At 36.9% G+C, this 57671-nt stretch carries 53 protein-coding genes (2 of these 53 only partly in view); 31 read left to right on the top strand and 22 right to left on the bottom strand.

Features of this window, described 5'->3' with window-relative positions:
- The 4 genes from EG346_RS13860 to EG346_RS13845 all read left to right on the top strand — a co-directional run.
- Positions 1-1611: the 3' portion of a carboxypeptidase-like regulatory domain-containing protein gene (locus EG346_RS13860; RefSeq protein ID WP_123879309.1), read on the top strand. 1023 nt of this gene lie to the left of the window's left edge; the window shows 1611 of its 2634 coding nt (coding positions 1024-2634); the start codon falls outside the window, past its left edge; its stop codon occupies positions 1609-1611.
- A 793-nt stretch (positions 1612-2404) separates the two neighbouring features.
- Positions 2405-4030 carry an L-glutamate gamma-semialdehyde dehydrogenase gene (pruA, locus tag EG346_RS13855; protein WP_123879307.1) on the top strand — a complete coding sequence of 542 codons (1626 nt, stop codon included), beginning with the start codon at positions 2405-2407 and terminating at the stop codon, positions 4028-4030.
- A 295-nt stretch (positions 4031-4325) separates the two neighbouring features.
- Positions 4326-4535, top strand: coding sequence for a cytochrome C551 (locus EG346_RS13850; RefSeq protein ID WP_123879305.1), 210 nt, complete (start codon positions 4326-4328; stop codon positions 4533-4535).
- 229 nt (positions 4536-4764) lie between these two features.
- A complete protein-coding gene (locus tag EG346_RS13845; RefSeq protein ID WP_073332821.1) occupies positions 4765-4974 on the top strand; it encodes a hypothetical protein in 210 nt (69 codons plus the stop codon).
- Positions 4975-5082: 108 nt separating this feature from the next.
- On the opposite strand, the gene EG346_RS13840 is transcribed toward EG346_RS13845, so the two are convergent.
- Together EG346_RS13840 and EG346_RS13835 are read right to left on the bottom strand one after the other, a co-directional pair.
- Positions 5083-5976 (bottom strand): phage tail-like protein, encoded by an 894-nt coding sequence (locus tag EG346_RS13840; RefSeq protein ID WP_123879303.1) that lies wholly within the window; start codon positions 5974-5976, stop codon positions 5083-5085.
- A gap of 265 nt (positions 5977-6241) precedes the next feature.
- Positions 6242-7867: a tetratricopeptide repeat protein gene (locus EG346_RS13835; RefSeq protein ID WP_164466379.1), complete on the bottom strand. Its 1626-nt coding sequence runs from the start codon at positions 7865-7867 to the stop codon at positions 6242-6244.
- Positions 7868-8156: 289 nt separating this feature from the next.
- On the opposite strand from EG346_RS13835, the gene EG346_RS13830 reads away from it, so the two are divergent.
- Positions 8157-9317: a thioredoxin family protein gene (locus tag EG346_RS13830; RefSeq protein WP_123879300.1), complete on the top strand. Its 1161-nt coding sequence runs from the start codon at positions 8157-8159 to the stop codon at positions 9315-9317.
- A gap of 68 nt (positions 9318-9385) precedes the next feature.
- On the opposite strand, the gene EG346_RS13825 is transcribed toward EG346_RS13830, so the two are convergent.
- The 4 genes from EG346_RS13825 to EG346_RS13810 form a co-directional block, all read right to left on the bottom strand.
- Complete coding sequence (locus EG346_RS13825; RefSeq protein ID WP_123879298.1) at positions 9386-10123, bottom strand: hypothetical protein; 738 nt, start codon at positions 10121-10123, stop codon at positions 9386-9388.
- Positions 10124-10226: 103 nt separating this feature from the next.
- A complete protein-coding gene (locus tag EG346_RS13820) occupies positions 10227-10967 on the bottom strand; it encodes a hypothetical protein (protein WP_123897702.1) in 741 nt (246 codons plus the stop codon).
- 442 nt (positions 10968-11409) lie between these two features.
- Positions 11410-12834 carry a phage tail-like protein gene (locus EG346_RS13815; protein WP_123879294.1) on the bottom strand — a complete coding sequence of 475 codons (1425 nt, stop codon included), beginning with the start codon at positions 12832-12834 and terminating at the stop codon, positions 11410-11412.
- Between the two features lie 243 nt (positions 12835-13077).
- Complete coding sequence (locus EG346_RS13810) at positions 13078-14100, bottom strand: 3-oxoacyl-ACP synthase III family protein (protein WP_123879292.1); 1023 nt, start codon at positions 14098-14100, stop codon at positions 13078-13080.
- Between the two features lie 73 nt (positions 14101-14173).
- Here EG346_RS13810 and EG346_RS13805 point away from each other — a divergent pair, with 73 nt between their 5' ends.
- From EG346_RS13805 to EG346_RS13775, 7 genes are all read left to right on the top strand, one after another.
- On the top strand, positions 14174-15073 hold the full coding sequence (locus EG346_RS13805) for a magnesium transporter CorA family protein (RefSeq protein WP_073332838.1): 900 nt from the start codon (positions 14174-14176) through the stop codon (positions 15071-15073).
- 172 nt (positions 15074-15245) lie between these two features.
- Positions 15246-16832 (top strand): patatin-like phospholipase family protein, encoded by a 1587-nt coding sequence (locus tag EG346_RS13800; RefSeq protein ID WP_123879290.1) that lies wholly within the window; start codon positions 15246-15248, stop codon positions 16830-16832.
- A 42-nt stretch (positions 16833-16874) separates the two neighbouring features.
- Complete coding sequence (locus EG346_RS13795) at positions 16875-17822, top strand: hypothetical protein (protein WP_123879288.1); 948 nt, start codon at positions 16875-16877, stop codon at positions 17820-17822.
- A 10-nt stretch (positions 17823-17832) separates the two neighbouring features.
- A complete protein-coding gene (locus tag EG346_RS13790) occupies positions 17833-18339 on the top strand; it encodes a DUF2199 domain-containing protein (protein ID WP_123879286.1) in 507 nt (168 codons plus the stop codon).
- A gap of 2 nt (positions 18340-18341) precedes the next feature.
- Positions 18342-18800, top strand: a complete 459-nt coding sequence (locus EG346_RS13785) for a hypothetical protein (RefSeq protein WP_123879284.1) — start codon at positions 18342-18344, stop codon at positions 18798-18800.
- Between the two features lie 11 nt (positions 18801-18811).
- Positions 18812-19021 carry a hypothetical protein gene (locus EG346_RS13780; protein WP_123879282.1) on the top strand — a complete coding sequence of 70 codons (210 nt, stop codon included), beginning with the start codon at positions 18812-18814 and terminating at the stop codon, positions 19019-19021.
- Entirely contained in the window at positions 19018-19197 is a 180-nt protein-coding gene (locus tag EG346_RS13775; RefSeq protein ID WP_123879279.1) for a hypothetical protein, read from the top strand. The genes EG346_RS13780 and EG346_RS13775 overlap by 4 nt, the downstream gene beginning before the upstream one ends.
- A gap of 85 nt (positions 19198-19282) precedes the next feature.
- Here EG346_RS13775 and EG346_RS13770 read toward each other — a convergent pair whose 3' ends face one another.
- A complete protein-coding gene (locus EG346_RS13770) occupies positions 19283-19813 on the bottom strand; it encodes an NAD(P)H-dependent oxidoreductase (protein WP_123879277.1) in 531 nt (176 codons plus the stop codon).
- A 92-nt stretch (positions 19814-19905) separates the two neighbouring features.
- On the opposite strand from EG346_RS13770, the gene EG346_RS13765 reads away from it, so the two are divergent.
- The 3 genes from EG346_RS13765 (at position 19906) to EG346_RS13755 (ending at position 21470) form a co-directional block, all read left to right on the top strand.
- Positions 19906-20298, top strand: a complete 393-nt coding sequence (locus EG346_RS13765; RefSeq protein ID WP_123879274.1) for a winged helix-turn-helix transcriptional regulator — start codon at positions 19906-19908, stop codon at positions 20296-20298.
- Between the two features lie 172 nt (positions 20299-20470).
- Positions 20471-20917, top strand: a complete 447-nt coding sequence (locus EG346_RS13760; RefSeq protein WP_123879272.1) for a hypothetical protein — start codon at positions 20471-20473, stop codon at positions 20915-20917.
- A gap of 43 nt (positions 20918-20960) precedes the next feature.
- Positions 20961-21470: a hypothetical protein gene (locus EG346_RS13755; RefSeq protein WP_123879270.1), complete on the top strand. Its 510-nt coding sequence runs from the start codon at positions 20961-20963 to the stop codon at positions 21468-21470.
- Positions 21471-21513: 43 nt separating this feature from the next.
- Here the strand turns inward: EG346_RS13755 and EG346_RS13750 are convergent, their stop codons facing one another.
- Together EG346_RS13750 and EG346_RS13745 are read right to left on the bottom strand one after the other, a co-directional pair.
- A complete protein-coding gene (locus EG346_RS13750) occupies positions 21514-22065 on the bottom strand; it encodes a DNA-3-methyladenine glycosylase I (RefSeq protein WP_123879268.1) in 552 nt (183 codons plus the stop codon).
- Entirely contained in the window at positions 22062-22382 is a 321-nt protein-coding gene (locus tag EG346_RS13745) for a nucleoside triphosphate pyrophosphohydrolase family protein (RefSeq protein WP_123879266.1), read from the bottom strand. The genes EG346_RS13750 and EG346_RS13745 overlap by 4 nt, the downstream gene beginning before the upstream one ends.
- Before the next feature lie 152 nt (positions 22383-22534).
- Between EG346_RS13745 and EG346_RS13740 the strand changes: the two genes are divergently transcribed.
- From EG346_RS13740 to EG346_RS13730, 3 genes are read left to right on the top strand one after another with little or no spacing between them, the layout of a single operon-like run.
- Positions 22535-23449 carry an alpha/beta hydrolase gene (locus tag EG346_RS13740; protein WP_123879264.1) on the top strand — a complete coding sequence of 305 codons (915 nt, stop codon included), beginning with the start codon at positions 22535-22537 and terminating at the stop codon, positions 23447-23449.
- Positions 23450-23466: 17 nt separating this feature from the next.
- On the top strand, positions 23467-23850 hold the full coding sequence (locus tag EG346_RS13735; RefSeq protein WP_123879262.1) for a hypothetical protein: 384 nt from the start codon (positions 23467-23469) through the stop codon (positions 23848-23850).
- 54 nt (positions 23851-23904) lie between these two features.
- Positions 23905-24918 carry a TQO small subunit DoxD gene (locus EG346_RS13730; RefSeq protein WP_123879260.1) on the top strand — a complete coding sequence of 338 codons (1014 nt, stop codon included), beginning with the start codon at positions 23905-23907 and terminating at the stop codon, positions 24916-24918.
- Positions 24919-25146: 228 nt separating this feature from the next.
- Here EG346_RS13730 and EG346_RS13725 read toward each other — a convergent pair whose 3' ends face one another.
- From EG346_RS13725 to EG346_RS13705, 5 genes are all read right to left on the bottom strand, one after another.
- A complete protein-coding gene (locus EG346_RS13725) occupies positions 25147-26721 on the bottom strand; it encodes a DHA2 family efflux MFS transporter permease subunit (RefSeq protein WP_073332876.1) in 1575 nt (524 codons plus the stop codon).
- Between the two features lie 148 nt (positions 26722-26869).
- Complete coding sequence (locus tag EG346_RS13720; protein ID WP_073332879.1) at positions 26870-27973, bottom strand: HlyD family secretion protein; 1104 nt, start codon at positions 27971-27973, stop codon at positions 26870-26872.
- Positions 27974-27988: 15 nt separating this feature from the next.
- Entirely contained in the window at positions 27989-29308 is a 1320-nt protein-coding gene (locus EG346_RS13715; protein ID WP_123879257.1) for a TolC family protein, read from the bottom strand.
- Positions 29292-29918: a TetR/AcrR family transcriptional regulator gene (locus tag EG346_RS13710; protein ID WP_073332884.1), complete on the bottom strand. Its 627-nt coding sequence runs from the start codon at positions 29916-29918 to the stop codon at positions 29292-29294. Before EG346_RS13710 ends, EG346_RS13715 begins: the two co-directional genes overlap by 17 nt.
- A gap of 445 nt (positions 29919-30363) precedes the next feature.
- Positions 30364-31482, bottom strand: coding sequence for a DNA polymerase III subunit (locus EG346_RS13705; protein WP_123879255.1), 1119 nt, complete (start codon positions 31480-31482; stop codon positions 30364-30366).
- Between the two features lie 416 nt (positions 31483-31898).
- Between EG346_RS13705 and EG346_RS13700 the strand changes: the two genes are divergently transcribed.
- From EG346_RS13700 to EG346_RS13690, 3 genes are read left to right on the top strand one after another with little or no spacing between them, the layout of a single operon-like run.
- Entirely contained in the window at positions 31899-33221 is a 1323-nt protein-coding gene (locus EG346_RS13700) for a BamG family beta-barrel-assembly machinery protein (protein WP_073332890.1), read from the top strand.
- A 1-nt stretch (position 33222) separates the two neighbouring features.
- Positions 33223-33819 carry an LPS export ABC transporter periplasmic protein LptC gene (gene lptC / locus EG346_RS13695; RefSeq protein ID WP_123879253.1) on the top strand — a complete coding sequence of 199 codons (597 nt, stop codon included), beginning with the start codon at positions 33223-33225 and terminating at the stop codon, positions 33817-33819.
- Position 33820: 1 nt separating this feature from the next.
- Positions 33821-34864, top strand: a complete 1044-nt coding sequence (locus EG346_RS13690; RefSeq protein ID WP_123879252.1) for an anhydro-N-acetylmuramic acid kinase — start codon at positions 33821-33823, stop codon at positions 34862-34864.
- 29 nt (positions 34865-34893) lie between these two features.
- Here the strand turns inward: EG346_RS13690 and EG346_RS13685 are convergent, their stop codons facing one another.
- Positions 34894-35283 (bottom strand): orotate phosphoribosyltransferase, encoded by a 390-nt coding sequence (locus EG346_RS13685; RefSeq protein ID WP_073332895.1) that lies wholly within the window; start codon positions 35281-35283, stop codon positions 34894-34896.
- 36 nt (positions 35284-35319) lie between these two features.
- Here EG346_RS13685 and EG346_RS13680 point away from each other — a divergent pair, with 36 nt between their 5' ends.
- The gene (locus EG346_RS13680) at positions 35320-35931 is read left to right on the top strand and encodes an NUDIX hydrolase (RefSeq protein ID WP_123879250.1); all 612 of its coding nucleotides are present in this window, start codon (positions 35320-35322) and stop codon (positions 35929-35931) included.
- Here EG346_RS13680 and EG346_RS13675 read toward each other — a convergent pair.
- Both EG346_RS13675 and gldJ read right to left on the bottom strand, forming a co-directional pair.
- Positions 35924-37195, bottom strand: a complete 1272-nt coding sequence (locus tag EG346_RS13675) for a UDP-N-acetylmuramoyl-tripeptide--D-alanyl-D-alanine ligase (RefSeq protein WP_123879248.1) — start codon at positions 37193-37195, stop codon at positions 35924-35926. The two genes, EG346_RS13680 and EG346_RS13675, sit on opposite strands and share 8 nt — an antisense overlap.
- A 62-nt stretch (positions 37196-37257) precedes the next feature.
- Positions 37258-38859, bottom strand: a complete 1602-nt coding sequence (gldJ, locus tag EG346_RS13670; RefSeq protein ID WP_073332904.1) for a gliding motility lipoprotein GldJ — start codon at positions 38857-38859, stop codon at positions 37258-37260.
- A 164-nt stretch (positions 38860-39023) separates the two neighbouring features.
- On the opposite strand from gldJ, the gene porU reads away from it, so the two are divergent.
- The 3 genes from porU to EG346_RS13655 all read left to right on the top strand — a co-directional run bounded on the left by porU (position 39024) and on the right by EG346_RS13655 (position 46845).
- Entirely contained in the window at positions 39024-42923 is a 3900-nt protein-coding gene (gene porU, locus EG346_RS13665; RefSeq protein ID WP_123879246.1) for a type IX secretion system sortase PorU, read from the top strand.
- Positions 42924-42983: 60 nt separating this feature from the next.
- Positions 42984-44147: a type IX secretion system outer membrane channel protein PorV gene (gene porV, locus EG346_RS13660; protein ID WP_073332910.1), complete on the top strand. Its 1164-nt coding sequence runs from the start codon at positions 42984-42986 to the stop codon at positions 44145-44147.
- Between the two features lie 433 nt (positions 44148-44580).
- Complete coding sequence (locus EG346_RS13655) at positions 44581-46845, top strand: FUSC family protein (protein ID WP_123879244.1); 2265 nt, start codon at positions 44581-44583, stop codon at positions 46843-46845.
- Here the strand turns inward: EG346_RS13655 and EG346_RS13650 are convergent.
- Both EG346_RS13650 and EG346_RS13645 read right to left on the bottom strand, forming a co-directional pair.
- Positions 46826-47440, bottom strand: a complete 615-nt coding sequence (locus EG346_RS13650; protein WP_123879242.1) for a 4'-phosphopantetheinyl transferase family protein — start codon at positions 47438-47440, stop codon at positions 46826-46828. The two genes, EG346_RS13655 and EG346_RS13650, sit on opposite strands and share 20 nt — an antisense overlap.
- A gap of 184 nt (positions 47441-47624) precedes the next feature.
- On the bottom strand, positions 47625-48155 hold the full coding sequence (locus EG346_RS13645) for a HugZ family pyridoxamine 5'-phosphate oxidase (RefSeq protein ID WP_123879240.1): 531 nt from the start codon (positions 48153-48155) through the stop codon (positions 47625-47627).
- A gap of 167 nt (positions 48156-48322) precedes the next feature.
- Between EG346_RS13645 and ahcY the strand changes: the two genes are divergently transcribed.
- Positions 48323-49636 carry an adenosylhomocysteinase gene (gene ahcY, locus EG346_RS13640; protein ID WP_073332922.1) on the top strand — a complete coding sequence of 438 codons (1314 nt, stop codon included), beginning with the start codon at positions 48323-48325 and terminating at the stop codon, positions 49634-49636.
- A gap of 271 nt (positions 49637-49907) precedes the next feature.
- Positions 49908-50300 (top strand): inner membrane protein YiaA, encoded by a 393-nt coding sequence (yiaA, locus tag EG346_RS13635; protein ID WP_073332925.1) that lies wholly within the window; start codon positions 49908-49910, stop codon positions 50298-50300.
- A gap of 84 nt (positions 50301-50384) precedes the next feature.
- Here yiaA and purE read toward each other — a convergent pair whose 3' ends face one another.
- Entirely contained in the window at positions 50385-50888 is a 504-nt protein-coding gene (gene purE, locus EG346_RS13630; RefSeq protein ID WP_123879238.1) for a 5-(carboxyamino)imidazole ribonucleotide mutase, read from the bottom strand.
- 247 nt (positions 50889-51135) lie between these two features.
- Between purE and EG346_RS13625 the strand changes: the two genes are divergently transcribed.
- From EG346_RS13625 to EG346_RS13610, 4 genes are all read left to right on the top strand, one after another.
- On the top strand, positions 51136-52044 hold the full coding sequence (locus EG346_RS13625; RefSeq protein ID WP_123879236.1) for a DMT family transporter: 909 nt from the start codon (positions 51136-51138) through the stop codon (positions 52042-52044).
- A 234-nt stretch (positions 52045-52278) separates the two neighbouring features.
- A complete protein-coding gene (locus tag EG346_RS13620) occupies positions 52279-52845 on the top strand; it encodes a hypothetical protein (RefSeq protein ID WP_073332933.1) in 567 nt (188 codons plus the stop codon).
- 8 nt (positions 52846-52853) lie between these two features.
- Positions 52854-54977, top strand: a complete 2124-nt coding sequence (locus EG346_RS13615; RefSeq protein WP_073332936.1) for a cation:proton antiporter — start codon at positions 52854-52856, stop codon at positions 54975-54977.
- A gap of 26 nt (positions 54978-55003) precedes the next feature.
- Positions 55004-55576, top strand: a complete 573-nt coding sequence (locus EG346_RS13610) for a hypothetical protein (protein ID WP_073332938.1) — start codon at positions 55004-55006, stop codon at positions 55574-55576.
- A 583-nt stretch (positions 55577-56159) separates the two neighbouring features.
- Here the strand turns inward: EG346_RS13610 and EG346_RS13605 are convergent.
- A complete protein-coding gene (locus EG346_RS13605) occupies positions 56160-57272 on the bottom strand; it encodes a 5-(carboxyamino)imidazole ribonucleotide synthase (RefSeq protein ID WP_123879234.1) in 1113 nt (370 codons plus the stop codon).
- Between the two features lie 39 nt (positions 57273-57311).
- On the bottom strand, positions 57312-57671 hold the 3' portion of the coding sequence (locus tag EG346_RS13600; protein WP_123879232.1) for a DUF1543 domain-containing protein. Its footprint extends 192 nt past the window's final position; 360 of the gene's 552 nt are visible here — the last part of the coding sequence; its start codon lies beyond the right edge, outside the window; its stop codon occupies positions 57312-57314.

Raw genomic sequence — 57671 nt, 5'->3', positions numbered from 1 at the left:
TTACGAGGGGTTGTCTATCTGACTTATGATAAACAAAAACAAAATTCTTTTTCCGAAACAGTATTTAATATTGAAAATAATAATCCCATATCATATACAGAAAATAATTTCTACAATAATAGAAAAACATTAGCTTCAGCAGAACTCGAATTAAAATATTATCCAAACGATAAAAACTACCTAACCAATCTTTTTATTTTTAAAGACAACCCCAATAAAACGAGTGATGATTTAATTTTTAATTCGGATAATATTAATCAATCTTCAAAATCAAAAAATTCTAGTTTTTATAATCATTTTAATCATACTTACGAGCTGTCATCTAATAAAGTTATTAATAATTATTTTTATTTTGGAAGTGATAGAGTAAATGAAAAGACAAATATATTTTCACCATTATTAAACTCTTTTTTAGATGTGAACTCCGATAGTAATTTATTACAAACTGCAAGTAATAATATTCTATATTCAGGGATTAAAACTAAATTAATTACTAAACTAAAAAGACTTGACATAACAAACAGCTTACAAGCAGAATACAATAGTGAATTGTTTAATAATAAATTAATATCGGATAATGGATTTTTATCCACTGATTACAACAATCACGTTAAACTAAATCAATTTAAAGTAATTTCTGACAACTCAATTCGATTTAATTTTTCAAAAACATTTGATATAACAGGAAATATTAGCTTACAAAATATCAATTATAATTACAATGACATTCACAAAAATATTTTCCTGATCAATCCTTCTATCTATTTAAATATAAAAAAAACAAAGTTAGGCAGTTTTACTTTGTCCTATTCTGAAAACAGTACCTTACCTGAAATTAATCAGTTAACAAATGATTATCAGCTAACCGATTATCGTTCTTTTTCGAGAGGTGTAAACTATCAAACCCCATTAAAAAATACTATTGCCTCATTTGCCTATTACATATATATAGACGACAAGAGATTTTCAATCAATACTAACCTGTTTTATTTAAAATCTAAATCAATACTCAATACTGAAAGTATTATAACAAATGATTTTAGTTTCAATTCACTTCAACAGACTTTTGGGGGAGAAAGCTATAATTTTAATTTCAGCTTTACTAATTACATCCGTAAGTTAAATATTTCATCAAGAATTGAGACTAACAACATTTGGAATTCCAATCCTGTAAATGTCAATTCTAATAACTTCTCAATGTCTAAAGGTTACACAAACAAGATAAAATATTCAGCTACGACTTATTTTAAAATCCCTGTAAACTTTGACTTTGGATTTTCATATAACTATAATCAAATAATTTTTAATGATATAAAAAACACGAATATTACAAAAGATTTATTTTTAAATGTCAATTATAAAATATCAAAAACATTACTAGCAGAATCTAATAATTCATTATATTTTATTTTCTCTCAAAAATATTCCTTTAATAATTTAGTATTAAGTTATAACCCTATTGATAGTAAACTTTCTTACCGTTTGGTCTTCAATAATATTTTAAATGAAAAAGAATATATATATACTACATTAAATAACTACACTAATTTTAAATCAAAAATCCAACTAGTTCAAAGATACTTATTAGCTTCGGTAAAATATCGCTTTTAAAGATTATTAATGGATTTCAAATTCTTACAGAAGAGTCATTTTGCATGTGTGCGACTGGAGAAATAATAATAAGTAATAAAATAAAGGGCATAGTGAAAAACATACAATTCTCTAGTTAATTTCTGAATAGAATAAATTAAAATAAAGGAATCAATATTAAGCTTATTTTGTTTGGGAAATTTTAATAGAGAAACTGAAATATATAGTAAGAAAATAGAAAATACTTTTGATAAGGTATATTTCGTACTGATTAATATAGCAGATTGATTACTGATTTTAGCATTAAGAAAATGGGCATAAATTATTGTTCACTCTGTTGTCAAAAGCTGATTAACTTTTATAAATCGAATGATTAGGTTTAAGAAACAATAGGGTAATTTTTTCAGTTTTGATTGATCTGTAACCACATTTCAGTATTCATTTAAAATGGCATATTGAACAATTTTGACAATCAGTACTTCCTACATCCATCCTCCAGTTTCCTATTTACACCGAAATCCTGTTCTTGAAAAACGACGTCCTATAGTCTTTATGCTTAATCTGTACAACATTACCTGCCACTATGTTCGAAGAAATCGAAGTTGAAACCCACCAGGATGGGACGGTCTCCTGAATTCATTATTTTATTCTGGAGAAAAGCAGTAAACTTCACTGCTTTTTTCATAGGTAAAGTTTTTAAAAACCAATTTATGTTAAATAATAGGATGAAGTATTTGAAGAAATTGTTCCTTTCAAAATGAAAACGTAAATTTGTATACCAACCTATTTATAATTTAAAATAATACAACATAGTATGTCAAAAGCAATTTCGCAAGTACCATTTGCAGTCAATGAACCGGTAAATTCTTATGTACCGGGATCTCCTGAAGTTAAAAGCCTTATCGCCACTTACAAAAAGATGTGGGCTGAGAAGATAGAAATTCCTATGTTCATCAACGGAAAGGAGGTGAAAACTGACGAAAAAGTTCAGCTTCAGTCTCCTCAGGATCATGCTCATGATTTCGGGTTTTACTACAAGGGTACGATGCAGCATGTAGATGACGCCATCAACGCGGCATTAGCAGCTAAAAAAGAATGGAACGAGCTGGGCTGGGAACACCGTGCAGCTGTTTTCTTAAAGGCGGCTGATCTTTTGGCTGGACCTTACAGAGACGTGATCAACGCAGCAACGATGATCGGACAGTCTAAAAACGTACACCAGGCTGAGATCGATGCAGCGTGTGAATTTATCGATTTCTTAAGATTCAACGTAGAATTCATGACTGAAATGTATTCTGAGCAGCCGGTTTCTGATGCGGGAATCTGGAACCGTGTAGAGTACAGACCATTGGAAGGATTCTGTTTTGCGGTAACTCCATTTAACTTTACAGCGATTTCCGGAAACTTACCAACGTGTATGGCTATGCTTGGAAATGTCGTAGTTTGGAAGCCATCTGACAAGCAGGTTTATTCTGCAAAAGTAATCATGGATGTATTAATCGAAGCGGGTCTGCCTGCAGGAGTAATCAACATGGTTTTCACAGACGGAAAAGAAACTGCTGAGAAAGTATTGGCACATCCTGATTTTGCAGGTCTTCACTTTACAGGGTCTACGAAAGTATTCCAGGGAATGTGGAAAATGATCGGTGACAATATCCATAACTATAGAACATATCCAAGAATTGTTGGGGAAACAGGAGGTAAAGATTTCGTTATTGCTCACCCTTCTTCAAATGTAGAAGCGGTAGCTACTGCTTTGGTAAGAGGTTCTTTTGAATACCAGGGACAGAAATGTTCTGCGGCTTCAAGAGCTTACGTTCCTAAATCTCTTTGGGCTGATGTGAAAAAAGTAATGGAAGCTCAGATCAAATCTATTAAAGTAGGTTCTCCGGAGGATCCATCTAATTTCGTTAATGCGGTAATCGATAAAAATTCTTTCGAAAAATGTAAAGGGTATATCGACAGAGCGACTGCTTCCGGTGAAGCTGAAATCGCTATCGGTGGAAAAGTTGACGATTCTAAAGGATGGTTTGTACATCCAACAGTTATTGAAACTACCAATCCTCATTACGAAAGTATGGTAGAAGAGATCTTCGGACCTATCCTATCTGTTTATGTATATGAAGATCAGGACTGGAAAGAAACGTTAAAATTAGTTGATTCTACGTCTCCATATTCATTGACAGGTTCTGTATTCGCACAAGACCGTTATGCCATCAATGAAGCTTTCAAAGCTTTAGAAAATGCTTCAGGAAACTTCTACATCAATGACAAACCTACTGGTGCCGTTGTTGGACAGCAGCCTTTCGGTGGTGGTAGAGCTTCAGGAACCAATGACAAAGCTGGTTCTAAAATGAACTTACTAAGATGGACGTCTGTAAGAAGCGTAAAAGAAACATTTGTTTCTCCAAAAGACTATAAATACCCATATCTGGGATAAGAAATATACGATATGAATTGTTCGTTATGATCAGTACGAACAATGAATAATCACAGAGGCCACGGAATTTTTATTCCGTGGCCTTTTTTATAAATCGTTCCCAACAAGCAGTGAATCATCATGACTATTATTTAAACTGTGGAATAGAACTCCCTAATCCATGAAACCTCCTACCAATCATCTGGCACCTCCCTCTAACACCTTTTAACAAACTTTACCTATCTTTTAATATTTTACACTACCACTTAGGAATAGTTATTGAACATTTATTAATAACACTAAAAAATAAAATAGTATGAAAAAGTTATTGTTAGCAGCTGTAGGTTTAGGATTAGTCGTTGTGAGCTGCGGAACCAAAGAATCTTCAATGTCATCAAGTACTAGTGATTCTACGGCAACAGTTACTACCAAAATGGTAGCACCGGTCGCGACAGATTCATCAAAGATGGCGGTAACAGACAGTGTGGGAGTAGATTCGGTTGCTGCTCCACGTCCGGCTAAATAGAAACAGATTCCGATCTTAAAAATGGAAAATCTGCAGATGAAAGTTCTGCAGATTTTTTTTGACGATGCAAAGAAAAAGGTTGAATTTCAAAAATTTGGATTAACAAGATGATTTCATTTTCCTTATTATTACATTAAAAATAATTTTATCTTATAATATAGGAGAAAATTTCATAAAACTGTCAATATTTCTCTATATTTGATCATATTAAACATTAAAATTAATTATTATGAAAAAATTATGGATCGGAGCTGTTCTTGGAGTTATGATTTTAGGAAGCTGTGCCCAGAACAAAGAGAAAAGAGAAGAATTCAAAAATGAGCATGATAAAGACTCTCTGAGAAATCATATGGGAGATTCTGCTGTGGCCAATTCTGAACCTGCTCCTGCTTCTCATGATACTGTAAAAGTAAAATCAGACAGTCTCAAGACTAAATAAAATAACAAATCCGCAGCCATAGCTGCGGATTTGCACTTAAAAAAACTTGACTGAAAAAAACCGGGCAATCAACCCCGATTGTATTATAAAATCTTTGCTCCTACCGGGCTATTCACCCAGATAGATAAAGGTATTGACTACCAGATAAGCAGACCTGTTATCCATTGTTGCTCCCACTCCTCCTGTAGGAATTGTGGCAATTCCTGACAATGAATGGATGTGGGCACCGGAAATAGCGGTACTCCCCATCATTCCGACTCCTCCCCAAGAGGACGAATCACTGTTCCCCTGATAATGACCTGAACCATTATTTCCTACATTTGTTCCTCCCAAAAGGAAACCTCCTTCATCTGAAGTATGGATATGTGCTCCCGCACTTTCCGCTGTTCCGCTTACCACTCCTATCAGATTAATGTCCGGAAGATTCGAACGGGTAATCGTCATGTTATTATTTCCGCCCTGACTTCCCAGTAGTTCGGCACCATTTCGTGTTTTCAGAATCCTATCTGATGCGTCGGGAAGACGTGTCGTAAATCCTAAGCCAGCCGCAGACGTCTGTGCAGATGATGGAAGAGAGGAAACTGACCTTCCATTAAGCAAATACCATCCGTTATGATCTGAAGGCTGCATAGAGTTTTTAATATCTCCTGCAGACTGGGGATTCAGTTTTCTGGGGTCCCCGGGCAGCATTCTCTGCCACATTTTACCATCATAATAATAAAGTCCGGCGGCGGTAATATTAGCCGTTTTGCTGCTGGGTATTCTTACCGGTGCCGAAGCATAAATAATAGTACCTGCATGACTCTCTGTGTACTGGGAATCACCTGCCTTGATTTCTTCCCCTGAAAGCCTCGGGGGCAGCACCCCCTCAGCTGTGGATCCGTCGGTTCTTTTTGCGACGATGTCCAGACTCGCAATTGGCGTTGGTGTATTGATTCCTATCTGGCCAAAGGCAGCATTAGAAAATACGGAGGCCAACACGACCGTAAAAGTTGTCTTCATGTGTTTAATTTACTAGTTTAAAGTTTTCATGGTTTGTGTAAAATAATTGGCAGACATTTTACACCGTCTAGTAATTTTTAGTTTTAGTTTTGATCGCTGCTCTGCTTTACAAAGAATAAAAGATTAAAAAAGTGAGTGACAAACTGCAGTAGACTCATTCCCGTAAAGCTGCGCAAAGATATCGATGTGAATGTCTTACGTAAAACAATAGGTTATCAGTTTTCATGAAAATGAAAAGACAGAATTCATAAAAACAGCCTTCTTCTTAATTGTTTTCAGGAAAATGAACATTTTTATCTGATTGATTTTCAGCATCCAGGTACTTAATATATGCTGAGGGAGAAAAATCTGTTACGGCTTTAAAAACCGAAGCAAATTTACTGTGAGAAGAAAAACCACATTCGTCTGCAAGGATGCTGATCTTATATTGCCTGTACTTTTCGTCATTGATCAGTTTATCAATGATATAATTGATCCTTAAACGATTGACATAGGTTTTAACGTCAGCATTTTTATGCTGGTTAATGACGTAGGACAAATATTTTGTATTGGTATTAAGCTCTGCAGCAAGAAAAGATAACGACATATTCTTGTTGTTATAAAGGTCCCCTTTTTCAAATTCCTCAAGAAGTTCGAGGAGTTTAGACTCGGTTTCGGACGTCATGAGAGATTCATTCCTCTTTTTGTCGGATACTCCTGCTCTGTCATCTACTTCCTCTACAGAAATGTTTGAAAAATCGGTATTTTCTGTTTTTAAAGGTAAATATTCACTTCGGGAACTGATCATTTGCAGCTGCGTTCTTATAATATTCCTGAATTTAGAGCGCTGTTTTTTCTGTTTTACTTTAAAAAAAGCAACAATCCCGATGAGTAAAATAAGCAATAAGATAATAGCCGTGTTTTTTACAAGACTGATTTGTGTACTTTTTTTATTGAGTTTTCCTACATTTTCCGGAGCTATCACTGCAAATTCACGATTCCTGGCGGTAAGACTGTCGTATGCTTTTACATATTTTACGGCATAAAGGGAAGCTTTATAATTATCTCCCGTTCCTTCATAATAATCATTGATATTGGAATATACTGCTTTTTTGAGCTTAAGACTTCGGGAGCTGTCCGCTATATTCTCTGCTTTTTTAAGATAGATTTCAGCATCTTCCCAGTTTTTCTGTTTCAGACGGATACCGCCCAGGCCATTATAAACCAGGCCAAGGACACAACACTTTTCTTTAAGCATGGATTCTGCTTTCCGGTAATAGTTTTCTGAAACAGCATAATCTTTAAGTCTAAAATAGATATCACCAAGGATCTGGTAAGAAGCAGCTACAGCTCTGTCATTCTCCTTTATGGTATCTTTTCCGAAAGAGTTCAGTGAGGATTCTATGTATTTTACGGCATCTGTATAACTTCCCTGCTCCATTTCGTAATAAGCCATTTCCTGATTCAAAAGTCCGAGTATTTCACCTCGTGTTTGAGAGTCAGTGATGAGTTTTGAGCTTTCTATACCCTGTAATGTATATTTTTTTGATCTTTCATGAAGGCCTACCAGACGGTATTCTTTAGCCAGAAACTCATTGACCCTCGAAAACCATTCCGCATCATCAATCTGATCTAATAAGGAATGCGCATTTTCTGCATAACAAATAGATTTTTTGAATTCACCGGCAGAATGATAGAGATCGGCAGAAAGTAAAAGACTTTTGACCTTATCCAAAGGAGCTTCCGCAGACCTATACAGAGAATCTGCTGTTTTCAGTGCCTTAGGAATATCTTTCGGAACCGTCTGAACAGACGTCCTTTCACAGATCTGATCGAAGCCATATTTTTTCTGAGCCAAGATGGGGACAGCAGTAATGAACAAAAACAAAAGTTTCAGCATACTTTTAGACATAAAAAAATAAATTATTATTTTGATTTTATAATAATTCATCATTTTCATGGGGTGTCTTTTTGTTTTTTACAAAGTTACTACTATTTTATATTTTATTAAAATATTCTACTATTATTTAATTTTTTTAACTAAAAAACTAATTATTATTTATTTTAATAATATAAAATTCATAGTTTTCACATTAAATAGATTTATTATCTGTCAAAAATAAAATATCCGTAACTATTTTCTATTTGCTGCGACTGATATGCTTACATAATTATTACATTTGTAATCAATAAAAAGTTTTATGAAAAAATTAACCCTATTTTCTTCTTTATTTATAGGAGCTCTTGCATTGGCACAGGGAATTAAATTTGAAGACAGTAATTTTGCAACGATACTTGCGAAAGCGAAAAAAGAGAATAAACTTATATTTGTAGATGCCTATGCATCGTGGTGCGGACCTTGTAAACTGATGGTGAAAAATATATTTCCATTACAGACTGTCGGAGATTTTTACAATTCCCATTTCGTGAATGCCAAAATAGATATGGAAAAGGGAGAAGGTGTAGGACTGGCCAAGAAATATAATGTAAAGGCATTTCCTACGTATCTTTTCATCAATGGTGACGGAGAAGAAGTGCACAGAACATTAGGCTACGTAGAGGAAAAAGATTTCATCCAGTTCGCTAAAGATGCCGAAGATCCCAATAAAAGACTGACTGCCTTAAAGCAAAAATTTGAAAACGGAGAAAAAGACCCTGAATTCTTAAAAAATCTTGCAGGCCTTACCATTTATAATGATTCTGAGTTGGCAGGAAAGGTGTTAGACCGATATTTCCAGCAGAAAACAAGTCTTGATCAGGAAGATGTACAAATGCTTCTTTCAGGAACTCAGAGTACGGAAAGCCCTCTGTACAAAATCTTTCAGTCAAAAAAAGCAGAGATCATCAAAATTTTCCCGGAAGATAAGTATGCAAAATTCGATAAGAATATCAAACTGAATACTGTTCTTAAAAAGGCTTACAATGCAGACACAAAAACCTGGAATGACAATTATTTCCTTACAGAAAGCCAAAAATTCCTGACTAAAGATGAGTCTGAAAAAATCTTAAAAAGAGCAAAAGCCAACAGAGCTTTAAAGAATAAAGATATTCCTACCTATGAGAAGCTAACCCTGGAATTGTACAAAGATTATTCTTCCATGAGTTCTGAAGAATTAAACTCTTTAGCATGGGATTTTTTTGAAAATGTAAGCAGCAAAACATCTCTGGAAAAAGCGGTAGCATGGGCTCAGGAATCGGTAAAGAAAAATGAGAACTATGCCAATACGGATACACTAGCCAATCTTTACAACAAGATCGGAGATAAAAAGAATGCAAAGATGTGGGCTGAAAAATCTGTTCAGCTTGCTAAAAGCACAGGTGAGGATTCTACAGATACAGAGAAATTATTGAAGAGTCTTTAATTTAACCCTTCAATCACAAAAAAACCGCAGAATGATTCTGCGGTTTTTTTGTGAAATCTATTTGAGGATTATCGTAATCGTTTTAACGACATCTGAGTAACCGGACCTGATCCTGTAGATCCACTGCTAAGATACTTAATCGTAGTAGCCGCTCCACTAGGCGCAATTCTAAACGAGTAAGTACTGGAAGCTACCATAGGAATGGAAGTAAGTAATGTATAAGTCTGCAGACTACCTGTTGGAGCAGTAAAATAATCGTTGACACGTGCCACCCAATTATTCGTAGTATCATTCCAGATTCCAACAACCGGAACTGTTCCGCTATCAGTAGATAACTGAGCATTGATAGTCACCTGATACACTCCATCTGCAGGTATTGTAAATGAATTAGCGGAAGCATTCCCGAAATAGCGACTTTCATTGTCTATGATTTCATTGGTCAGGTTACCGATAAGAAATGTTGCATTCGAGGCAGCAGGTACGGTATAATCAGCAGTCAGCTGTACAACGATTTCCTGAGCCACGATAAATTGTCCGTTCACGACAATTACTGTTCCTGTAGCATTAGGAACACCGGCAAGATTTTCCCAGGTAGGTGCTGCACCCGGTCCGTTAGATTTTAAAACCTGTCCTGCAGTTCCGGCAGAACCTGCAGTTCTGGCGTCTCCTCCTACGTTGAGCTCATTTGTAATTTGTAACGAACCGTTAACATGCAATCTTTTTTGAGGCGTCGCGGTATTAATTCCTACCTGTGAATAGGCCAATACGGGAAGTAGTACTACCCCTAAAATTAAATTCTTTTTCATCATTGTGTTTTTAATTAATTTGATCCCTGTAGATCTTTATTTTGTAACCGCTTTCGAAAATAATAATCAAAGCATTTGTCTTTTGTTAAAACTCTGTTATCTGTTACTTTAAACGTTTAACAGACATCTGAGTAATGGGTCCGGACCCTGTAGATCCGGTACTGATATACTTCACGACGGTAGTATTAACGGTATTGGCAATCCTAAATGAATACGTGTTGGAAGCGGCCATCGGAATGGAGGTAAGCAATGTATAGGTCTGCAAACTTCCTGTGGGAGCAGTAAAGTAATCATTAACTCTTGCTACCCATTTACTTGTGGTATCATTCCAGATCCCTATGACGGGACTCGTTCCATTATCGGTAGATATTTGTGCGTTGATATGTACCTGATAGACTCCATCTGCTGATACCGTAAATGAATTGGCAGTCCCAGTTCCGGAATAGCGATTTTCGTTATCGATAATCTCGTTAGTCAGGTTTCCGATAGGATCAGTTGTATTGATTGGGCTGATTTTCGAATAATCAGCAGTGAGCTGTACCACTATTTCCTGTGCAACTATAAATTGCCCGTTCACGACAATCACTGTTCCGGTAGCATTGGGAACGCCAGCAAGGTTTCCCCAGGTAGGTGCTACACCGGGACCATTGGATTTTAAAACCTGTCCTGCTATTCCTGCACTCCCGGAAGTTTTAGCGTCTCCCCCTATATTTAATTCATTGGTGATCTGTAGTGAACCATTAACATGAAGATTCTTTTGTGGTGTTGGGGTACTAATTCCTACTTGGGAATAGGCGAACACAGGAAGTACTAATACTCCTAAAATTAAATTTTTTTTCATCATTGTGTTTTTATTTGATCAATCACCTATACGGATCAAGACTGTGCTAATATTTTCAAAAAGAAGACCAAACTGTATCGATTTTTTTCTATAAAAAATACAACAAACTCATTTGCAATAGTTTAATAATAAAATAAATACATTATCAATCTTTCATTGTAAATTTCAACCTCTGTATCTTCATAGAATGGCTGCAGGCTATAAAATTCAGGTCAGATTCTTATCAGAAAACAGGCTATATATGCCATTATCATGTATGCAGTACAAAAGTATTAAAAATAACCTATCCCTAACTATACATAAAAGAACTTAAAATATCAGTAATCACAGGAGAAATATTTGCATTTTAGTAATAAAAGCCATTAAAGTAAAAAAATGAAATCCGCACACTGTAGGCTGCGGATTTCATTTACTTAAATATAAAAAATGAATTATTTACTATTTTTTAGTTATTATACACCAACACCTGCATTTTGGTAAGCATGGCTTCTGTATCACCGTTATATCCAGCATATGTGTTAGGATCAACATTAACAGTAGCACTTCCAGACCAAGCAGAATACTGTATTTTAAAGGTATAGGTACCGGCGGGAAGTGTAACAGATTTTAAAAATGTTACGGGAATTGGGATATCTTGCAATCCACCTCCTCCAGCAGGACCGTACTTAGCGGCATAGGCAGAAGAAATTTTAACATTGTTCTGAAGAAGATTAAATGTTCCCTGCGAAGTGATACCATTAGGAAACTGGGTAGCATATCCTAATACAGTAAATAAGAAAGTCTGGGTTTTTCCGGCAGGAACCGTCAACGTAATGGTTACTCCCGGAACATCCGCAGTAGTACCTGAAGCAACCGTTAAAGCTGTTGTTCCCTGTACATAATTGGCTGAAGCAATAGTTCCGCTTACCGTATTCAAAGATTGCCATGAGGGTGCTGCACCTGCCCCGGAAGAGGTAAGGACCTGCCCTGTAGTGCCTGCAGAACCAGCGGCTGTAGCACTTCCGCCTACGTTAATCTCATTCACAACCTGCAAAGATCCGTTGACATGCAAGCTTTTCTGCGGGGTTATCGTTCTTATTCCTACAGCTCCACTATTAATGTTAGTTAAATACATAAGCTCATTAAGAGGTTTTCCTACACTAAATGAAAGATATCGATTTCCTAGTCCACTGATTGTTCCTGTAGAAACATCCCCAAAATTAATACGGGCGACAGATCCCGGGTCTGCAGTGGAAGCAGTTCTCATATTAATTCCAAAATTATCGATTCGGTTGCCATAAGAAAAACCGTCCTGACCTATGTTAATATCAAATGCATCATTTGTAGCAGCAACTGTTACAGCAGCATTCAGAAACTGGCTTCCTTCTACATGTAGTTTTTTTGTAGGCGCATTGGATCCAATTCCTATTCTGCCATTGGCACCATCTACAGATAGAGTGCTGTTGGCTACAGAAAAACCATTAACAATACCTGATGCAAAAGCTAATGTATTAGCTCCCTGAGTTACCGTTCTGTTACCTGTAAGAGTCCCATTTGTATTATAAATATTGAGTGGTGGACTTATTTTCACCCAGTTGGAACCATTATAATAGTAATACCCTACTGCATCAATATTTACAGCAGTTCCCGCTTGTGTACCGGTAGCAATGCTGTTTACATACACCAAAGTAGATGTCGGAACCCCTGTCATACTTTGAGCTCTTTGTCTGTCAACTCTTGGAATCAGCATACCATCAACATTGGTGGTAGTACCTGTAGGATCTTTAGCGATTACATCTAAGGTTGCAGAAGGCATAACGGTATTGATACCAACTTGTGCATAACCCAGTAAGGGAAAGAAAAAAATCACTGGTAATAAATTAATTTTCATTTTGTTAAAATTTAAAGTTAATATTTTTAAAATCAAAAAATTACAATACTTTATAGTATAAATTTAATGAAAAAAAAGCAAAACATTTAAATTATTTTCTTTTTATCAAATTAATTTAAAGACTATCCACAGGAAATCGATATTTATCTACTATTAATGGTATTTTCAGATAGGTTCTATTTCATAAAAAAAGAGACTGTCTAAAAAATAGTCAGTCTCTTTCGTTTATTTTAAGTCAGAATTCTAATATTGAAACAATACACTTCCCCATGTAAATCCGCTTCCAAAAGCTGAAAGAAGCACCAAATCTCCTCTCTTTATTTTCCCTTCTTCAATTGCTTCGCTTAAAGCGATAGGAATAGAGGCAGCGGTTGTATTTCCGTATTTCTGAATATTATTATGAATCTTCTCATCAGGAAGTCCGAATTTCTGCTGTACAAACTGGGCAATTCTAAGATTGGCCTGGTGAGGAATGAACATATCCAGATCTTCGATGGTTTTTCCGGCTTTATCCAAGGCTTCCTGCATTGTTTCCGGGAATCTTGTTACCGCGTGTTTGAATACAAAGTTTCCATTCATGATTGGATAAACCTCTTTATTGGTCACATTTTCAGGTTCTTTTCTCATCCTGTCACTCCATCCGAATTTAGAACCCGGGAACTGCGTACACAATTCATCTGCATATTTACCTTCAGAATGCATATTTACGGCTAAAATATCTCCCGTATGTTCATCCTCGGTTGCTGACAGTATGATGGCTCCTGCGCCATCTCCAAAAATCACAGAAACCCCTCTTCCTTCATCAGAAAAATCAAGTCCGAAGGAATGGATCTCCGCTCCTACAACAAGAATATTTTTATAGGTTCCTGATTTGATAAAAGCATTGGCAACGCTCATGGCATAAACAAATCCTGAACACTGATTTCTTACATCCAAAGCACCAATAGTGTCACACCCCAGCATATCCTGAAGTAAAACACCACAACCCGGAAAATAATAGTCCGGAGAAAGGGTGGCAAAAACAATATAATCTATATCTTTTGCGGTGAGTCCCGCTTTTTCGAGCGCTTTTTCAGAAGCTTTGAATGCCAGGTAAGCCGTCGTTTCCTGAGAGTCATTTCTGTTTTGTCTGTGTCTTCTTTCTTTGATGCCCGTTCTTTCCGTAATCCATTCGTCATTGGTGGTCATCAGCTTCGCTAAATCATCATTCGTAACAACATGATCTGGAACATAAAATCCTATTCCTTTTATTGTACTTTTAATCATATAGTTTTTTTAATTTTGGCAAAGATAAAATTATTTAATCCATAGTTTTTCAAAATAGTAGTATTTTTATTATATGCCAATCGATACGATATACAGAGACTCCCAATGTGAATGGGTAGATGTAGAGGCTCCCACTGCGGAGGACCTGAAATTTCTTCACGAAAGATATGAGATCAACAACCTTCTTCTGGATGATACCATGGATCCAAACCACCTTCCGAAATATGAAGAGGATGGCAACGTAAAGTTTTTCCTGCTCCGGGAAAGTACTGAACTGGAACGAAAAAACCTCAACACCATAAGTGATATCAGCACGAAGATTGGAATCTTTCTTGTCGATCATACGATCATTACCATCCACCGGATGAAAACGAAAAGTATTTTGGAGACGAAGAAACAGATTTCTGCCATGCAAACGGAAGTTCCTTCTCCTAAAATTGCTTTAATGATTGCGCTCCTGATCATGAAAAGTTTTGATGATGAATCATTAAGTCTTCTGGAAACAATGGATAATATTGAAAACGAAATCTTCCTTAAAAACACCAATCATACGAACCAGATCAGAAGATTGTACAAACTGAAAAGAAAATCGGGACTGAATTCAAGGGTACTGACTATTTCAACAGATGCGGTGGATAAGTTTAAACTGTTGAATCTTCAGGATTCAGAGATCGTGGATTTAAAAGATAAACATAAAGATGTTGTTGCGGATTTTGATCATTTAAATATTCAGATTACCAACCTTATTTCAATGTTTCTGGCGCTTTCAGACCAAAAAGCCAACCAGGTTATGAAAGTTTTGGCTATTTACTCGGTGTATTTCTTACCGATTACCTTTATTGCCGGGCTTTATGGAATGAATTTCGACAATATGCCGGAGCTTCATCACAAATACGGATATTTTATAACGGTCGGTGTTATGGCTGTAGTCGTGATCTGCACCTTTATTTATGCGAGACGTAAGCAGTGGTAATGGCCTAAGAAAAAAAGGACGAAATACCTAAGTTGTTATAAAAGATTTGTTGCTAACTTTAAATCAAATTTGAGATTCATTCTCAAGGTTCGTAATGAGTTTAGCAGCAGAGTAATAATTAAAAAACTTGGCGCTTTTGCTTTTGACCGACAGCACCAACAACAAACTGCCCATGAAAACTGACATTCTAAACAAAATTCTTGAGGAAAATGTACTTTCCGACGAGTCCAAAGAGAAACTCAGTGCTTTGCATGAAAATATTTCGTCCAGGGAGTTTTCTGATTTACTGGATGCGCAGGGAAATCAATATGTAGAGTTTGTTCAGGAAGGAGGCGGTGTCTGGGGAAGTGCTCTTGTAGGGTATCTTTACGGTTTGGAAGTCTTCGGAGTTCGTTTTCTTAAAGTGGCAGGAACCAGTGCCGGCGCCATTAATACGATGCTTATTGCAGCCTGCAAAACCAAAGAGGAGGCTAAAAGTGAAGTAATCAAAGATATCCTGTTCAGCTGGAATTTCGCCGATTTCATGGATGGAAAAACCTATGTGAAAACTACGATTCATGCAATTCTGAACAATAAGAATTTTTTTAAAATCAATGCGATTATTTTGGCGGTCATCATGGTCATTCTGGTCATTATCCCTTTCGTAGCCAGACCGGAAACCACGCTTAATGCTAAACTGCTTTTTCTGATTCCTTTAATTCCGGTCATTATTTCCTTTTTCTGCATTAAAAAGTTTTACAATGATTTCAAAAGGCAGAACAGCGGATTCAATCCGGGAAATGCTTTTTTAGAGACCATGCAAAGTGTTTTGGACGGTTTCGGGATCAAAACGGTGGCTCAGCTTAATGAAAAATTTATCCAGAAGGAACATGATCTTCATCTCAATTACCGCTACGGGAATACGGGAGAATATTATACCATTGCCCTAAAAAGTATTGAAGCGATTAAAGCTAAAAATCTGGAACATATCGACCAGACCCGCTACAGAATTTTCTATGAAAGTGCGGTGAACAATGATTATTACAAAAACAATCCGTTTTACCAGCTTCGTTCGGAATACATCGTCATTACGACCGATATTAATGCTAAAATCAAAGTAGAGCTTCCTACAATGGCTAATTTATACTGGTCTGAGGAAGAACTGAAACACGCCAGTCCAGCCGAATTTGTAAGAGCGTCGATGTCTGTCCCCTTCTTTTTTGAACCTTTCCGGAAAATGATCAATAAGGATGACAGCTCGGTAAAATATGCATGGAAATTCTGGATGAACACAAAACCGGAAGACATCTATCCTTCCGGACTTTTCATTGATGGCGGAAGTATTTCCAATTTTCCGATCGATATTTTTCATGCCAGCGACGTATTTTATCCAAGAATGCCTCTTTTTGGAGTACAACTCACCAGCGACTCTGATATCCTGTCTGAAAAAGGAAAAACCAATGAAGAAATTCTTAAAACTCCTTTTTCTTATGCGGGAAATATCATCAGTACCTTAAAAGGTTTTAATGATAAATCATTTTTAACGAAACATAGCTTTTATCGCCTTTACAGTATTCAGAGCGTTAATTGCGGAACGAGCAGCTGGTTGAATTTCTTTATGAAAAGAGAAGAAAAAGAGGATCTTTTCAACAGGGGATTCCAGGCCGCCCTGGATTTCCTGAACCAATTCGACTGGGAAAAATATAAATATGAACGGATGATGCTTTCAATGAAGGAGAAAAAGATCCTGAAAGAAGCGGACACGCCGACGGTGGGATAAGGAATTTTGAGTATTTTAGATTTAATTTTTATTTAGACAAAAATGAATGTTTTAAAACATATTTCGCTAATTTTAATCATTTTCGCTGGTCATACAACAGCTCAGACTCCTGACCGTTTTAGGTCTCAGATCCTTTCAGAAGATGAAATGCTGATCACAACAGGAAGAGCTATACAATTAATTCAAGAAAATAAACCAACGGAATTCAAAAATTTATTTGCCCCTGATATCAGAAAAACTATTTCAGACAGTCAAATAATGCAACTCACAGAGCAGCTTAATTCACTTTTTAAAAATGAAAAAATACCGACGGACAAAAGAGATATTCTTCCCTCTTTGCAAGTCACAGGGAATAGTAAGGATACTCTCTTTGTCAATAACATCAATTATAATTTTAAGTCATCACAGACTTTAATTTTCAGTTTTCTAAAAAAATACGGAACGAAAGAGCTGGCTGGGATTCATTTAAAAAAACAGCCGTTAAATACAGGAAATCACAGACCGAACCTCAAACAAATTGAGGACTTCAAATTTAACGTTGATGACATTACCTGGTTCAGAATTTATTACGATGAAGGACCCAATAAAGTGACAAAATTTAAAAACGAAACGGGTTACTTTGCTGTTCAGGGGGATGCTGAAAAATTCGAAAAATCCGGAATAAAACCTATTTTAAAAAATATATTTTCTGATCTTGCCCAATCAAAATATGAGTCAGCAGACATCTTCAATGACTCTTTAAAACGTGGCGAAGATCCTAAATTTATCCAAATTGAATTTTCTTTAAAAGGAAAACCCTATTTAATCTCTTTATATCTCCCCCTTCTTGATCATCAAAACTATTCGGGCAAAATTGTATTAATGGAAAAAGAATATCAAAATTTAGGATATCAGTTTATATTAAATCAAAATGATTATTTAGGTGTGGTAAAGGAATTTCCTAAAATTTTGGATTTAAAACTAGACAATTTTTACGAAGATAAACCTTAAATCAATTGATATGAAATACATTTGTGAATGCTGTGGAGAAGAAAAAGAGGACTGGCCTGCTCTGGCGTACCCTTTCCCTCTTTTCTATTCAAATTTATCTGAAGAAGAACAGAAAAATGCTGAACTCACTTCAGACCTCTGTATTGTGGAAAATCCAGAATATGCACACTATTTCATTCGTGCTGTCATGGTTCAGCAAGTGGCAAACAGCTGTCAGGATGTGGAATACGGAATCTGGGTGTCATTGAGTGAAAAAAGCTTTAATGAATATGTCGAAAATTATGACAATAAAGAATTTGAAACTGAATATTTCGGTTGGTTATCGAATTATCTTCCGGACTACGATTTTGAAGAAAGCATTCCAACCACTGTTGTTGTAAATAATAGTGTGGGACGTCCTTTTGTATTTCCTCATCAAAGCCTTGATCATCCTTTCGTACATGATTTTTATAATGGGATTTCGCAGGAAGAGGCTGAGAGGAGAATGGATGTCGTTTTGAAGAATAGCAACACCTAGAAATGAACTGGATCATAAGAAGCACAAAAATTGTAGAATTCCACACAAACCTCCACAAAGTTTTAAAACCAATTTGGGATAACCTCATTGATTATGATTGGGTTTTAGCAGATTTAGATTTTATGTCAGATAATGAAATCCCCATTAACTTTGAAAGAGATTATTTTATTCTTAAAAGAGAAGAATTTGATGTTATTTATCAATCCCGTACTCAAATGATTTGGGGCGTTATTTCTGCTATTCCCAAAAACACTCAATTAGATCCTGGTTTTATTTCAAATTTATCTGCAGAAGATGAAAAGGTATGGAAAGTAGACCAATATTTAATTAAGGAATCATATGTTGAAATTATAGCCATTGACAGCAGCTATACCATCATCAAATTTAAAGATGAAAAGCTTTCAGATAAGTTTAAGGAATATTTTCAAGATCAAGCTATAGATTTACAAGCATTTAACTAAAAACATATTCCATGAAATCAGGATCCATCCATAAATACCTTTTGTTTACAGGAATTTTGTTTATTATACAATCCTGTCATTCCGAAACATTTGATTCTGCCCAGTGGATTCCTATAGAATCAGGACTCTATGACGGACACCGCAAGAAAATGCTTGATGATCTGATGGAAAATGTCCTTACCTTTGAACACGGAAATCATAAAGGAACAAAGAAAAGGTGATCAATCTCATCGGAAAACCTAACGAAATTGATACAGTAGACGGATCTGAAATTTACTATATTGAAGAAAAAATAGGCATGATTGATCCTAATGGTTATATCAATCTGCATTTAACTTATAAAGCCGATTCGACATTAATCAGTTGGAAAATTGAAAATGTAGATTATAAAGAATAACAAAGATAAACGTGAGTGGATTTATAAAAGAAAGAAAATCCGAAAAGTAAGAACGATCATATCAATAGACATGACCGTTATCTGTTTACAGTGAATCCAAAAACTCCAGGTACATCGGAACACTCCTTTCAATCCATTCCTCAGAAGGATCATTTTCTATTCCATAATAAACAAAAGGCTCTTTATAATCTGCTTTGATATAGTCAAAAGTCAGTTCATAAGGACGAAAAAGCTCGTTCATGGTATATTTGTATTTTCCTGATGCACGGTATCCTTCTTCATCAATTCCAGCGGTGACCGCCAGTGATATTTTTTTCCCTCCTGCTTTGTATCCGCTCTTACTTCCATAAGCCCAACCGTAAAGAAGTACCTCATCAAACCATTTCTTCAAAAGTGGCGGACTGCTGAACCAGTAGAACGGAAACTGAAAGACAATGGTGTCATAAGATTCTATTAACTGCTGTTCTTTCGCAACGTCTATTTTTTCATCTGGATAGACTTCGTATAAGGAATGAACTTTATATTTTTCAGGATGTTTATTTAATTCTTCGATCCATCTTTTATTGATCACCGATTTTTCGATATCGGGGTGAATAACTATGATTAATGTTTTCATTTTCGTTTACATTTCTTCAGCAAAAATAATAGATGTAACTTACAGTTCAGATGTTAGTGCCCAATTGTATGGTACTATAAAAAATGTAAGTAATGACTAAGATAAAAGAAACATCAACCAATTTTGCCAATAAAAAGGCGCTTTCAGACGAATGTCCTGAAATCTACGCATCCAATACGATTGGCGGACAATGGGCACTCGCGATCTGCTGTTACCTGATCAATGGAAAACTACGATTTGGAGAGCTTAGAAAGAAGCTGACCAATATCACAGAACGTATGCTCACCCTGCAACTTCGAAGGCTGGAAGAAGACCGGATCATTACCAGAACGGTCTATGCCGAAGTTCCGCCCCGTGTGGAATATGAACTCACAGAAATTGGTTACAAACTTAAACCTATCATTCTGGAATTTGAAAAATGGGGAATAGAGCATAAGGCAATTATGACTCAAAAACAGGAAATTTCCGAACTAAAAAAATCATAGAAATCACACCACAGTAATTCTCTGAAATTCCCTGTACTATATAGAATATCGTGAACTCAACCTCAATTCCCCTCCCACGGAGGGGTGGCAGATCAAAGATCTGACGGGGTGGTCAATAAGAAACAAACACATTAAGTTTTCACCAAATAAACAAACATAAAACATCATATTCATGGTTACACTAGATTTTCTGAAAACCATTTTATTTTCCCATGCTTCGAGGAATAATCCCCGTGCCAATTATTTCTATGAATTTGATATCGTGGTCTTTGATCATTCAACAGATGCGTCAGATTTCATGAGAACCTATTTTGCGTTAAAAGACAATAAAGAACTGGCTGTAAGATCAATAACTGAATTTGAATTCAGGGAAATCATCTACACATGGTTCTTTGGCCGCGAACGTTCAAAGAACAGCAATCGGGATCCTTCAGAAAATTTAGAAGAAGTGAACAGTTTTTATTGTTCTTTGAAAGAGTTTACCAAAGAAAACAGGATTTTTCATTTTCAAAATGTTAATAAGGGCCGTTATGAATATCAGTTGGGTATAGCTTTTGATTATCTCTACATTGAAGGCGAGGAAAATAATTTTCTCATTTACTTTAATGCACAGGACTAATATTTTGTAAATTTAATCTCTCTTAACCATCAAAAACTATCCTATGAAAAACTTAGCATTTTTATTCAGTTTGTCCATGTTTCTTTTATTCGGAGTTCATGCAAACGCACAAAAAATTTCGGACGGCCAAACCATTGAAGTCAATGGAATGAGTGTTACTTTTAATATTTTAAACAAAGAAAGTATTGAAGCAGGCGGAAAGCCCTATGACCGTTATAAGGTTTCAGCTTCTGTAAGAAATACCTCAGACAAAGCATACAACATCAGACTGTCTTCTTACCCCCAGATCGTGAGTAATATCGGACTTGTAGAACTGAACTGCATCAATGCAACCGGCGCCAAGCTGACTTCCAAAAAGATCGAACTAAAAATGAAAGCACAGATGATCAACGTGACCTACTCTGCTTACGATAAATCCGGGAAATTCACTAATGGAATTATTCCTGTAACGGGAAGTTATTATTTTGATCCGGGAGATACGATCAGCGACAATGCTATTTTTATCGTTCCGCAAGGACAGGCTCCTGATGTTACCGTGAGAAGTTTAAAATAATTGAAACTATAAAATTGAAATGCAAACCTCCAGATTGGAGGTTTTATCCTTTTTCCCACATGGGTTTATGTTTCAAAACTTCTTTATATACCGGACAGCTTTCGTCATGGCATCCCTTTAAAAATCCAATGCTCATCAGAAATTCATTGACAATTTCTCCACCTGTAAATTTGAATGTTTTTTTGAATATCTTCATCCATTCCTGTAATGTTTTCGGATGATGATGTTCCAGCCATTTTTCGAATGAACCATACTCTTTTTGGAGTTCGATGATGGTTTTAGCGTTTTCTATCGCGGCATTTACTTTTAATTTATTTCTGATTATTCCGGGATCACCCAAAAGACGTTCACGGTCTTCTTCCGTGTAAGCTGCTACTTTTTGAATATTAAAATGATCATACGCTTGTCTGAAACTTTCTTCTTTCTTTAAAATCGTTTCCCAGCTCAGACCTGCCTGATTAATCTCCATAATCAATCTTCCGAACAATTCATGATCATCATGAATCGGAAATCCGTAATGATGATCGTGGTAATTTTTGTGAAGTTCTTTTCTGCTTTCCGGCTGCATTCCTGCTATGGCTGAACAATAACTCATTGTAATATATTTTCTGTTTTCGTTAAAAATTTTCCTAAAGCATCTTTGATATCAATTCCGGTCCGGTCTGCCAAGATCATCAGCCACCAGATATTTTCGCCCATTTTATGTTCAAGTTCTTCTCTGGAGTTTGATTTTGTCCATGTTTTTTCATGTGACATTATATTTCGTCCCAGTAAACCTGCATCCGTAAGATAAGCTAAGGCATCCTGTTCTAAAGTCCACTCTTTAACGTTCTGTTGAATTTCCAGCTGATGATACTTTTCTCTGATCTCCAGAGAGCGTCTGATCATTTCATCCAGATGATTTTGATCCATAATTTTTGTTGTTTTAATTGCCGAACTGAAATACTTGAAACGATAAAGATAATGCAGGATTGTGACAACTGTTAGTCAGTAGCATTTATTTTTTTATTTTTATGATCTGTAGTTTTCCGGAATAGCATAATTTAGAGATCTTAAAATAATCTATGAAACCTTTTCTAGCCTTCTTTTTTGCTCTGATATTCATTTCCTTTAATGCCCAGAAGATCTATTCAAAAGCATATGGAAATCCAAAAGATGCTCCTGTGATTTTCATTCATGGCGGACCCAGCGGAAATGCTACATTATTTGAAGGAACTACAGCCCAAAAACTTGCGGATAAAGGGTTTTACGTTATTGTATACGACAGACGCGGAGAAGGAAGATCCAAAGATGAAAATGCTTCCATGACTTTTAAAGAAAGTTTTAATGACCTCAACCAAATCTATGCAGAATATGGTATTAAGAAGGCCAATATTTTAGCCCACAGTTTTGGAGGAATTATCGGAACTTTATTTACCAGACAATTTCCTGAAAAAGTAAGTTCACTAACTCTTGCAGGCGCTTTATTTTCCCAGCAGGAAACGTATGACCATATTTTAAAGCAGGCTAAAGAGAAATTCAGAAATGATCCTTCAAAACTTAATGAAATCCATGAGATCGAAAAATTAAGCAAGAACTCTGCTGCTTACCGAAAAAGATGCTATGAAACAGCCAGCGAAATGAGTTTCTTTTTGATGCCCTCTCCGACTCCTGAAAGCAGGCAATTGAGAAAAGAATATGAAGCAGGTGAATTTTATTCCACAAACTTCAGAAATGCCGAATCACCACTGAAATTTTATAGAAACGAAACTCAAAACAATCTTAACAATATCTCTGTTCTGAAAGAAATAAAAAAAAGAGGAATTCCTATTTTTGCCGTCTATGGAAAAGATGATGGAATATTCTCCACAAAACAGCTTAATGACATGAAGAAGATAGCCGGAAAAAATCATTTTAAACTTATCGACAATTGTTCGCATTATCTTTTCGTGGACCAACAGAATGAATTTTTACAATTCTTGGTTGAAAATCTAAAATAAAATGTAGTTTTGCAGCAATGCAGGCACTCCAAATCCATATGAAAAACTACAGAGCATTCTTCATGATGCTTATTCTTTCGTTTTCATTATCGCCGTGTTCTGTAAAAAGAGATCTTCTTAGTATTCTTGACATTCAGTATATCAGTGGTTTAAATAAAGTAAAAACTACAATTGGTGAGGCATCTGTTTGTGATCTGTCAACCGAAAGTTCTTCAAACAAAGGTTCTGTATCTAAAAACAGTCTGAAATCAAAGGAAAATAAGTACTTTACGGCTTTAGATGCTGCAATATATTCCCAAAAAGGGAAAGTAATCTCCCAAAATAAGTATTCCGGGCAATCTACCGGAAACAGTCCGCCGAAATATATCTTATTTAAAAGATTGAAATTGGATCTGATCTAGATTATATCTTAATCACATTGTCTACAAACAGTCTTTTAATTCAATACAATTTCAATGAAACATACTTCAGACAGCCGGTCTTATGACCTGGCCGGACTTTATACATTATCACTCCGTCTGGTAATCGGATGGACTTACTTTTCAGCTTTCTGGCGCAGGCTAGTCCTCGAAAACAAACTTATTCCCGATGAAGCCGGATATATTGGTGAAAAATTCAATCATTTCCTGCCCAATGCTCTGGGAATAAAACCGATTATCGAGTACCTGGTCACTCACCCCGATGCTTTAGAAACTTCAATGATTACGTTTACCCTCATTGAGGCTATTGTAGGACTCTTCATTATACTGGGGCTTTTTACCCGACTGATGAGCATAGGAATTTTCGGTCTTGCGATGGGAATTCTACTGGGTTCCGGCTGGATCGGAACCACGTGTCTTGATGAATGGCAAATTGGTGTTTTAGGAATTGCAGGTGGATTTGTTTTGTTCCTTACCGGCAGCGGAAATTTTTCTCTGGATCATTATTTTATTAAGAAAAATAAAAAATTCACTCACAAAAAATGGTTTCTATGGCTCGGATCGGGTGTTCTTCCTTTGCCCAATCCAAAAATCCTTGTACTGGCAGGTTCTGTGTTTATTTTCGGACTTACATTGTACACCAATCAATATTTCCATGGCGGAGTCTGGGGAACACTGCACAATAAGTCTGTAAAACCTAAGATTGAAATTTCCAATGTGTTGCTTACTCAATCGGATCTGACATTTGAAGTATACAGGACGCAGGGTGCAGATGTCTACGGTTCTTTCCTGATTGGCATTGATCTTCTGGACAAGAACGGGACGATTTTAAAATCATTGGACATCAGGGACCTTTCAAAATTTCCGAAAGAAAATATCCGGAATCATTATGTGGCTAAAGTAAAACCTGGAAAACACAGTTTGATTATTCCGCTTGGAGCAAAGGCTGATCTGACCGTGAGTCTTAATGATATTCGGATGAAGGGAGAAGTTCATACGATCAAACTTACTGACATCAGTGGGATTGAATGGACAGCAGAAATAAAATAATAATTTAAACCCTTAAGAATCTTTAAGTGATTAAGAATATTAAGTTGCAGATGCTTTGACTTCGCTCATTATAACATTGCTGATTCTAATATTAAATTTTCACAATTGTAAAGGTCACGCTGAAAGCTTAAAAGTATCTTAGCTTAATGAAAAGATCTGGCTTTATATACAAGTATTGGTCATAAAAAAACCTCCGGAATTTTCGGAGGTTTTGTATTAATTTAAAATTTAATGTACACCACTTAAATCTATTTTTTCTTTGCTTTTTCGTTCTTTTACCAATAAGATAAACGGAATACAAATTAAGAAGGCAATTCCCAAGTACAGGAAAACATCCATATAAGATAATACTGTTGCCTGCTTGGTAACGGTAAGATCCATCATTTTATAAGCTGCATTCATTGCTGCATCGGGAGTCATCCCTTTCGCCATAAAGCTTGCTTTTAATCCATTCAATCTTTGCTGGACATCAAAATCATTGGAATCCAAATGAGAAATCAAATTGACCCGGTATTTCTGGCTTGCATTGGCTATAAATGTGGTGATGGCTGCAATCCCGAAAGATCCTCCCAACTGTCTCATCATCCCTGTAAATGCGGCGCCCTGGCCAATTTCCTGACCTTTCAATGTGCTTAATGACAATGAGGTGATAGGAATAAATAACAACCCTAATCCGGCTCCTCTTACCATCAACATCCAGAAGAATGCATCTTTACCGGTGTCCGGAGTTAGAATTTTATATCCCCAGAAACTATAAACGAAGAAGGTAAATAATCCTAAAGATACCAGGATCTGCTGTTTTACTCCTTTTGAAAGCAACTTCCCAATAATAGGCATCATGAAAGCGGTTGTTAATGCCGCGGGAATCATTAATGCTCCGGATTCTAAGGCCGTCCACCCTAAAATACTCTGGGTATACAACGGAACGATAAACGTAGAACCATATAAACCAAATCCTAATACAAAGGACATGACCGTTCCAATCCTTAAATTACTGTTTTTCAAAACCCTTAGCTCCACAATCGGATACTTGAAAGTAAGTTCTCTCCAGAGGAATAATATAAATCCTAAAACTGCAGTTACTGTAAACAGTACAATCCATTCACTGGCAAACCAGTCTTCTTCATGTCCTCTTTCTAAGATATACTGTAACGAACCTACGGTAACTGCCAGCAGAGCGATTCCTAACCAGTCTACATCTGAAGCTTTTCGTTTCTCAGCATATTTCGGACTCTTGATGAATTGTAATGTCATTAAAGTGGCCGCAATACCGATAGGAATATTAATATAGAAAATATAAGGCCAACTAAAATTATCTACGATATACCCTCCTAATGGCGGACCCAATGTAGGACCAATAATTACTCCCAAACCATAAATGGCCTGAGCCATACTTCTTTTTTCAACAGGATATGATTCCGTGATGATGGTTTGCGATGTTACCAGTAAAGCTCCACCTCCAATTCCCTGACACAGTCTGAAAAATACCAGCTCCCAGATATTATCTGCATTACCGCATAAAAAAGAAAATACAGTAAAAATGATAATAGACGCTGCAAAGTAATTTCTTCGTCCGAACTGTTGGGAAAGCCAGCTTGTCATTGGTACAATAATGACGTTACCAATGGCATATGCGGTAATCACCCATCCTACTTCAGAAAGTGTGGAACCCAGGTTACCTTTCATCTCGTTCAGGGCAACGTTCACAATCGTGGAATCCACAATTTCCAGCAAAGCACAAAGAATAGCTGTGATCGTAATGATCACTCTTCGGGCTCCATATTCTACTAATGAATCTTGCATAGTTTTTTATAGTACAATGTATTTTGTAAAATGTACAAGGTAATCTACCTTAATAATTTATATCAGAGATTCTTCTTTAGTTATGCAGATTAAAATCAGATCAATCGCAATACATTTTACATTATACTCTGTACATTTTACATTTGAATTATTTAAGCGAAACTTCAGCTTTCACATTCATTCCTGTTCTCAGTTTTTTAGCAACGTTCGGATCCAGTTTTACAAAGTCTATTTTAACAGGAAGCCTTTGTACTACTTTTACGAAGTTACCACTTGCATTGTCCGGAGGAAGAATAGAGAATGTAGACCCTGTAGCCGGAGAGAATGAACTTACCACTCCGTCAAATTCTCTGTCAGGGAAAGCATCAATCTCGATTTTCACTTTCTGACCTTCCACCATTTTATCAACCTGAGTTTCTTTAAAGTTGGCGATCACCCATTTCTGGTCGTTCTTCACCAAACTGAACAGCTGAGATCCAGCCTGTAAGTATTGTCCTGCCTGGATAGGAACTTTTCCAACAAATCCGTCTTCAGGAGCAAGGATAATGGTATAAGAAAGATTAAGTCTTGCATTTTCCACATCCACTTCTCTCTGTTTAGCAACTGAACCTGCAACGCTGATCTGCTGAGAGCTTGCAGCAGTCTGGGAAGAAGCTACTTTCGTTTGCTGAGCAATCTGATTTCTCTGATCTACTAAAACCTGTAACTGTCTGTCGGCAGATTGTTTTGCAGCCAAAGCCTGCTCATATTGTTGTTCTGTAATAGAATGATCTTTTACCAGAATAGAATATCTTTTCAAATCCTGATTGGTCTTCCAAACATTTACTTTTGCGGCTTCTATCTGAGCATTAGCCGTTGTTACCGCTGCTTCTGAAGTATTGATACTCTTAGAGGTTGCTGTTGTACTTGCCTGTGCATTTGAAATATTGCTTTTTGCTGTCGTTAAAGCCGCTTCTGCCTGTACCAAAGCCATTTTTTGATCTCGGTTATCCAGGATAACCAGAGTATCCCCTTTTTTTACAAACTGATTATCTTTTACTTTGATCTGCGTTACATACCCTGAAACTCGTGAGATGACAGGACTCATGTTGGAAGCAATCTGAGCATCATCAGTTTCTTCGTGAACCTGTCCGTAAGAATATGTTCTGTAACCGTAAATTCCTCCCACCACAACGACAACCGCTAAAATGATTGGGAAAACTAAACTTTTTTTCTTTTTAGGTTCAATTTCTGGTGTATTATTATTTTCCATTTTTGGGTCTTAATCTTATTTAATTGTTAAAGTTCCTGTAGTTTGTAATAGTTTTCTGTAAGCCAATGCTGCATCTGCTTTTGCATTGATGACTCCCACATTGGAAGAAATCTGAGCGGCATCTGCATCTAAAAGTTCGGTCATGGTAGCCAAACCGTTATCATATTTATTTTTTGTAATTCTGTAGTTTTCATTAGCCTGTTCAGCCGCTTTTTCGTACACTGCGATTCTCTTTTTTGAGTAATCTGTGTTCTGATATTCTCTGTTGACGTCTAGCTTAATGTTGTCATTCAGTAATTCATCCGTTGCTGCCAATTGCCTTTCTCTGGCCTGAGACTGCTTCAATGAAGAGTTTTCTTTCCAGATATTGGATAAATTATAAGAAATTCCAACTCCAACATTTACCGCATTGTAAATGGTAAGAAATTTAGGAATATCTGCCGCTACATAACCTCCAGTGAATGCAATGGAAGGAAGATTTTCGGCTTTTGCCGATTTTGATCCCAACTCAGCTGCTTTTCTTTGCTGTGCCAAAGCCTGTAAGTCTTTACGGTTTTCTCTGGCTTCATTTACATAGAAGTCAACTGCTTTTACATCAGAACCTTCGTCAATATAATTTTGATCCACTTCAATTTCGGTGTTATCAGGTAATCCTAATAAAAGATCCATATTGATGTTGGCAATATTGTAGTTGTTTTTGGCTTCCAACAATTGCAATTCTATATTTGATGTCTGAAGATTGGCCTTTAAACGATCATTTCTTGCGATAACTCCGTTGTTTTCCAGTTTAAGAAAAGTCTCGTCCCTTTTTTGGGAAGCAGTAAGATTTTCTTCCAATACTTTGATGGATTGGTTCGCCTTAAATAAATTATTATAAGCCTGAGCAACATTGTAAGCAATTGCTATTTTATCATTTTCCGTGCTTAATTTTGATGCTTCCACCAAATATTTGGCGGACTGAATACCATATTTGATTCTTCCGCCGCTGTAAATCGGAACACTTAAATTAACTGACCCGTAAGCCACCTGATGTACTGCAGGACTCCCCGCTCCTGCTCCAGAAACACCGGAAAGTTTCAGATCAATCGTAGGTTTAATAGGCAAGTACATATAACTTCCTGAAACTTTCAATTCCGGAAGTTGTCTGTTTTTGGCTTCCAAAAGATCTGCCGTAGCTTCTTCGATCTTAGCGGCATCGATCCTAAGGCTTTTACTGTTCTGGATTCCCAGCTGCACGGCTTCGTCGAGAGTGAGCTGTTTTTTCTCCTGAGCATTTATGGCTGCAATTCCCATAAAAAGGGATAATGCCAACACCGAGTTATTTATTCTCTTCATAACCTAAAAGGTCTTTTAGTAAGTATTTTATATGTTTATTAAGTTCTGTGTAATATTTTTCTTCAAAAACTTCATCGTCTTCCGTATCATTTAGAAACTCTTTGTACATCTCTTTGGCATTGGAGGCGTAAAATAAAGTTCCGCTTACCGTAGCATGAAGTAAATAGATAGGAGGATTTTTAGTGAAAATTCCTTTTTTCAAACCGCTTTCAAGAACCTGAGAGTACATCGAAATAAAACCCATCTTCGTTTGCTTAAGAAATTCCACGATCTGCGTATTTTCCGTGTAAAGCTGTTCCCGCTGCATGATCCTGTAAAAACATTTGTGATGCCTTACTCTTCCCGAAAACTGATCAACTATCTTTTCAATCTTCTGCCATTCATTAATATCCGTTCTTTCAAGAATATCTTTGGCAAAGAACTGACCTTCACTCATTCTGTATTCTACCAATTTTTCGTACAGCTTCTCTTTAGATCCGAAATAGTACGAAATCATAGAGATATTTACATTGGCAGCCTTTGAAATCTCCCGGGTGGAAGTTCCCTCAAAACCTTTTTCAGCAAAAAGCTTCTCGGCGGCAAATAAGATATTTTCTTCTTTTGAAACCATAGTATTCTATTTTTCAGAGCGCAAATGTACATAAGATTTTTAAAAAATCAAACGATTGATTGATTTTTTAATAGGCATTTAATATTCGCCAATATAAATAGCTGAAATTTAATAAATTGGAAATAAAATTTAATTTGATTTTTATTTAAAAAATATCCTAATTTGTATGAATAGTCGCTCCATTTACACTCTTCTTGCTTGAAATGTTCACCCTAAACCCTCTTTTCAAGGTAAAAATCGATCATTCTGCGTGGATTTTTGCTTATTGACAAAACAGAATTCTTGATAATATTCCGTTAATTAATAAAAGTAACACTGCGCAAATAAGCTTTGAAATAAAGAGAGAGGTACCGCTTCTATCTATAAAAATTAAAGTCCGGAATATCTCCAGACTTTTCATTGAATACGATCATTAAAAACTCATCAGCTTTATGGTCTGATTGAGTTATGAATTTTTGTGAATATATCGTGATAATTTTATACCCAGATCCGTCCAGACAATTTTAGGATTTCCGTTTCGCGTCAAATGAAGATCTGCTGTATTAATTTCTTCCAGAATACTTTCAATATTGGCACCACTTATAAATTTTGAAAATCCAGCCCAGTTGAATCCATCTGCATTAATTTTTTTATACACTAAATCTTCAGACTGATAGTTCTGCAGCAGAGCAAGCCTAAAGATCTCAGAGCAGTAGTTAAGGAAGTTCTTTTGCTTTTCCCGGTTCCATCCAGCAATTTCTCTGGCCCAGAATATGATACTTTTAAGGAACTGAGGCTTCTTTTTAACCATAAATGCATCACGCACCCATTGTACAAAAAGCTTTTCAAACTCGTCACTTTTGTGTCCGGAATTTAAAATCTTCAAGGCATCATTAAGGTCTCCCTGTGCTTCATGCACAATTTCCCTAATCTTTTCATCAGCCATTGAAAAGTTCTTTTTGAGATGATTTTCAAGATCCTCATCATGGATCCTTGGAATTTCTACAATCTGAGTTCTGGAAAGAATGGTAGGAAGAATATCATCAGCCGTTTCAGCCGTAAGCAGAATAAGTGTCTTTGCGGGAGGTTCTTCCAAAAATTTTAAAAATTTATTCGCCGCTGCAACATTCATTTTATCCGCTCTCCAGACGATCAGGATTTTGGTCCCGCCTTCAAAACTTTTCAGGGCAAACTTCTGATTCTGATCATCAATTTCATCAGCAGAAATAAAAAGCTGCTTGTTTTCAGATTCAAGAAAAGCAGTCCAGTCGTCATAGCTCGAATAGGGAGACGCCATGATCATTTCCCTGAATTCTTCAAATTTATTTTTGCTTAAAGAATTTTTATTATCAGTAAAAACCGGAAAACTGAAATGCAGATCTAAATGGTTCAGATGCTCTACTTTCGAAGCAGCGTGTTCATTTTCCAGGCGAAATACCTCTTTGGCATAAGCCAGTACCATAGGAAATGTCCCATAGCCCTCTTTCCCTAAAAAAAGCTGGGCATGGCTGACTCTGTTTTCAGCAATGCTTTCCCGAAGAAGTTTTTTCAGATTTTCATGTCCGGCAATGTTCTCCCAATTCATGTTCCAAAGATAAAAAAACTGGACAAGAATCTGAAGTTAAATTTTGGGAATAAATATGAATGATTGATTTTGGTGTGAGGTAAGAGTTTCGCGGAATGGGATACACAATTCGGGATATGGATTACGGATTGATTAATTAAAATTACAAAATACAGGTATTGGTTTATATGTTTAATATTAGCTTTGATCTATTTTGAAAAGTTTAAATTTTTCATATCACTTATCCGGTTATTTATACTTCATAGGTCACAACCCGAACCCTGTAACCAAATCAATATTCATTATTCACTTCTGATGTTTCATTAATAAATCCTCAAAAAACCCCATCAGTTCACGCCTTAACAAACTTTAACCACATATAATTTTTACAATTCATTAATATTTAAGATATTTGCGCATTGTTTTAAAAATAAAGAATGAAAAAAATCTTTGCCGTATCATTCATATCAGTTGGATACTTCCTAAATGCACAGAGTATAAGCAACTCTCCGTATGCAACTTATGGAATTGGAGATGTAAAATATGATAATACGATTGAAACTGCCTCTATGGGTGGTATATCTACTGCTTATATCAGTGATTTCACGAGCAGCTTCAATTTCGCAAACCCTGCGAATAACTCTAATTTCGAACTGACAAGCATCAGGCTGGAGGCTACCAACGAAAACAATTACTTCAAAACTAATTACAACGATACAAAGTCTACCAAGCACTCTACGTATCTTTCTAATATTTCACTAGCCTTTCCTCTGTCTCCAAAAGTGAAGATGGGACTTTCCTATCAGCCATACAGCTCAAAAAGCTACGACATTGTAAATACTGTTGACAGATACGAAATCGTAGATAATATCCCAACGTTAAACGGATATTATACGAACCGTTTTAAGGGAAGTGGAACTTTAAATACTGCTCAGGCAGCTGTTTCTTATAAAATCGATCAGAATTTTGCGGTAGGTTTGAGAGCAAATCTTTATTTTGGAAATCTTTACGACCTGAATGAACTCAAATCTTTTGATAAAGATGGTATTGGTGCTGAATACATCAACGGTTACGAAACGAAGAACAGTATTAAGAACTTTAACTTCACTCTAGGTGGAAGCTATCAGAGTTTAAATAGCCGTACAGATAAAAAATTAACGATTGGTGCTACTGCTACCTTCGGGAATACCAGTAATATGACTACTGACTATATCAACAGTACCTATATATATTCTGATGCAGCCAACACAGTAAAAGCTTTGGAAACTATCATAGACCAGAAAAGCACAAACTCTAAAAATCTCCTTCCATTACAGGCATCTTTAGGGGTTGGTTACGGAAGTGAAAACCACTGGTTCGTATCCGGACAGCTTGATTATAAAAAAGGGGAAGACATTTCCTATTTCGGGAAAACTTTTGATTTCCAGGATACTTACAGAATATCTGCCGGAGGATGGTATCTACCTAATTACAATAACTTCAGAAACTACTTCTCAAGGGTAGTCTACAGATATGGAGCTTTCTATGAAAGAGGAAATCTTAAAATAGACGGTAACAGCATCAATAAGTTTGGAATTTCAGGAGGCGTATTGCTTCCATTCAAAACAAGCAGCATCACAAGAATGAGTGGTCTTGAATTAGGAATAGAAGTAGGAAAAAGAGGAACTCTTAAGAATAACCTGATCAATCAGAATTTCATCAACCTGAAAGTCGGATTCAACTTTGCTGACCGATGGTTCAGAAAGAATCTGTACAACTAACATGAATTTTTCAAAAAAAATATCATATAAAAATATAGCATACCTTTTTAGTTGTGCTATATTTTTTGTATTGACATCCTGTGAAGAAGACCTTACCAAGGCCAACGGGAGTAAAAGCAAAAACTTCCCGTCGCAGATCATTAATAATGCCAATATCATCCAGCGAGATTCAGGTTTTATTTCCTTAAAAGCTAAGGCTCCTATTATTGAAAAATATGAATTGATCGATAGTCCGTATGTCGTAGCAAGAAAAGGAATTAATATCGAATTTTTTGACAAAAAAAAACCTAAAATTCCAGGAAAGATCACGGCTAAATATGCCCGTATTTTTGAATATAAAAAATTCTACGAGGCCAAAGGTGATGTGAGAATTACGACTAATGAAGGACAGCGGTTTGCGATGCAGAGCGTATATTGGGATCAGAAAAAAAACAGAATTTACACTAAAGATACGGTATATGTTACCATGGAAGATGGTTCTACTCTGGTGGGTGCCAATGGGATGACGGCTAAAGATGATTTCTCTGAATATACTTTCTTCAATAATTCGGGAGACTTCAGTACAAAAAGACTCGAAGAAAAAAAAACACCACAGTAACATGAAATTTCAGGCTATTGGACTCATGTCCGGAACCAGTCTGGATGGTCTGGATATTTGCTTTGCCGCTTTTGAAAAACAAAATGGCTGGACTTTTCAGATCTTAAAGGCAGAAACTCTACCCTATCCTAAAAACTGGGAAGACAAGCTCAGACACTCTATCGGTTTATCTTCAGAAGAATTATTGGAACTTCATTCAGAATATGGTTTTTATCTCGCTGAGAAGGTTAAAGAGTTTATTCAAAATAATCATCTTGAAAACATTGACCTGATCTCATCTCACGGTCATACCGTATTTCATCAGCCTCAAAAGAAATTTACCTTGCAAATCGGTGACGGCAGAGCCATCAAAATAAAAACGGAGCTTCCGGTTATCTATGATTTCAGGAGCCAGGATGTGCTGATGGGAGGAAACGGTGCTCCATTAGTGCCTATCGGTGATGAGTTACTCTTTTCAGAATATGATGCATGCCTGAATCTTGGAGGATTCTCCAATATCTCTTTAAAACAGGAGGGTAAAAGAATAGCATTTGATATTGCCCCTGTTAATATTGTTTTGAACACGCTTGCGCAGAAATTCAATAAAAACTTTGATGAAAATGGTGATCTGGCAAGAAAAGGGCAGATCAATGAGCGACTTTTAGCCAAGCTTAACTCCTTAGATTTTTATAGCCGCCCCCACCCTAAATCTTTAGGTATTGAATGGTGTAACGAACATATTTTTTCACTTTTTGAAAATATTGAAACAATAGATGCCATGGCCGCTTTTACTGAACATGCGGCTCAGCAAATCTCTAACATCATTAATAAAAACAGTCTACAAAAGGTCCTTTGTACAGGTGGAGGCACCTATAATACCTTCTTAATCGAAAAGATCAGGGAAAAAGCTGGATTGGGCATCATTATTCCCAAAAACGAAATTATTGATTACAAAGAAGCATTAATCTTTGCTTTCATGGGCGTTTTAAAGATGAATAATGAGATCAATGTCCTTTCTTCTGCCACAGGTAGCATTGCAGATCACAGCTCAGGAGTTATGGCATAAAAAAACCTCCATTGCTGAAGGTTTAGATATTATTTGTAAGCTTCAATCTTATCCGTCAATGTATTGATAAAGTTCTGAAGCGGCTTTTCAACCATCATTTTGATAAAAGGATTGAATTTTCCTTCAAAAAGCATCTGAACTTCAGTCTGAGTTTCGCTGATAGGATTTAAAGTGGCTGTTAATGTAAAGTCAAGACTTGAGCTTGCTGACTTCAAAACAGCTTTCTGCTCATCTACTTCATCTATTTTCAGAGCAATTTCCGGCATTCCCTGAAGACCGAATTTGAACCCGTTATCTTTTGTTTCAAACTTCTGAAGACCGTCCGGCATAAAATCTTTATAGTTTTCAGGTGATTTCAACAATTCAGACAAATCTTTAGATGATTTATTGACAATAATTTTTCGTCCTTCTAAATTCATTTTTTATTTTTGTATTTAAATTCTTAATTCTTACAAATGTATAAAGTTTTTGTGAACGAAAAAAAATTATTAGTATCTAAGCATCCTGAGAATCTTGAAAAAGATCTTAGGTTCGAAAGTTTCACAACTTTAGAGATTGCCTTAGATCTTTTGGAAAACACTTCAGTGAAAGAGCTGAATGTTTTCGGTGAGAATATTGAAGAGATCTGGAAAGAGTTCCAAAAGCTTTTCAGAATTATAGAAGCAGCAGGAGGACTGGTTACCAATCCTCAGGGAGAGCTTCTTTTCATTAAAAGATTAGGCAAATGGGATCTTCCGAAAGGCAAGATGGAAAAAGGTGAATCCAGAGAAGAATCTGCCATAAGAGAAATTGAAGAAGAAACCGGCCTGAAGGACGTGGAACTTGGAAAGTTCATCAACACGACTTATCACATCTATATTGAAAGAAACGGCGAAAAGATTCTTAAATGTACCCATTGGTTTGAAATGAACTTCGATGGTGAAGATACTTCAACGCCACAAATCGAAGAAGGAATTACGGAAGTAGCCTGGAAAAGCACCCCCCAGATCAAGGAGGAAGTTTTCCCAAGTACTTTCCAAAATATTAAGCTTATCGTCAATGATTTCTGGAATTTAAAACTTAAATAAATTCTATTGATTTTTCAAGGGCAATTCCTCTTGAACCTTTTAACAGGATATTTTCAGAATGAATTATGTTATGCTTAAGATATTCTATCAGTTCTGCAGTATTGTCAAAAGACAATGCTGAAGGATTGACTGATTTAAAATACTTTCCTACGGTAATGATTTGGTCAAAAGCCAATTCAATAGCAAGTTGTAATACATTCTGATGCTCTTTCTCACTTTCCTCTCCCAATTCAAGCATATCTCCGATAATGATGGTTTTATTACCTTCAAACGTTGCAAAGTTATGTAAAGAAGCCGTCATAGAGCTTGGATTGGCATTATAGGTGTCTAAGACTAATGTTCTCCCCTCCTTTTTCACCACTTGTGAACGCATATTGGTCGGAGTATAGCTTTCAACAGCCTGCTTTACTTTCTCAAAGCTTATTCCGAAATGCAGTCCAAGACTCGCTGCTGCACATAAATTGGTAAAATTATATTCCCCTGTTAGTTTTGAAACGGCTTTAATTCCCTGATATTCCAATCCTACAAAATGGTTTTCCGAAAACAAACCAAACTGATAATCTGAATTCTCTTTTCCAAAGGTAATTTTTGGGGTATAGTTTTCAGCTTTTTCTACCTGAATAGGATCATTTTCATTGACTATAATCGTGTTGTGATGATTTTTCAAATAATCATAGAGTTCAGACTTTCCTTTGATGACTCCTTCAAATCCGCCAAAGCCTTCCAGGTGAGCTTTACCAAAATTGGTAATATATCCAAAATCAGGCTGAGAAATAGTACATAAAAGTTCTATTTCTTTCTGATGATTCGCCCCCATCTCTATCACCGCCATCTCATGCTCTGCCCTGACAGAAAGGATGGTTAGCGGAACACCGATATGGTTATTTAAGTTTCCACAGGTATACTGCACATTGAATTTCTCTGAAAGAACGGCATGGATGATCTCCTTGGTGGTTGTTTTTCCATTACTTCCCGTAAGTCCGATCACAGGAATCTTAAGCTGATTTCGGTGGTGAATGGCAAGTTGTTGAAGAAAGTCGAGCGTAGACGGAACATAGAAAATATTCTTGTCCTTATTTTCAAATTCCTGCTGCTCCACAATCACAGCCAAAGCTCCGTCATCTGCAGCTTTTTCTGCAAAGATTGCGGCATTGAAGTTATCACCTGAAAAGGCAAAGAAAACATCATTCTTCCCGACTTTTCTGCTGTCGATCGTTACTTTATCTGACTTTAAAAATAAAGGATAAAACTGTTCTGTATTCATAGGTCAAAAATAAAAAAACCTTCCGGAAATCCGGAAGGTTTTTTATAAGTATTTTGATAATATTATCTTCTAGTTCTGCTCTTATCATTAGCTCTAGCATCCTGTGCAACACGGAAGCCAATCCATCCGTAAGCTTTGCCTTGGTTTTTGTATCTTCTTTGTCCCGGATCCAACCAATAAGCTGTATCCTGCCAAGAACCACCTTTTACCACTCTTACGTCATTAGACATGGCTGATGTTCTGTCTTTAGTATCTTTCTGAAGCTTTACTCTTCCTCCTGCATCCACTATAAATCTCTTTTGAGGAGAATTATACATATCGTATGCAGCCGCTGAGTCTGAAGTTCTGTAGTATTCTAAAGAAGACTGTCTGTCCCCATCTCTGTAATTTCTGTAGTCTGCGATAGTTTCTCTTTCAAACTGTCCAGGAAGTCCTCTGTACACTAATCTTCCGTCGGCTAACGTATCATATTTGATTGTCCCTTCGTCGATCATTTTGTAAGTTCCGTCACCGTTTCTTACAACAGCCTGAGGCATATTTCCTCTATAATAGTTGAAGTCGCTGAAATCTTCATCAATGATAGGTCTGTATACGTCAGCCGTCCATTCTGAAACGTTTCCGTACATACCGTAGATTCCAAGATCATTAGATGGATATTGTCTTACGTCTGCAGTTTGTGCAGCGCCGTCATTTTTCCATCCTGCGATACCTGAATAGTCACCGGTACCCATTTTGAAGTTTTCAAGGAACATTCCTTTATCTTTTCCTTTAGTTCCTCTCAATCTTTCGATTTCAGGTTTTTTACCAAGGTATTGATTGTATTCTCTGTTTTTAGCCATACCAAGAGCTGCATATTCCCATTCCACTTCGGTAGGAAGTCTGAACTTCTGAACCATTGAAGAGTTTGGTGCTCTGTTTGCAGACAGTAATCTCTGGTTGGTTGTTTTCATCCCAGATTTTTGCTGCATCCTTTTCTCGTTGATATATCCCTGCATTTCCGGATCATTCGATTTGAATTTATCCATGTTAAATGCTGTTCCTCCCTGGTTATTGGATTCGTTGATGTACAAATCTTTAGCAATAACTCCGGCCTGCATCAAAGCTTTTTCATTGGCTCTGTCGGTAAGCCATTCACAATATCTGTTGGCCTGAGTCCAGGAAACTCCTACTACCGGGTAGTAATCGAATTCTGGCGAACGCAAATACGTTTCATTATAATCGTTTCTAGCAAGTTTATTGTCCCAAAGCAGAGTATCTGGCAAGGCGCCGTTATAGATCTCTTTAAAGCTAGGGTCACTTGGAGGGAATACATACTTCAACCATGTCAGGTATTCGCGGTATTCGTAGTTAGTAATTTCTGTTTCTCCGATAAAGAATGAACTTACCTGCATTCTGCGAGGTGTGTTATTCCAATCATGCATAACATCATCTTTCACTAATCCCATTGTAAAAGTTCCACCTTCTACATATACCATTCCTGGCCACCCCTTCTGCTTTTGTTGCTTTCCTGCAAAAAACCAACCTTGTTTTTCGTTTGGTTTCCAACCCGTCTTGCTGACAAACTTTTTAGTACCGCCTCCTTTGCTGGTACCTGATCCGCCGCAGCTGGTTAATGCAAGTGTAGAACTTAATGCTATTAATGAAAACAACTTTAGTTTTTTCATAGTCGATATAAATATTTTCAAAGTACAAAGAAAAAATAAATTATTCAATAAATCAAGTAAACATTTGATTTTTTTGAAAAACGTTAACAAATTAATTTTATTGTATCACAATTTAATTCTAAAATTTTCATTTTATTTGTAATTCAGAAATTTTAATAATAAACATGAAACAAAAAATCACCTTTTTATTACTATTCTCTTTTGTATCAACACTTTGGGCCCAGAGAAAAGCCATAGAATGGGAAGGCTCTAAAATTCAGGATTTCGGTGACACAAAATTAAATCTTCCAAATTTCAAAAATGAAGGTTTTTCGTTCAGCCAAAATAATGTTTTTATCATCACCAAACAAAAAATAGGAGAAAAGCAACTGAAAGTTTCGGACCCTTCCTGGGAAAGTGTTTCCAATAGAGATCTCTATGATCTGGACAAGGGAAGACTGCCCGATTATGACGTTGCAGATATAGCCTATTATACTATAGAAGGAGAAAGATATGCAAGCATCAGTGTCTCTTTATTTAAAAATGTAAAGGGACGTGTGCAAAGACTTTCTTCCTTTACTATTTCTGAAACCTCAGCACCCAACAATTTCAGATCCGGAAATGCGAATAAAGTGGGAAGTACAGCAAACCCTCTTTCTGCCGGTGGTTTTTATAAAATTAAAGTAGACCGATCCGGAGTATTTAAAATTACAACACAGTTTTTAAAAGATAACGGGATTAATCCGGCTTCTGTAAATCCTAAAAATTTCAGAATTTATGGAAACGGAGGCGTCATGCTTCCTGAGCACAATCAGGATACCAGGTACAGTGCTCTTCAGGAAAATGCCATCCAGGTGGTAGGTGAAGAAGATGGGGTATGGAACGACGGAGACTACGCCCTATTCTATGCTCAGGGACCTAACGGCTATAATCTTTATGATAAATCTAACGGAGGCGGTTTTAAAAGAATAGATACGAGAACTGACCAAAGTAATAATCTCAAAAATATTTACGAAGATTTTTCATACTATTTTATCAATTTTGACAAAGGAGCCGGTAAAAGAGTGCAGCCTGTGGATGCCAATCTTCCGGCAGGCAATTTAATTACAAGGTATGATAATTACCAGGTGATCAATAATGACCAGAAGAATCTTTTAAAAGTTGGGAGAATCTGGGTAGAAGATGCACCATTTACTACAGACAAGGTAGTTACTTTTACGACAAACTCACCTATACAGGCAGGAGATGTTGTAAAATATAAAACTCAGGTAATTGGCTACCGGTCTCAGAAAAATACAGTAGAATTTAAGATTAATAATCTAAATCCGATCGTACGTGATGTTCCGGCCAATACTTCAACGTATGCCTATGATTTTTACCAGCTGAAATATGATGGTACCATATCCAATCTGACTGGAAATCAGATCACCTTTAATTATGCTCCGAATATTTCTTTAAATCCAAACGGAGTTTTCCATATGGATTATGTGGAAGTACAGTATAAAGAAAATCTTACTTTCAATGGCTCACAGATGAGTTTCAGAGATTTTTCCCTTACCAGCGGCTCCAATACCAATTACGGTTTCGGAATTTCCAATGCAACAAATCTTGAACAGGTATGGGATGTAACGGATATTACGAATGCCAACAGAAGGGTGAATAAAGCAGGGGCAGGCAGTTTTAATTTCGGATACATTACTTCTGATCCTAATTTCAATAATGAATTTGTTGCTTTCCGTGCTGATGCCGCCTACAATCCACAGTTTGTAGAAAGAATTGCCAACCAGAATCTTTCTGCATTGCAGAATGTAGATTATCTGATCATCACTGTTCCTGAAATGATGGGACAAGCGCAAAGACTGGCCAGTTATCACCAGACAAAAAATAATTATACGGTAGAAATCGTAGATGCCACCAAAATTTATAACGAATTTGGAAGCGGAAGCAGAGATCTTACTGCCATCAGAGATTTTGTAACAAAACTGAACAACAGTTCGAGGCTTAAATATGTATTTATTTTGGGAGATGCCTCCTATGATTATAAAAACAGAATCTCCGGTAATTCCAATATTGTGTCCAGTTATCAGGGAGAGAACTCTGCAGATTTTGTAGGATCTTTCGTAACGGATGACTATATCGTAATGACTCAGCCACAAACAACAGAGTTCATTGAAAACAACCTGCCGGACGTTCCTGTAGGAAGAATTCCTGCAGCCAATGTAACGGAAGCTGGAAATATGATGAACAAGACACTTGCTTATTATAATGCTTTACCAGGACAGTCTACTCCATTTGGAGAATGGCGTATGAAGGTTGACTTTGTAGTAGATGATGATAAGGATGGCGGAAGTCCTTTCCATGAAGTAATGAATAATACCCTGTCAAGTATTTTTGAACAACCTGGACAGGTGGACCTGAAAGAATATAATGTAAGAAAATTATACCTGGATGCTTTCCCTGCACAAAGTACAGCAGCGGGACAAAGATTCCCTCAGGTCACTCAGGCTATCTCCAATGATATCGGAAACAGTCTTTATTTATTCTATTTCGGACATGGAGGTATTAACGGATGGGCTCAGGAAAGAGTATTGACAAGTACGGAGATCCAGAATTCCAATAATTTCTCGAATGTCTACAGCAGATTTCCGTTTGTATCTACGATTACTTGTGAATTTACATTATGGGATGAGCCAGGAACTTCTTCTGCGGGGGAACAATTCATTAAACTTAAACAGGGAGGTGCTGCAGCGATGATTACTTCCAGCCGTGCCATCGGTGTAGATTACGGTCGTCTTTTTACCGATACTTATACCAAGAATATTTTTAAGCTTGTCAACGACGATTTTGAAACCTTAGGCTACGCACATTTAAATGCTAAAAAACAAAAAGGCGCCAACATTGACCACCTGAAAGTTAATTTCCTTGGAGACCCTGCTATGAAACTAAGCAGACCTCAGAGACAACTTGTCATTGATGGGATTGAATCACCGGTTCCGGGATTGATCAGAGGTTTGGATTTCATTAAAGTAAAAGGACACATTAACAATCCTAACGGAACACTTAACACCACTTTCAACGGAAGGGTTTCTATTAACATTTTTGATAAGAGATTAAACAAAAAGACCCTGAATAATGACGGAGTATTATCTCCTGTTATGGATTACACGGAAGAAGGAAGTGCCATCGTTAAAGCTTCAGGAACTGCTGTCAACGGAGTATTCAATGTAGAATTCTATGTTCCGAAGGATATTAACTATGCCGTAGGACAGGGAAGAATATTAGGATATGCTGATAATAAAGGAGCCGATGTATTTAACAATCAGGCTGTACAGGTGGGAGATATTAATCCTAATGGAATCAATGATAATGAACCTCCAAAAGTAAGACTGTATATGAATAATACGAACTTTGCTGACGGGGGAATTACGAATCAGAACCCAATGCTTTTAGCGTGTGTCACTGATGATACAGGAATCAACTCTACAGGATCAGGTATTGGTCACGACATTACCGTTTATCTTGATGGCCAGATCATCAATACGGTAGTACTGAATGATTTCTTTGCTTCCGGTGAAGGAAATGGATGTCTAAACCCTAGTCTTGCCGACTACCAGAAGGGGAATGTAACCTATCCTTTCAGAAACCTTGCAATAGGACAACACCAGTTAACATTTAAAGTTTGGGATATAAACAATAATTCGACAACTGCTACGTTAAACTTTGAAGTTAAGGATGAAGCTGATCAGCATCTGATCATCAACAGACCACTGAACTGGCCGAATCCATTTACCAATAAAACATACGTCCAGTTTGAGCATAACTGCGATGATATTCTGGATGTGAATGTTCAAATTTATACCATAACAGGAAAATTAGTAAGAACATTGTCTCAGCCGGTAGTCGCAGAACCCTTCCTACAGGGCTTTAGAACGCCGCGCCAGGCAATAGAATGGGACGGAAGAGACGATTTTGGGGCAACTGTTGCAAAAGGTACGTATATTTTTAAGATATTTGCAAAAAGTCAAAACCAAGAAAAATGCAAAGGAAGTGCCACAGCTGTAGAAAAAATGGTACTTTTGAAATAAATTAAATAATACATAGATAACAATATTTATAAAAAACTGATAATATATAAAAGACAACATATGAATTTAACTACTAAACTGCTTTTGGGATTTGGTTTAAGTGCTGGTTTTTTAGGCTATTCGCAAGATTTAAGTAAAATAAATCCAGTATTGACCGGAGCTCCGTTTTTAAGAATTGCACCCGATGCAAGAGCTGGAGGTATGGGAGACCAGGGGGTAGTAACTTCTCCGGATGCATTTTCACAGTTCTGGAATGCGGCTAAATATCCTTTTAGCAGAACAAGTTCTTCCATAGGTCTTAACTATACGCCTTATATGGGAAAACTGACCAATGATGTATTTTTACTATACGGTGCGTTCCATAAATTCTTAGGACAGGAAGAAAGATCTACCATCTCTGCGAGTATCTATTATTTCAACATGGGTGAAGTAGACCTTACTCAGTTAGTAGGTTCAGAGGTAACATCCATGGGTACATCGAAACCTAATGAATTCTCCATCGACGTTGCGTACGGTCTGAAACTTTCTGATTCTTACTCAATGGCCGTTACCGGTAGATTCATCCGTTCTGATTTAGCCGGAGGTTTCAACACAGATACCACACTTAAAGCTGCGAACTCTTTTGCGGTAGATGTTTCAGGATACTATACTTCTCCCAGATTCTCAAGTTTCGGAGGTTATGATGGAAAAGTGAACGCCGGTTTCGCTGTTCAGAACCTGGGTCCGAAATTAGACTATACAGGAAATGAAGAATCCAGATCTTATCTGCCTACGATGGCAAGATTAGGACTTGGATATGATATGTATCTGGATGATATGAACAAGATCGGACTAAGTGTAGAAGGTTCAAAAATCTTGGTTCCGGGATCAGAGTACGTAGGAATAGATCCTAATACAAGACAGCCTAGATATGAGATTCCCAATGTGGGACCTATCGCTGGTATTGGAAAATCTTTTAAAAACAAAAACAGTATCATGTACAGTGGTGCTTTAGAATATTCTTATGACAATGCATTTGCAGTAAGAACAGGTTACTTCCACGAAAGCGAAGAGCAGGGAGCAAGACAGTTTGCTACAGCAGGTATCGGATTGAAATACCGTTCTTTCGGACTTGATATTTCTTATCTGATCAATATGTCAAAAATCAATACTGCTTTAGATAACACCCTTCGTTTCGGCCTTACCTGGAACATTGGTGAAGAAACATCTAATGTAGATTATTAAGATATTTATACCTCGAATCAAAAAGCCTCATTTTTATGGGGCTTTTTTTGTGAATGGTAAGGAGTGAATGATGAATAAGCTTCGCTTTCAATGTGCTTCGCAGTGAATTCTCTTTTACTCCTCTGCGAATTGAACATTCACTTGCAAAGCAAAATTCACAAATTAACAAGAATGAACGGTGAATAACTTTCGCTGTCAATGTGCTTAGCCGTGAATTTTATTTTATTCCTCTGCAAATTGACCATTCACTTGCAAAGCAAAATTCACCATTCACTCCTAAACTGAAAATAATACATTCATTCCTACTCAATTCGTCACAACACAACTCTCCAAATTGACAATTGGCAAATTATTAAGGAAATATAATATTTAAGTTTGCAAAAGTCTTGTTTTTATAAGGCTTTTCTTGTTTTCAATAATTAATTTTGTAGTTATGAACTATTCAGCAGAACTCAAAAAATTTGTGACCAGTCAGTATGTATATTCTGCCATCAGAATTACGCTGGCCACTGTCCTGCCCTGTTTAGTTCTGGCTCACTTCGGAATTCTGAAAGAATACTTTCTCTTTCCGCTCGGAACCAGCTTTGTAGCCCTTTGCGACCAGCCCGGACCCTTTATCAGAAGAAGAAATGCACTTACCTTTGCTATTTTCTGCTTTGTCTTTGTAGCGCTTATAGCCAGTCTGGTGATGAATTTTAAAGTTCTGGTCCTTCTCGAAATCATTGCTTTCGGAATGTTCTTCTCCCTGATCGGAGTGTATGGACAGAGGCTCGCTGCAGTGGGATCATTATCTCTTGTTGTACTGGCGATCTTTATCGACGGGCACCTTACCGGGGGAAATATTCTTAAAAGTCTGATGATCTTTGCATCCGGATGTATCTGGTTTCTGCTCATATTTCTTGTGGTCACTACCATTCAGCCTTATAAACTGGCGGGACAGATGATTGGCGAAAATTATCTCCAGCTCGCAGAATTCTTAAAAATAAAAGCGAATTATTACCAGAAAAATCCTGACTTCGACAGGTTGACGATCCAGGTGATAGCCAAGCAGGTCGGAATAAAAAATCTTCAGGAAGAAACCCGTGAAACCGTTTTCAAAACGAGAACTATCGTTAATGAATCAACGACAACCAGCCGGCTACTGATGTTGATGTTCCTGAATTCTATGGACCTTCATGAAAAATTGATGACCTCTGAAAGCGACTATCAGAAACTGCAGCAGAGTTTTGAAGACAGCATGATTCTGGTTAATATCCATGACTACCTCAACCTGCTTGCAGACGAAATTACCAATATCGGAATCTCGCTCCAGATCGGAACGAGAGCAAAACCTATATTTGATCTGGAGCTTGAACTGAAAAACCTTAATGCACATTATTTCGAACTTCGCAATAAGCAGATGAGTCCGGATAATTTTGAAAATTTTATGGTCCTCCGTCAGATTTTAATGCGCATCAATGAGATCACAAAAGAGATCAATGAGATCTATAAAGTGTTTTCCCAGGATGTAAAACTGGCGAAAAGTCTTTCCACAGGTCTGGATTTAAAAAAATTCATGCCTAATGAAGAGAAGCTTAACATCAAAGTTTTAAAGAATAATATTTCGCTTTCATCGTCTCAATTCAGACATGCGATCAGAATCACCACGGCCTTACTGGTGGGATATATCTTTTCCATGTTCGATCTTCTGGGTCTCGGGCATACGTACTGGATCCTCATTACGATTACAGCAATACTGAAACCCGCCTACTCTATTACCAAAAAGAGAAATCTTCTCCGTTTATATGGAACCATTGCAGGAGCGGTCATTGCCTATACCATTCTGCATTTTATTCATATCAATGCCATCCTGTTTACCATTCTTCTGTTGAGCATGATCATGTGCTTCAGTTTTTTGAAGGGCCGTTATTTTTGGGCAGTCCTGTTTATGACAATTTATGTATTTCTGAGTTTTAATTTCTTAAATCCCGGAAATGTAGATGTGATTTTCAAAGACAGAATCCTCGATACATTGATTGCCGGAGTCATTGCCTCTGCTGTATCTTATGTCGTTCTCCCGGTATGGGAACATACGCAAAATCTGGATCTGATGAAGAAATCTGCAGCGGACAATCTTATTTACTTCGAAAGCGTTATTTCAAAATTTCTGGAAGGCGACTTTGATATTGAGGATTATAAAATGAAACGGAAAAACGCAATTATTTCATTGGCTAATCTTTCTGACAATTTCCAAAGAATGATCTCTGAACCCAAAAATCAGCAGAAAAAACTGGAGGTCGTTCATCAGTTTGTGGCAACTTCACACCTGATTACCGCATATACAGCTTCTCTTTCCCAATATTCCAAAAATGATGAAAAGTACCCTGAAATAGATGCTGAAAGCTGGAGCAGAAAGATCGGAGCAGAAATGCAGCAGACCTCTGTTTTGCTCAACGGAAATGAGATTGATGAAGTATTAAAAATGGAAAGCCGTCTGGAGCCTGAAGACTCTTCCATCGAGGATATGCTTTCAAAAAGAAAGACCGAGATCGGAGAAAGTGATCTTGTCGACCGGAGAGATCCTGATAAAATATCACATCTAACTGAGCTTAAAAATATCCATGATATTCTTGAACTGATCTATGATGTTGCCAAAGAGCAGAAAAAAGTGATAGAAAAATACAGAAGTGAAGAGAATCCTATTCCTCCACAATCGTAAAGCAATACTCATCGAAAAATTCCACCCTCGCCTTGAACTCGTCTGAAAACTGTTCATCATAGACTCTGCAGCTTATCTTGTGAAGGTGTTTAAGCTCAAAAGGCTTTACTTCATAATTCTTTTTCAGAGACCAGTATTTGGAATGATGAATCTTATACATACTTTCCTTTACACTCCATATTATAGTATAGAAGGCAGGTGCATGATCTTCAGGAATGAATCCTCTTTCATTTTCGTAGGTGAATTTATCAATCACCCTTAAAATTTTGGGATTGAATTTCTCAATATCAATTCCTATTTTATTTTTAGAAACGGCTATGGCAGCAAAAGGAAATGAATGGGTAATGGAAATTTCTGCATCTTTAGGCGACAGAAAAGGTTCTCTTTCTTTATATAGAATTTTAGAATGGGGTTTCAGACTCTTGAGAAGCTTACGGACCATCAACACTTCCTGAAGTTTTTTTGGGTGATAGTCTTTTACTTTCTCTGCATTTTCAGGTTCCAGAAGTTCGTTGATATCCAGTTCTTCGCTTTCATCATATTTCCATACAAGGATGGTGGCATTGTCATCTGAAAAATCTCGGTAAAGGGGCATCGTTTTTTTATTCGATAAAAGTAGTAAAAAGATGTGGAAGTTGGAAGCAAGAAGATGGAAGTTACTGGCCGTTCATACAACACCTTTTAATTTATAATTAAAAGAAGCTTATGTGAAAAAATACTATTTTCTTTAATTAACCTGTCAACATTCATCTCCCCGTTCTCTTTTTGTTCAAAATGATCTATTGAGACTGATGATTCACATCATTTCTATGCTCAAGAATCTCAAGATTTCCATCAACAAAATAAGCACTTCCAAATCCGTTCACATAAGAACCTTTTATTGGTTGTAAGGCAATAAGGATGAAATCCTGCATTTCAGCAATGACATCAACTACTTTTCCATGGCTTTCTTTTAGCTTGGTAACGACTGTATTCCAGACTTCGGAATCTCTTTCAACTTGGGAAGCTGCTGCCTCAAGCGTTAATCGTTCACGGGCGTAGATCTGTTTTGTGGCAGATTCATCCTCAATGAACATCACAGATGTTTTTCTTCCTTCGGCAAGATTTTTTGTATGTTTTGCCATAAAAGAAACCAATATATATAAGGTATTACCGACCTGTACAAAAGGAGCATAACTTGAGTTGGGAATTCCCTCTGCATCTACAGTAGCCAAAATCACACTTTTGGTACGATCCATCAGTTCTTTTACTTTAGGTGCAACAGGTTTTGCTTTTCTGCCGGCCTCATCCTGGGTATTGGTATGATTCATGGTATAAAAATTTTATCTTAACAAAAGTAGTTATTTAGATTAAGACTAAATAATTTTAAATGATGTATAATCTCATAAACCTGACTTCATCTGCCGTTTTTTTATCTAAATTATTAATTGTAATTTTGCATTTCGTTATCAATTGAATTTAAACTTATTCATTACATATGAGTACTACAACACAATACGTTCCTTACAAAGTGAAGGACATCTCCCTAGCAGAATGGGGAAGAAAAGAAATTACCCTTGCTGAAGCAGAAATGCCAGGTTTGATGTCTATCCGTGAAGAATACGGACCATCTCAACCGTTGAAAGGGGCAAGAATTGCCGGATGTCTTCACATGACCATCCAAACGGCTGTGCTTATCGAGACATTGGTGGCTTTAGGAGCTGAAGTTACCTGGTCTTCTTGTAATATTTTCTCTACACAAGATCATGCTGCTGCTGCAATTGCTGCTGCAGGAATTCCGGTTTACGCCTGGAAAGGACTAAACGAAGAAGATTTTGACTGGTGTATTGAGCAGACTTTATTCTTCGGTGAAGACAGAAAACCATTGAACATGATTTTGGATGATGGTGGAGATTTAACGAACATGGTTTTCGATAAATATCCTGAATTCACAAAAGATATCAGAGGGCTTTCTGAAGAAACAACTACAGGAGTACACCGACTGTACGAAAGAATGAAAAACGGAACTTTGGTAATGCCTGCAATCAATGTAAATGATTCAGTGACTAAATCTAAATTCGACAACAAATACGGATGTAAAGAATCTGCAGTAGATGCTGTAAGAAGAGCGACAGACGTTATGTTGGCTGGAAAAAGAGTGGTAGTTTGCGGATATGGAGACGTTGGTAAAGGTACTGCTGCTTCTTTCAGAGGAGCGGGTTCTATCGTTACCGTTACTGAAATTGACCCAATCTGTGCGCTTCAGGCTGCCATGGACGGGTACGAAGTAAAAAGATTGGATACAGTGGTAGACAACGCTGATATCGTAATCACGACTACCGGTAACTTCAACATTGTAAGAGGAGAGCATTTCCTTAAAATGAAAGATAAAGCGATCGTTTGTAACATCGGTCACTTCGATAATGAAATCGATATGGCTTGGTTAAACAAAAACTACGGTCACACGAAATCTGAAGTGAAGCCTCAGGTAGATATCTATACGATCGAAGGTAAAGAAGTAATCATCCTTGCTGAAGGTAGACTGGTTAACCTGGGTTGTGCAACAGGACACCCAAGTTTTGTAATGTCTAACTCTTTCTCTAACCAAACTTTGGCTCAGATCGAATTGTGGAACAACTCTGCAGCGTACGGAAACGAAGTATATATGCTTCCTAAGCATTTAGATGAAAAAGTTGCTGCTTTACACCTTAAAAAATTAAGCGTTGAGCTGGAAACTCTTTCTCCGGAACAAGCTGAATATATTGGTGTAGATGTAAAAGGGCCATTCAAGCCTGAATACTACAGATACTAAGATTATTTCAATCTATATACAATCCCATTATTTAACATGATGGGATTTTTTCTGTTCCCATATTTCTAAACCTGCCAGGTGATCCTTATTTTTGAAGGTTAAAAATAATCATCAAAAAAATCTCTTCCGGTTGTTGATGAACTTAGCTACCATTTTAGCTAGTAGAGTACCTATTACTCTTTTCCCCGTATTTTACCCCTATTTTTATACCATGACTCTTAAGTTTAGAAAAAATGAATATATTTAGCCCCTTAAACAAAACATGTAATTAATGAAAAAACAAAGAGTATCAAATGCATTCGTAGCTGCGTCCTGGGTAGCATTGGGAGCAGGAATGATAGGTTTCATCGTAGGTCTCACCAGAGCTGAAATGCTGCTGAATGAAAAAGGATATTATTTTACCATCCTTCTTTATGGCCTTTTTGCCGTAGTTTCACTCCAAAAAGCTGTCCGTGACCGTTTGGAAAACATTCCGGTAACAGATATTTATTACGGGATCTGCTGGTTTGCCACCCTTTCTTCCATTGTCCTTCTGGCTGTCGGACTATGGAACGCCACCATCCTTCCAAGTGAAAAAGGATTTTATGCATTTGCTTTCCTTCTTGCTCTTTTCGGAGCGATCTCCGTTCAGAAAAATACAAGGGACAATATGGCCCAGGAATAAAACAACAACGCTTCAATATTGGAGCGTTTTTTTATTATAAACAAAATACCCCGTTACGGATAACGGGGTAATGTATGATTGATGTTATTGATCGTATGAATTGGGATGTTGAGCTTTAATATCATCCACTGTTCCCAGGACCTTATCTTTCAAAGCATCCTGATATTTCTGAAGATCCTCAGCCATCTTCTGGTCTCCGATTCCTAAAATTTTAGCGGCCAGAATTCCTGCATTCAAAGCTCCGTTTAAAGCTACTGTTGCCACCGGAATTCCACCCGGCATCTGAAGGATAGACAATACAGAATCCCAGCCATCAATAGAATTGCTTGACAAAATAGGAACCCCGATTACCGGTAAAGTGGTACAGCTGGCAACCATTCCCGGAAGGTGTGCAGCGCCACCGGCACCTGCGATGATCACTTTAAGCCCTCTTTCCTTTGCTGTTTTGGCGTAATCAAACATTCTTTCCGGCGTTCTGTGCGCCGAAACGACTGTCAGTTCGTATGGAATATCGAGACTTTTCAAAAAATTTGCAGCCTGTTCCATGATTGGCAGATCGCTCTGGCTGCCCATAATAATTCCTACCATCTTCAATTTTTATTAGATCTTCAAAGATAAAGAATAAAAGTCTTTTTTTAAAATGACAGCTCTATTCATTCTCTACTATAGCTGTTAAAATTATACCCCATGAGCAACTTCCAGTTTCTCTCTTTCAGCTTCCAATCAATCATCTCAAAGTAAAAATCCATATCTGTATCAGCTAAAATCATACAAACTGTACCCCTACCATTCATTTCAGAACAGGTATATTTGCCTGTTAGACCTTACATTTACTTTGAAAGATTACAAACTTCTTTTTGCTGTTCTCACGGTTGCCATTGTCTGGGGAACTACATTTCTGGCAATCCGCGTTGCGGTGGAAACTATTCCTGCGTGGTTTGTAGCCGGGATCCGCCAATTTCTGGCATCGATCATTATGCTGATAGTGCTTCTTTCCAGAAAAGAATTCAAATGGATCGGATGGAAAAACATGGGTTATCAGGCTATTTTTGCTTCACTGATGCTGATTGTGGCCAATGGCATGACCACAGTGGCAGAGGAAACGGTATCCAGCAGCCTCGCTTCACTTATCAGTGCCTGCTCTCCTATTCTGGTCTTCCTGGGCAGTCTCGCGGTCGGCCTCCAGAAATTCAGTTTCCGGGCTTTAGTGGGTGTTTTGCTCTGTTTTAGCGGAATCCTCTTTATTTTCTGGGATGGGCTTCAGGATCTTGCCAACCCCGAATACAGAATGGGAATGATCTTCCTTTTCTGTGCGATTGCCGGATGGGCTTCGGGAACTATCTTCACCAAAAAACTCAATATCCAAAGCGGCAATATCACCTTGAATCTTTTTTCTCAGTTTCTGTTTGCTGGAGTAGTACAGATTATTTTCGCCTTTATCTTTTCAGAAAATTACAACTTCGGACACTGGACGGTGAAAAGTATTTCAGCAATGCTTTATCTGGCGGTCTTCGGTTCCGTTGCTGCATTTTTTGCTTTTCACTATGCATTAACCAAAATCTCTCCGGTGCAGGTTTCCATACTTGCCTACGTGAATACCATCATTGCCATATTTTTAGGATGGCTGATCATGGATGAAAAAATTTCCCTTAAATTTATCTTCGCGGCAGTGATGATTATCTGTGGTGTTTTTATCATTAACTATAAACCGGAAATGTTTCGAAAAAAGGTGGAAGGAAAATAAAGAATAAAATCGAAAAATACAAAAGCGTTTATTTTAACCGCCAAAGATTTCAGACCTCAAATTTAATAAAATACTGTATAGATCTGAGGAATCTGTGGGAATAGATTTTATTTCCTGATCTTAACTCCATCACAAATCATGTCTCAAAAAGCATATAAAATTTTCTTTATATGAGCCAGGAGATTTCATATTTTCCTTATTTTTTCTTATATTGTTTTAACCAACATCGACAATATGCTAAAAAACACATTTTTTATACTTTTTGCTGCCTCTTTTCTATTAATCAGCTGTGATTATAAGGAAAAAGAAAAAAATCTGACAGAAAGAGAAAAGCAATTACTCGAAAAAGAAAAAATATTCGCAAAAAAGGAATCTGAATACCAGTCTCTTTTAAAAATGAGAGACAGCATTTTTTCAAAGAAAGATTCCGTAAGAATCGCCTTATGGCCGGAAGAGATATCTGGTGCCTGGAACGGGAAGGTCATCTGTACAGAATCTAACTGCAGCGATTATGTAGTGGGTGATCAGCGTACAGATACATGGGAATTCGATAGTGATTCTATCCATCTTTCAACGAAAATCATCAACAACAATAACCTGGTAAGACTGTATTCCGGTAAATTTGAGAATAATGAAATTAAGCTCAATTTCAGAACAGATTCCACCTCTCAGAAAAAAGTGGAAATGAATGTTCTGCTGAATGATATTTCCGACAACAAAATTAAAGGAACACGAACCATTATATCTGATAACGGCTGTACGGCTAGATTTTCTGTAGAGTTAGTACGTTCCACCAAATAAAAACACCTATGATTTTACTGAGTATACATAATCTGAGTTTTCCTATAGAAGATCCGGTATTAAAATTCCTGTTGGTATTGATTATCATTCTTGCCGCTCCTCTTCTTTTGAACAAAATTAAAGTTCCCCACCTTCTGGGGCTTATTATTGCCGGTGCGGTGATAGGGCCTAACGGTTTTAATGTTCTTGCCAGAGACAGCAGCATTGTGGTTACCGGAACGACAGGCCTTCTTTATATCATGTTCCTGGCAGGATTGGAAATTGATATGGGAGATTTTAAAAAGAACAAATGGAAAAGTCTGACGTTTGGAATCTACACCTTTGTTGTTCCTTTTGTTTTAGGCTATCTGGGAGGTCATTATCTCCTTCACTTTTCTATATTGACATCGATCCTTTTTGCGAGTCTTTTTTCTTCGCATACTCTGATCGCCTATCCATTGGTGAGTAAATTAGGAATTGCAAAAAATAAAGCCGTCAACATTACCGTGGGCGGAACCATGATCACTGATATTCTGGCCCTTTTGGTGCTTGCCGTGATCGTGGGAATGTCGCAGGGAGATGTAGGTACAGAATTCTGGGTAAAACTTTCTGTTTCCTTTATTGTATTTGCACTTATCGTCTTAATCATATTCCCAATCATTGGACGCTGGTTTTTCAAAAAGGTAGATGACAAAATTTCACAGTATATTTTTGTGCTGGTGATGATTTATCTGGCAGCAATGCTTGCTGAACTTGCCGGAGTAGAAGCCATTATCGGAGCATTCTTTGCGGGTCTGGCTCTAAACAGATTGATTCCTCATACCTCATCTTTAATGAACAGGGTAGAATTTGTAGGAAATGCCATCTTTATTCCTTTCTTCCTGATCAGCGTAGGAATGCTTATTGATTTTAAGGTTTTCTTTAAAAGCTGGGAAACCTTGGAGGTGGCGGCCATTATGCTCGTTGCATCCATTGGAGGAAAATATATTTCGGCGGTGATGACCCAAAAGACATTCAGGCTGTCCAAAGAAGAAGGAAAACTGATTTTCGGACTGAGTTCGGCTTCTGCAGCGGCTACTCTGGCTTCCGTAATGGTAGGATATAACATCATTCTTTCTGAAACAGAAACGGGTGAACCGGTAAGGTTACTGAATGAGCACGTGCTGAATGGGAGTATCCTTCTGATCCTTATTTCCTGTACCATCTCTTCATTCATTTCAATGGCAAGTGCTCAAAAAATTGCGGAAAGTGACAATGAAGATACGGTTTCCGGCAACAGCCATGAAGAGGAAAATATCCTGCTGGCGATTAATCACGAAGAAACGGTAGACAGAATGGTGAATCTGGGAATCCTGATCAAAGCCCATTCAAATACGGAAAATCTGTTTGCTTTAAATGTGATTAATGAAGATAAGAATGAATCTTCAGTGAAAAATGCTGAAAAACTTCTTCATCACGCTGCAGATGCCGCCGCTGCAGCTGACGTTAAGATACAGGCTCTGAAAAGATATGACAACGATGTGATCAACGGAGTCAAAAACGTAATTAAAGAACAGAAAATTACTGACCTGATCATCGGACTGGAAGATGAGAAAGGCTTCTCCCCTTCTTTTGTGTATAATCTGTACAACGGATATCTTCAGAATGACGATGTGAATGTACTGGTCTATCACGCCGCACAGCCCCTTTCCACGATTAAAAAATATGCTGTGATGATTCCTGAAAATGCTCATAAGGAGGCAGGATTCTTCCACGCGCTTCTAAGGGTATGGAATGTAGCCAGAAATTCCGGTGCAACTGTAGTGTTTTACGCTCCTGAAAACATTCTTGATATTCTTCAGAAAATCGTCAAAAAAGCAAATATAGAGGCCGAGTTTATCATTATGAGCACGTGGCAGGACGGAGAAAAAACGGCTGCAAAACTGAAAGAAGATGAAGCACTGATCATTTTAATGGCTAAACGGGGCATGCAGTCTTACATTCCGAGAATGCGACTTATTCCTGAATTATTGAACAAGTATTTAAAGGATAATAATTACCTTCTGATCTTCCCATTCTCGGAATTTGATGAAAATAGTCCGGAGATCCGTTCTGTAGGGAATCATGGTGATTTTATGGAAATCGGAAATGTGATCCAGAAGATTTTTAAGTAGTCTAAAATAATTTTATATTTAAATCCATGAAAAAATTATTTCCAGCAATTCTTTTATTATTAATCGGCTGCAAGGATCAAAAACAAAATATCACGGTAGACCCTAAAATAAAACCATCAGTAATGTCTGAAATTAAATATGGTAAAAAATTCTTTGATTATAATGAGATAGACTATTATCATATTGAAACCAAAGAAGATGAAATTATAGAATTAGATCAAAATCAAGACAAATCAAAAATTGATAAGCTTAAGTATCATTTGATATATGACACAATACCAAAAAACATTAATGATCTTGATTTTCTAAATTATATAGACAAAATCGGTTACTTGAAAAAGAAAATAAATCCTTCTAAATTTGAAAGCATCAATAAAATATTTGTGGAAAAGCCTGAAGAAGAAATAATAATTGCCGCTTGTATTCCAGTCTTCAGGGATATTTTAGTTTTTAAAAAGAACAGTAAAGTGACAGGAATAGCGAAAATATGTTTTAGCTGTCATCAATATCGTATCATTGGAACAGATGCCAATACAGAAAACTTTGGCTCAAATAATGACTATTCGCAACTCGGAAATATTTTAGATACTATTAACTAATAATGAAAAAGTACTATTAGCCATAGTTTCACTGTTGACTTTAATTATAGTTTCGATAACAGTTTACCGGAATCTTCCCATTGAAATCACAATAAAAGAAGAGATAAAAGCTGGAGATAAAATCATTAAAAAACAATGGGAAATTTCCTGATAACAATGATTATAAAACACTGAAGAATTTACGACTAAAACAGGAAGATTCCCACATTTATCTTAATTACAAAGGATAATAAAGGTTATTTTGAGGTTGCTTATCTTGAAAGTTTCGACGGTTCTCATCTTTTATGGAATTCTAAAGAAAGAAAATAGATGATAGATTTTCCTAAAATTCAAAAGTAGAACATGAATAAAATAGAATGAATTCAAGCTTCACAACATTCAAAAAAATCTGCTCCATCCATTCAATCTGGGAAAGAATTTTTCACGCAAAGCTTTAAGATCTTACTATTGATTTGAGGAAAGCAAAGAAAAGAATCAACAAGTTGATCTGATGAAGCGAATGGATCTATAGTATTGACAAAATAACATAAAAAAGAGCTGCAATCATGACTACAGCTCTTTATCTTTATTCTAAGGATAAGTCTTATTCAGCGATCACTCTCACCATACTTTTCACCATCACCAATTTCTCCATCAGCTCTTCTCTGGAATCAGCCAGCACATTGATGTGACCCATTTTTCGTCCCGGTTTGGTTTCTGTTTTCCCGTATAAATGAATGTAGGTTTCAGGTAATTTAAGCACCTCTTCCATTCCCTCGTATAGTACTTTTCCGGCATATCCTTCTGCCCCTACCAAATTCAGCATTCCACTATAGGTAATTGCATCTGTATCGGCTAAAGGTAGATTTTTCACTACACGATACATTTGCTCAAACTGTGAATTTGTATTGCCTTCCTGGCTCTGGTGACCTGAATTGTGTAATCTGGGTGCAGTTTCATTCACCCATATTTTCCCTTCTTTATCCAAAAATAATTCAATTGCAAAAAGTCCCGGAGAATTAACAGCATTCAGAAACTTCTCTGTAATTAAATCAATTTGTCGTTGAGTGTCTTCAGTAAGAAGAACGGGACAAACATTGAAGTCCAAAAGATTGAGTTTTGGATCAGCCACCATTTCTGTCACCGGAAAGATATTTGTTTCGCCGTTTTCATTTCTGGCAACGATAACAGAAAGTTCCTTGTCAATATCTACAAGGCTTTCGATAACTGAAGCCTCTTTCCATAAGTGTTGATAATCCTCTTCTGTTCTGATCACCTGAACGCCTTTTCCGTCATACCCTCCCGTATTCATCTTCTGCACAAACGGCAGCGGCATCATGATCTTTTCATCACTGTTCCATACGACCTGAAAATCAGGACTTGGAATACCGTAGGTTTTATAGAATTCTTTCTGAAGGATCTTTTGCTGGATCGTTTTGATAATAGCTGCATTGGGAACTACTTTTATCCCTTGTTTTTCAAGCTCGGCCAAAGCATCGGCATTCACATGTTCTATTTCGATCGTCACTACATCCTTATCTTTCCCAAAGTTCAGTACGGTTTCATAATCGTTGAAATTTCCTTGGGTAAAATGGGAGATATTGTTGCACGGTGCATCAGAAGCCGGATCCAGCGTATAAAATTGGTCATCGTATTTCAGTGCGCTTTGGATCAGCATCCTTCCCAGCTGCCCGCCTCCTAAAATTCCTATTTTCATTCTTACTTTTATTTTTTCTATTAGATTTTTTATGGAAAGTTATTGAATCTTGTCAATCTTTAAATATCCAAGTCCCATTGGGTTTTTCTGATCTTCCGCATCAGATTTTGTCAGGATAATGGAATATTTTTCTTTCATTTTTTCAGGCAGGATATCATTCACATTGAAAATATCATCAATATCAACACCATGTTTATCGTCCACATGGCTTACGGCGCCTTCAAAACCCATCGTTGCATAAAACTCCGTCGCTTTTGCCCTTTTGATGATCTCCCCCATCGATTTTCCGACCATCAGATGCTGCTCGTGAAATTCTTCAAAAAAGCCTTTCTTATATCCCCCTAAATTAAGGAAATACAACTTATCTTCATAGGTCTGAGCTGTTTTTTCCACAATGTT

Source organism: Chryseobacterium carnipullorum (genome assembly GCF_003815695.1).
Lineage (GTDB): Bacteria > Bacteroidota > Bacteroidia > Flavobacteriales > Weeksellaceae > Chryseobacterium > Chryseobacterium carnipullorum.
This window is presented reverse-complemented; position numbering and strand designations above follow the sequence as displayed.

Bases quoted from the DNA above. Each gene is read 5' to 3' on its own strand.
- pruA (WP_123879307.1), top strand. From the start codon at position 2,405: ATGTCAAAAGCAATTTCGCAAGTACCATTTGCAGTCAATGAACCGGTA.
- EG346_RS13850 (WP_123879305.1), top strand. From the start codon at position 4,326: ATGAAAAAGTTATTGTTAGCAGCTGTAGGTTTAGGATTAGTCGTTGTG.
- EG346_RS13845 (WP_073332821.1), top strand. From the start codon at position 4,765: ATGAAAAAATTATGGATCGGAGCTGTTCTTGGAGTTATGATTTTAGGA.
- EG346_RS13840 (WP_123879303.1), bottom strand. From the start codon at position 5,976: ATGAAGACAACTTTTACGGTCGTGTTGGCCTCCGTATTTTCTAATGCT.
- EG346_RS13835 (WP_164466379.1), bottom strand. From the start codon at position 7,867: ATGTCTAAAAGTATGCTGAAACTTTTGTTTTTGTTCATTACTGCTGTC.
- EG346_RS13830 (WP_123879300.1), top strand. From the start codon at position 8,157: ATGAAAAAATTAACCCTATTTTCTTCTTTATTTATAGGAGCTCTTGCA.
- EG346_RS13825 (WP_123879298.1), bottom strand. From the start codon at position 10,123: ATGAAAAAGAATTTAATTTTAGGGGTAGTACTACTTCCCGTATTGGCC.
- EG346_RS13820 (WP_123897702.1), bottom strand. From the start codon at position 10,967: ATGATGAAAAAAAATTTAATTTTAGGAGTATTAGTACTTCCTGTGTTC.
- EG346_RS13815 (WP_123879294.1), bottom strand. From the start codon at position 12,834: ATGAAAATTAATTTATTACCAGTGATTTTTTTCTTTCCCTTACTGGGT.
- EG346_RS13810 (WP_123879292.1), bottom strand. From the start codon at position 14,100: ATGATTAAAAGTACAATAAAAGGAATAGGATTTTATGTTCCAGATCAT.
- EG346_RS13805 (WP_073332838.1), top strand. From the start codon at position 14,174: ATGCCAATCGATACGATATACAGAGACTCCCAATGTGAATGGGTAGAT.
- EG346_RS13800 (WP_123879290.1), top strand. From the start codon at position 15,246: ATGAAAACTGACATTCTAAACAAAATTCTTGAGGAAAATGTACTTTCC.
- EG346_RS13795 (WP_123879288.1), top strand. From the start codon at position 16,875: ATGAATGTTTTAAAACATATTTCGCTAATTTTAATCATTTTCGCTGGT.
- EG346_RS13790 (WP_123879286.1), top strand. From the start codon at position 17,833: ATGAAATACATTTGTGAATGCTGTGGAGAAGAAAAAGAGGACTGGCCT.
- EG346_RS13785 (WP_123879284.1), top strand. From the start codon at position 18,342: ATGAACTGGATCATAAGAAGCACAAAAATTGTAGAATTCCACACAAAC.
- EG346_RS13780 (WP_123879282.1), top strand. From the start codon at position 18,812: ATGAAATCAGGATCCATCCATAAATACCTTTTGTTTACAGGAATTTTG.
- EG346_RS13770 (WP_123879277.1), bottom strand. From the start codon at position 19,813: ATGAAAACATTAATCATAGTTATTCACCCCGATATCGAAAAATCGGTG.
- EG346_RS13765 (WP_123879274.1), top strand. From the start codon at position 19,906: ATGACTAAGATAAAAGAAACATCAACCAATTTTGCCAATAAAAAGGCG.
- EG346_RS13760 (WP_123879272.1), top strand. From the start codon at position 20,471: ATGGTTACACTAGATTTTCTGAAAACCATTTTATTTTCCCATGCTTCG.
- EG346_RS13755 (WP_123879270.1), top strand. From the start codon at position 20,961: ATGAAAAACTTAGCATTTTTATTCAGTTTGTCCATGTTTCTTTTATTC.
- EG346_RS13750 (WP_123879268.1), bottom strand. From the start codon at position 22,065: ATGAGTTATTGTTCAGCCATAGCAGGAATGCAGCCGGAAAGCAGAAAA.
- EG346_RS13745 (WP_123879266.1), bottom strand. From the start codon at position 22,382: ATGGATCAAAATCATCTGGATGAAATGATCAGACGCTCTCTGGAGATC.
- EG346_RS13740 (WP_123879264.1), top strand. From the start codon at position 22,535: ATGAAACCTTTTCTAGCCTTCTTTTTTGCTCTGATATTCATTTCCTTT.
- EG346_RS13735 (WP_123879262.1), top strand. From the start codon at position 23,467: ATGCAGGCACTCCAAATCCATATGAAAAACTACAGAGCATTCTTCATG.
- EG346_RS13730 (WP_123879260.1), top strand. From the start codon at position 23,905: ATGAAACATACTTCAGACAGCCGGTCTTATGACCTGGCCGGACTTTAT.
- EG346_RS13725 (WP_073332876.1), bottom strand. From the start codon at position 26,721: ATGCAAGATTCATTAGTAGAATATGGAGCCCGAAGAGTGATCATTACG.
- EG346_RS13720 (WP_073332879.1), bottom strand. From the start codon at position 27,973: ATGGAAAATAATAATACACCAGAAATTGAACCTAAAAAGAAAAAAAGT.
- EG346_RS13715 (WP_123879257.1), bottom strand. From the start codon at position 29,308: ATGAAGAGAATAAATAACTCGGTGTTGGCATTATCCCTTTTTATGGGA.
- EG346_RS13710 (WP_073332884.1), bottom strand. From the start codon at position 29,918: ATGGTTTCAAAAGAAGAAAATATCTTATTTGCCGCCGAGAAGCTTTTT.
- EG346_RS13705 (WP_123879255.1), bottom strand. From the start codon at position 31,482: ATGAATTGGGAGAACATTGCCGGACATGAAAATCTGAAAAAACTTCTT.
- EG346_RS13700 (WP_073332890.1), top strand. From the start codon at position 31,899: ATGAAAAAAATCTTTGCCGTATCATTCATATCAGTTGGATACTTCCTA.
- lptC (WP_123879253.1), top strand. From the start codon at position 33,223: ATGAATTTTTCAAAAAAAATATCATATAAAAATATAGCATACCTTTTT.
- EG346_RS13690 (WP_123879252.1), top strand. From the start codon at position 33,821: ATGAAATTTCAGGCTATTGGACTCATGTCCGGAACCAGTCTGGATGGT.
- EG346_RS13685 (WP_073332895.1), bottom strand. From the start codon at position 35,283: ATGAATTTAGAAGGACGAAAAATTATTGTCAATAAATCATCTAAAGAT.
- EG346_RS13680 (WP_123879250.1), top strand. From the start codon at position 35,320: ATGTATAAAGTTTTTGTGAACGAAAAAAAATTATTAGTATCTAAGCAT.
- EG346_RS13675 (WP_123879248.1), bottom strand. From the start codon at position 37,195: ATGAATACAGAACAGTTTTATCCTTTATTTTTAAAGTCAGATAAAGTA.
- gldJ (WP_073332904.1), bottom strand. From the start codon at position 38,859: ATGAAAAAACTAAAGTTGTTTTCATTAATAGCATTAAGTTCTACACTT.
- porU (WP_123879246.1), top strand. From the start codon at position 39,024: ATGAAACAAAAAATCACCTTTTTATTACTATTCTCTTTTGTATCAACA.
- porV (WP_073332910.1), top strand. From the start codon at position 42,984: ATGAATTTAACTACTAAACTGCTTTTGGGATTTGGTTTAAGTGCTGGT.
- EG346_RS13655 (WP_123879244.1), top strand. From the start codon at position 44,581: ATGAACTATTCAGCAGAACTCAAAAAATTTGTGACCAGTCAGTATGTA.
- EG346_RS13650 (WP_123879242.1), bottom strand. From the start codon at position 47,440: ATGCCCCTTTACCGAGATTTTTCAGATGACAATGCCACCATCCTTGTA.
- EG346_RS13645 (WP_123879240.1), bottom strand. From the start codon at position 48,155: ATGAATCATACCAATACCCAGGATGAGGCCGGCAGAAAAGCAAAACCT.
- ahcY (WP_073332922.1), top strand. From the start codon at position 48,323: ATGAGTACTACAACACAATACGTTCCTTACAAAGTGAAGGACATCTCC.
- yiaA (WP_073332925.1), top strand. From the start codon at position 49,908: ATGAAAAAACAAAGAGTATCAAATGCATTCGTAGCTGCGTCCTGGGTA.
- purE (WP_123879238.1), bottom strand. From the start codon at position 50,888: ATGGTAGGAATTATTATGGGCAGCCAGAGCGATCTGCCAATCATGGAA.
- EG346_RS13620 (WP_073332933.1), top strand. From the start codon at position 52,279: ATGCTAAAAAACACATTTTTTATACTTTTTGCTGCCTCTTTTCTATTA.
- EG346_RS13615 (WP_073332936.1), top strand. From the start codon at position 52,854: ATGATTTTACTGAGTATACATAATCTGAGTTTTCCTATAGAAGATCCG.
- EG346_RS13610 (WP_073332938.1), top strand. From the start codon at position 55,004: ATGAAAAAATTATTTCCAGCAATTCTTTTATTATTAATCGGCTGCAAG.
- EG346_RS13605 (WP_123879234.1), bottom strand. From the start codon at position 57,272: ATGAAAATAGGAATTTTAGGAGGCGGGCAGCTGGGAAGGATGCTGATC.